General features: G+C 45.1%; 52 protein-coding genes and 6 tRNA genes (1 of these 58 running past the window's edge). 37 read left to right on the plus strand and 21 right to left on the minus strand.

Translation table 11 applies throughout. The features are described 5' to 3' along the window. Window positions 1-155 precede the first annotated feature (155 nt). Window positions 156-767 carry a hypothetical protein gene (locus CSUNSWCD_RS02035; RefSeq protein ID WP_034964141.1) on the plus strand — a complete coding sequence of 204 codons (612 nt, stop codon included), beginning with the start codon at window positions 156-158 and terminating at the stop codon, window positions 765-767. Between the two features lie 148 nt (window positions 768-915). Here the strand turns inward: CSUNSWCD_RS02035 and CSUNSWCD_RS02040 are convergent, their stop codons facing one another. Next, a complete protein-coding gene (locus CSUNSWCD_RS02040) occupies window positions 916-2,307 on the minus strand; it encodes an amidohydrolase family protein (RefSeq protein WP_009493325.1) in 1,392 nt (463 codons plus the stop codon). 130 nt (window positions 2,308-2,437) lie between these two features. On the opposite strand from CSUNSWCD_RS02040, the gene CSUNSWCD_RS02045 reads away from it, so the two are divergent. The 3 genes from CSUNSWCD_RS02045 to CSUNSWCD_RS11655 all read left to right on the plus strand — a co-directional run bounded on the left by CSUNSWCD_RS02045 (window position 2,438) and on the right by CSUNSWCD_RS11655 (window position 7,598). Further along, window positions 2,438-3,088 (plus strand): MerR family transcriptional regulator, encoded by a 651-nt coding sequence (locus tag CSUNSWCD_RS02045; protein ID WP_009493327.1) that lies wholly within the window; start codon window positions 2,438-2,440, stop codon window positions 3,086-3,088. Beyond that, entirely contained in the window at window positions 3,085-6,567 is a 3,483-nt protein-coding gene (locus CSUNSWCD_RS02050; RefSeq protein WP_009493329.1) for an acyl-[ACP]--phospholipid O-acyltransferase, read from the plus strand. The genes CSUNSWCD_RS02045 and CSUNSWCD_RS02050 overlap by 4 nt, the downstream gene beginning before the upstream one ends. Window positions 6,568-6,737: 170 nt before the next feature. Further along, the gene (locus CSUNSWCD_RS11655) at window positions 6,738-7,598 is read left to right on the plus strand and encodes a hypothetical protein (protein WP_009493331.1); all 861 of its coding nucleotides are present in this window, start codon (window positions 6,738-6,740) and stop codon (window positions 7,596-7,598) included. A 514-nt stretch (window positions 7,599-8,112) separates the two neighbouring features. On the opposite strand, the gene CSUNSWCD_RS02065 is transcribed toward CSUNSWCD_RS11655, so the two are convergent. The 13 genes from CSUNSWCD_RS02065 to CSUNSWCD_RS02125 all read right to left on the minus strand — a co-directional run bounded on the left by CSUNSWCD_RS02065 (window position 8,113) and on the right by CSUNSWCD_RS02125 (window position 19,640). Continuing rightward, the gene (locus tag CSUNSWCD_RS02065; RefSeq protein WP_009493335.1) at window positions 8,113-8,940 is read right to left on the minus strand and encodes an ABC transporter permease; all 828 of its coding nucleotides are present in this window, start codon (window positions 8,938-8,940) and stop codon (window positions 8,113-8,115) included. Next, window positions 8,933-9,592: an ABC transporter ATP-binding protein gene (locus CSUNSWCD_RS02070; protein WP_009493337.1), complete on the minus strand. Its 660-nt coding sequence runs from the start codon at window positions 9,590-9,592 to the stop codon at window positions 8,933-8,935. The genes CSUNSWCD_RS02065 and CSUNSWCD_RS02070 overlap by 8 nt, the downstream gene beginning before the upstream one ends. 10 nt (window positions 9,593-9,602) lie before the next feature. After that, window positions 9,603-10,508, minus strand: a complete 906-nt coding sequence (locus tag CSUNSWCD_RS02075; protein ID WP_009493339.1) for a NapH/MauN family ferredoxin-type protein — start codon at window positions 10,506-10,508, stop codon at window positions 9,603-9,605. 3 nt (window positions 10,509-10,511) lie between these two features. Next, entirely contained in the window at window positions 10,512-10,967 is a 456-nt protein-coding gene (locus CSUNSWCD_RS02080) for a c-type cytochrome (protein WP_009493341.1), read from the minus strand. 9 nt (window positions 10,968-10,976) lie between these two features. Beyond that, window positions 10,977-11,549 carry a c-type cytochrome gene (locus CSUNSWCD_RS02085; protein ID WP_009493343.1) on the minus strand — a complete coding sequence of 191 codons (573 nt, stop codon included), beginning with the start codon at window positions 11,547-11,549 and terminating at the stop codon, window positions 10,977-10,979. A 2-nt stretch (window positions 11,550-11,551) separates the two neighbouring features. Beyond that, window positions 11,552-12,232, minus strand: a complete 681-nt coding sequence (locus tag CSUNSWCD_RS02090; RefSeq protein ID WP_009493345.1) for a 4Fe-4S dicluster domain-containing protein — start codon at window positions 12,230-12,232, stop codon at window positions 11,552-11,554. Next, complete coding sequence (locus CSUNSWCD_RS02095) at window positions 12,229-13,464, minus strand: nitrous oxide reductase family maturation protein NosD (protein WP_009493347.1); 1,236 nt, start codon at window positions 13,462-13,464, stop codon at window positions 12,229-12,231. Before CSUNSWCD_RS02095 ends, CSUNSWCD_RS02090 begins: the two co-directional genes overlap by 4 nt. Continuing rightward, a complete protein-coding gene (locus tag CSUNSWCD_RS02100) occupies window positions 13,461-14,222 on the minus strand; it encodes a hypothetical protein (protein ID WP_009493349.1) in 762 nt (253 codons plus the stop codon). Before CSUNSWCD_RS02100 ends, CSUNSWCD_RS02095 begins: the two co-directional genes overlap by 4 nt. 135 nt (window positions 14,223-14,357) lie before the next feature. Further along, the gene (nosZ, locus tag CSUNSWCD_RS02105) at window positions 14,358-16,952 is read right to left on the minus strand and encodes a Sec-dependent nitrous-oxide reductase (protein ID WP_009493351.1); all 2,595 of its coding nucleotides are present in this window, start codon (window positions 16,950-16,952) and stop codon (window positions 14,358-14,360) included. A gap of 15 nt (window positions 16,953-16,967) precedes the next feature. Next, window positions 16,968-17,984, minus strand: coding sequence for a WD40 repeat domain-containing protein (locus tag CSUNSWCD_RS02110; protein WP_009493353.1), 1,017 nt, complete (start codon window positions 17,982-17,984; stop codon window positions 16,968-16,970). A 156-nt stretch (window positions 17,985-18,140) separates the two neighbouring features. Continuing rightward, on the minus strand, window positions 18,141-18,671 hold the full coding sequence (locus CSUNSWCD_RS02115) for an SCO family protein (protein ID WP_009493355.1): 531 nt from the start codon (window positions 18,669-18,671) through the stop codon (window positions 18,141-18,143). Between the two features lie 28 nt (window positions 18,672-18,699). Then, on the minus strand, window positions 18,700-19,161 hold the full coding sequence (locus tag CSUNSWCD_RS02120) for a hypothetical protein (protein WP_034964146.1): 462 nt from the start codon (window positions 19,159-19,161) through the stop codon (window positions 18,700-18,702). Next, a complete protein-coding gene (locus CSUNSWCD_RS02125) occupies window positions 19,161-19,640 on the minus strand; it encodes a copper chaperone PCu(A)C (RefSeq protein ID WP_009493359.1) in 480 nt (159 codons plus the stop codon). Before CSUNSWCD_RS02125 ends, CSUNSWCD_RS02120 begins: the two co-directional genes overlap by 1 nt. A gap of 131 nt (window positions 19,641-19,771) precedes the next feature. Here CSUNSWCD_RS02125 and pgp2 point away from each other — a divergent pair, with 131 nt between their 5' ends. The 3 genes from pgp2 to CSUNSWCD_RS02140 are packed head-to-tail and all read left to right on the plus strand — an operon-like array spanning window position 19,772 to window position 21,947. Continuing rightward, window positions 19,772-20,707 carry a cell shape-determining L,D-carboxypeptidase Pgp2 gene (gene pgp2, locus CSUNSWCD_RS02130; protein WP_009493361.1) on the plus strand — a complete coding sequence of 312 codons (936 nt, stop codon included), beginning with the start codon at window positions 19,772-19,774 and terminating at the stop codon, window positions 20,705-20,707. Beyond that, window positions 20,708-20,950 carry a CmeU family protein gene (cmeU, locus tag CSUNSWCD_RS02135; RefSeq protein ID WP_009493363.1) on the plus strand — a complete coding sequence of 81 codons (243 nt, stop codon included), beginning with the start codon at window positions 20,708-20,710 and terminating at the stop codon, window positions 20,948-20,950. Beyond that, on the plus strand, window positions 20,943-21,947 hold the full coding sequence (locus tag CSUNSWCD_RS02140; protein WP_009493365.1) for an alanine racemase: 1,005 nt from the start codon (window positions 20,943-20,945) through the stop codon (window positions 21,945-21,947). Before cmeU ends, CSUNSWCD_RS02140 begins: the two co-directional genes overlap by 8 nt. A 240-nt stretch (window positions 21,948-22,187) precedes the next feature. Here the strand turns inward: CSUNSWCD_RS02140 and CSUNSWCD_RS02145 are convergent, their stop codons facing one another. From CSUNSWCD_RS02145 to ribA, 7 genes are all read right to left on the minus strand, one after another. Then, window positions 22,188-23,024 (minus strand): TIGR01777 family oxidoreductase, encoded by an 837-nt coding sequence (locus tag CSUNSWCD_RS02145; RefSeq protein ID WP_034964148.1) that lies wholly within the window; start codon window positions 23,022-23,024, stop codon window positions 22,188-22,190. Window positions 23,025-23,173: 149 nt separating this feature from the next. After that, window positions 23,174-24,049, minus strand: coding sequence for a zinc metalloprotease HtpX (gene htpX / locus CSUNSWCD_RS02150; protein WP_009493369.1), 876 nt, complete (start codon window positions 24,047-24,049; stop codon window positions 23,174-23,176). Window positions 24,050-24,072: 23 nt separating this feature from the next. Further along, complete coding sequence (locus tag CSUNSWCD_RS02155; protein ID WP_009493371.1) at window positions 24,073-24,408, minus strand: hypothetical protein; 336 nt, start codon at window positions 24,406-24,408, stop codon at window positions 24,073-24,075. Beyond that, window positions 24,405-24,782 (minus strand): hypothetical protein, encoded by a 378-nt coding sequence (locus CSUNSWCD_RS02160; RefSeq protein WP_009493373.1) that lies wholly within the window; start codon window positions 24,780-24,782, stop codon window positions 24,405-24,407. Before CSUNSWCD_RS02160 ends, CSUNSWCD_RS02155 begins: the two co-directional genes overlap by 4 nt. After that, window positions 24,779-25,003 (minus strand): PP0621 family protein, encoded by a 225-nt coding sequence (locus tag CSUNSWCD_RS02165; RefSeq protein WP_009493375.1) that lies wholly within the window; start codon window positions 25,001-25,003, stop codon window positions 24,779-24,781. Before CSUNSWCD_RS02165 ends, CSUNSWCD_RS02160 begins: the two co-directional genes overlap by 4 nt. Then, window positions 24,993-25,550 carry a 16S rRNA (guanine(527)-N(7))-methyltransferase RsmG gene (gene rsmG / locus CSUNSWCD_RS02170; RefSeq protein ID WP_009493378.1) on the minus strand — a complete coding sequence of 186 codons (558 nt, stop codon included), beginning with the start codon at window positions 25,548-25,550 and terminating at the stop codon, window positions 24,993-24,995. The genes CSUNSWCD_RS02165 and rsmG overlap by 11 nt, the downstream gene beginning before the upstream one ends. After that, entirely contained in the window at window positions 25,540-26,112 is a 573-nt protein-coding gene (gene ribA / locus CSUNSWCD_RS02175) for a GTP cyclohydrolase II (protein WP_009493380.1), read from the minus strand. The genes rsmG and ribA overlap by 11 nt, the downstream gene beginning before the upstream one ends. A 61-nt stretch (window positions 26,113-26,173) precedes the next feature. Between ribA and hemB the strand changes: the two genes are divergently transcribed. The 30 genes from hemB to murC form a co-directional block, all read left to right on the plus strand. After that, entirely contained in the window at window positions 26,174-27,145 is a 972-nt protein-coding gene (gene hemB / locus CSUNSWCD_RS02180; RefSeq protein ID WP_009493382.1) for a porphobilinogen synthase, read from the plus strand. A 165-nt stretch (window positions 27,146-27,310) separates the two neighbouring features. Further along, entirely contained in the window at window positions 27,311-28,240 is a 930-nt protein-coding gene (gene argF / locus CSUNSWCD_RS02185) for an ornithine carbamoyltransferase (protein WP_009493384.1), read from the plus strand. Between the two features lie 13 nt (window positions 28,241-28,253). Beyond that, window positions 28,254-28,745, plus strand: coding sequence for a DUF2603 domain-containing protein (locus CSUNSWCD_RS02190; protein ID WP_009493386.1), 492 nt, complete (start codon window positions 28,254-28,256; stop codon window positions 28,743-28,745). Then, complete coding sequence (hemN, locus tag CSUNSWCD_RS02195; protein ID WP_009493388.1) at window positions 28,742-30,103, plus strand: oxygen-independent coproporphyrinogen III oxidase; 1,362 nt, start codon at window positions 28,742-28,744, stop codon at window positions 30,101-30,103. Before CSUNSWCD_RS02190 ends, hemN begins: the two co-directional genes overlap by 4 nt. A 9-nt stretch (window positions 30,104-30,112) precedes the next feature. Next, on the plus strand, window positions 30,113-31,366 hold the full coding sequence (locus CSUNSWCD_RS02200; RefSeq protein ID WP_009493390.1) for a (Fe-S)-binding protein: 1,254 nt from the start codon (window positions 30,113-30,115) through the stop codon (window positions 31,364-31,366). A gap of 91 nt (window positions 31,367-31,457) precedes the next feature. Continuing rightward, complete coding sequence (locus CSUNSWCD_RS02205; protein WP_009493392.1) at window positions 31,458-31,898, plus strand: hypothetical protein; 441 nt, start codon at window positions 31,458-31,460, stop codon at window positions 31,896-31,898. Between the two features lie 120 nt (window positions 31,899-32,018). Further along, window positions 32,019-32,094 (plus strand) — tRNA-Thr (locus CSUNSWCD_RS02210). 56 nt (window positions 32,095-32,150) lie between these two features. Then, a tRNA-Tyr gene (locus tag CSUNSWCD_RS02215) sits at window positions 32,151-32,235 on the plus strand. 8 nt (window positions 32,236-32,243) lie between these two features. Further along, a tRNA-Gly gene (locus tag CSUNSWCD_RS02220) sits at window positions 32,244-32,320 on the plus strand. 133 nt (window positions 32,321-32,453) lie between these two features. After that, window positions 32,454-32,528 (plus strand) — tRNA-Thr (locus CSUNSWCD_RS02225). Between the two features lie 63 nt (window positions 32,529-32,591). Further along, window positions 32,592-33,791 (plus strand): elongation factor Tu, encoded by a 1,200-nt coding sequence (tuf, locus tag CSUNSWCD_RS02230; RefSeq protein ID WP_009493394.1) that lies wholly within the window; start codon window positions 32,592-32,594, stop codon window positions 33,789-33,791. Window positions 33,792-33,844: 53 nt separating this feature from the next. Beyond that, a complete protein-coding gene (gene rpmG, locus CSUNSWCD_RS02235) occupies window positions 33,845-34,015 on the plus strand; it encodes a 50S ribosomal protein L33 (protein WP_034964152.1) in 171 nt (56 codons plus the stop codon). A gap of 8 nt (window positions 34,016-34,023) precedes the next feature. Beyond that, window positions 34,024-34,099 (plus strand) — tRNA-Trp (locus CSUNSWCD_RS02240). Between the two features lie 14 nt (window positions 34,100-34,113). After that, window positions 34,114-34,293, plus strand: a complete 180-nt coding sequence (gene secE / locus CSUNSWCD_RS02245; RefSeq protein ID WP_004318614.1) for a preprotein translocase subunit SecE — start codon at window positions 34,114-34,116, stop codon at window positions 34,291-34,293. Between the two features lie 6 nt (window positions 34,294-34,299). Next, window positions 34,300-34,833, plus strand: coding sequence for a transcription termination/antitermination protein NusG (gene nusG / locus CSUNSWCD_RS02250; protein ID WP_206159215.1), 534 nt, complete (start codon window positions 34,300-34,302; stop codon window positions 34,831-34,833). A 10-nt stretch (window positions 34,834-34,843) separates the two neighbouring features. After that, window positions 34,844-35,269: a 50S ribosomal protein L11 gene (gene rplK / locus CSUNSWCD_RS02255; RefSeq protein ID WP_034964154.1), complete on the plus strand. Its 426-nt coding sequence runs from the start codon at window positions 34,844-34,846 to the stop codon at window positions 35,267-35,269. Window positions 35,270-35,389: 120 nt separating this feature from the next. Beyond that, window positions 35,390-36,094, plus strand: a complete 705-nt coding sequence (gene rplA, locus CSUNSWCD_RS02260; RefSeq protein WP_009493401.1) for a 50S ribosomal protein L1 — start codon at window positions 35,390-35,392, stop codon at window positions 36,092-36,094. Window positions 36,095-36,201: 107 nt separating this feature from the next. Beyond that, window positions 36,202-36,684: a 50S ribosomal protein L10 gene (rplJ, locus tag CSUNSWCD_RS02265; RefSeq protein ID WP_002947610.1), complete on the plus strand. Its 483-nt coding sequence runs from the start codon at window positions 36,202-36,204 to the stop codon at window positions 36,682-36,684. A 16-nt stretch (window positions 36,685-36,700) separates the two neighbouring features. Continuing rightward, on the plus strand, window positions 36,701-37,078 hold the full coding sequence (gene rplL / locus CSUNSWCD_RS02270) for a 50S ribosomal protein L7/L12 (protein WP_004322126.1): 378 nt from the start codon (window positions 36,701-36,703) through the stop codon (window positions 37,076-37,078). A gap of 109 nt (window positions 37,079-37,187) precedes the next feature. Beyond that, window positions 37,188-41,324 carry a DNA-directed RNA polymerase subunit beta gene (gene rpoB, locus CSUNSWCD_RS02275; RefSeq protein WP_009493408.1) on the plus strand — a complete coding sequence of 1,379 codons (4,137 nt, stop codon included), beginning with the start codon at window positions 37,188-37,190 and terminating at the stop codon, window positions 41,322-41,324. After that, window positions 41,317-45,825: a DNA-directed RNA polymerase subunit beta' gene (gene rpoC / locus CSUNSWCD_RS02280; protein WP_009493410.1), complete on the plus strand. Its 4,509-nt coding sequence runs from the start codon at window positions 41,317-41,319 to the stop codon at window positions 45,823-45,825. Before rpoB ends, rpoC begins: the two co-directional genes overlap by 8 nt. A 105-nt stretch (window positions 45,826-45,930) precedes the next feature. Next, a complete protein-coding gene (locus tag CSUNSWCD_RS02285) occupies window positions 45,931-46,320 on the plus strand; it encodes a DoxX family protein (RefSeq protein ID WP_009493412.1) in 390 nt (129 codons plus the stop codon). A gap of 99 nt (window positions 46,321-46,419) precedes the next feature. Beyond that, complete coding sequence (gene rpsL / locus CSUNSWCD_RS02290; RefSeq protein WP_004322129.1) at window positions 46,420-46,827, plus strand: 30S ribosomal protein S12; 408 nt, start codon at window positions 46,420-46,422, stop codon at window positions 46,825-46,827. A gap of 75 nt (window positions 46,828-46,902) precedes the next feature. Continuing rightward, complete coding sequence (rpsG, locus tag CSUNSWCD_RS02295) at window positions 46,903-47,373, plus strand: 30S ribosomal protein S7 (protein ID WP_002947591.1); 471 nt, start codon at window positions 46,903-46,905, stop codon at window positions 47,371-47,373. Between the two features lie 12 nt (window positions 47,374-47,385). After that, complete coding sequence (gene fusA, locus CSUNSWCD_RS02300; protein ID WP_009493416.1) at window positions 47,386-49,464, plus strand: elongation factor G; 2,079 nt, start codon at window positions 47,386-47,388, stop codon at window positions 49,462-49,464. An 87-nt stretch (window positions 49,465-49,551) separates the two neighbouring features. Continuing rightward, a tRNA-Arg gene (locus CSUNSWCD_RS02305) sits at window positions 49,552-49,625 on the plus strand. A gap of 309 nt (window positions 49,626-49,934) precedes the next feature. Beyond that, on the plus strand, window positions 49,935-55,169 hold the full coding sequence (locus CSUNSWCD_RS02310) for a DUF4214 domain-containing protein (RefSeq protein WP_009493418.1): 5,235 nt from the start codon (window positions 49,935-49,937) through the stop codon (window positions 55,167-55,169). Between the two features lie 503 nt (window positions 55,170-55,672). Further along, on the plus strand, window positions 55,673-56,275 hold the full coding sequence (locus CSUNSWCD_RS02315) for a DNA-3-methyladenine glycosylase I (RefSeq protein ID WP_009493420.1): 603 nt from the start codon (window positions 55,673-55,675) through the stop codon (window positions 56,273-56,275). Next, the gene (locus CSUNSWCD_RS02320) at window positions 56,272-56,631 is read left to right on the plus strand and encodes an MmcQ/YjbR family DNA-binding protein (protein ID WP_009493422.1); all 360 of its coding nucleotides are present in this window, start codon (window positions 56,272-56,274) and stop codon (window positions 56,629-56,631) included. Before CSUNSWCD_RS02315 ends, CSUNSWCD_RS02320 begins: the two co-directional genes overlap by 4 nt. A gap of 703 nt (window positions 56,632-57,334) precedes the next feature. Next, on the plus strand, window positions 57,335-57,671 hold the beginning of the coding sequence (gene murC / locus CSUNSWCD_RS02330) for a UDP-N-acetylmuramate--L-alanine ligase (protein WP_034964232.1). 953 nt of this gene lie beyond the right edge of the window; only the first 337 of its 1,290 coding nucleotides appear in the window; the start codon lies at window positions 57,335-57,337; its stop codon lies beyond the right edge, outside the window.

Consider the following 57,671-nt stretch of genomic DNA (forward strand, 5'->3'; position numbering starts at 1 on the left):
GCCTTTGCTTTGTTTTATTGATGGTATCATAGCATTTTAAACCTTAAATAGCAATACATTTTTCATACAGAGCCAAAAATAATCAAATTTAGCGCGACCTCGATGCAGAGGGGCTTTAATTTATCATTGAGCGTAAAATAAAAATAGGAGTAAAAATGCAAGGCAATAAAAAAATGCAAGATCTTTTTTCGAGTTTAAACCCAAATGAGGCGACTCAAGAAGAGATAGAAAAATTTATGCAGGGCTTGCTGGAAAACTATGTGCTAGAGGTTACGTGCGAAAAATTCGCTTTTGCAGAGATCGAAATTTATACGAGTGCGGATAAAAACACCTACAAACGAGTGTCGAGCGCCGGCGACATATTTTTTCATAATTTCGGCTTTGATATCTGTTTTAAGAGCTCAGAAGAGGCCTACAGCGGCGTGCTCGTGCGCTCGCTTTGGCCGCTCGGGCAAGCCGAGCCGATAGTGGGCCCGTGCAGATGTGCGAACTCGATTTTAAATATACGCAAGCCGAATTTAAGTTTTTGTCTTTTAGATGCCAAAGGTTCGCAAGATGCGTCGAAAAATTTTAGCCGTAGAGTGCGTAGAGCCGACTTTGACGCGAGCGGCAAACCGATAGAGGATTGCGGGCGGCTTACTTCGAGTAAATTTGAAATATGGCTAGCAGAGTCGGGCGAAAAAGAAGCCGAAAAATACAAAAAAGCTATAAACAAATACAAAGACGAAGCAGAAAACGAAAAGTCAACGCCAAATCAGGCGAATTAGCAAAATTTATCTTAAGGCGGCGGCTTAAATTTGCTTTTTATGCACTTAAAATTTGAAATTTAAGCTACGCTGTCAAAATACGCGCAAATTTTACCAGCTGTGCTCAAATTTGCACGCCCGCCATTAAATTTGCGCCCCAAATCCAAGCTCAAATTTCCCCTAAAATCTTTTTATAATTGCTAAAAATCGGCGAATCCTCGCCAAAATATAAACTCATCGCGCGCACGTAGCGATCGAGCGGATTTTGGATGTGGTTTAGCGCCAGGCGCTCGCGAAACGGCAGGTCGTAGCTGCTTAAAATCACGCTAAAAGGCACGGGAAAATCGGTGCCAAAAAGGATTTTGTCGTGGATTTGCGTTTGGGTTTTTAGGTGCGGCAGGATGCGGGCCTTGTTTATGCAAAGCAGCGCCGAAACGTCCGCGTAAAGCCCGTCAAACTCGCGCAGCCAACCAAGCAGCGTGAAGTAGTTCGCGCCGAATTTCTCGGGATCCCTGGATAGCGCCGTGAAAGCGCCGTCGCTTGAGGCGCCCATGTGAGCGCAGACGATGCGGCAACCAAGATTTAGCGGGGATTTTAGCTGTTCGATGCTCTCAAGCGCCTTGTTTGACGCCAGCGAGTTTTCGTCGCCCACGTGGATCACCAGCGGCAGCCCAAGTTCGCTAAGTAGCCTAAAATAGGGCTCGTAGCGCTTGTCGTTTAGATCCGTCTCCCAGTACGAGTGTAGCAGCTTGCCGCCTTTAAAGCCCATTTTATGGTACTTCTCGATCAAATTTAGCGCGTCTTTGCGGTTTGGATTTACGCTAAAAAACGGCACGACTTCGCTCGGATTTTGCTCGTAAAAGGCAAAAACATCTTCGTTTGAGGCGCAGACAGTTTTGTCCTTGTGCACGAGATTTCCGCTCTCGTCAAATTTCGCATCGACGCCAAAAACCACGGATTTTTGGACGAAATTTGAGCTTTTAATCAGCCGCGCGAAGTTGCTTTTGTAGCCCTCAAAGCCGTTTTTTATAAGCTCGCGCCTGTTTATGTCGAATTTCTTAGCGAAAAACGCGAGTGCGAGTTTGTCGTAAAATCGGTCGAATTTCACGTCCGCGCTAAGCAGATGCGAGTGGATATCGACGGTTTTTATCTGCGTTAAATTTGAGTTTTGTAGGCTCTCCGAGTCGCTTTCGTTAAATTTGCCCGATGAAAATCCGCTTAAATTTGCATCGCTTGCCGTCAAATTTACGCTAGTTTGAGCGCGTTTGCTTTCGGCGCAAATTTGACTCGCCGCGTTTTGGCGTGACCCGAGCGTTTTTGACGTGGCCGTCTGGCTAGCTCTCAAATTTGAGCTCAAATTTATCCGCGCGTTTTGCTCGGTTAAATTTGCGCGAGTTAAATTTGTTTCCGTTTTACGAGTCAAATTTAAGCCAGAGTTTGCGGCACTCGCGCAAGCTGAGTTTGGCGTCAAATTTGCCGCCGTTTTTTCGTCCCTCAAATTTACACCAAAACCAAAAGCCTCCAAACCCTTGCCTGCGCTATAAAAACCATCTCGAAACATCGTTTCTCCTTTTTAAAATTTGGCGAAATCATAGCCTAAATTTTAAAAAGTGTCAAGTGATGCTTTACGCTTTATGATTTTCTAAGCTAAATTTGAGTAATATTTCGTCAAATTTAACGAAAGGAAAGAGATGAGCTACAAGATGAGCGAGCTTTGCGAACTATCGCAAACGCCCAAATCAACGATACTCTTTTACGTCAAGGAGGGGCTTTTGCCGGAGCCCGTGAAGGTAAAAGATAACGTCCATCAGTACGGCGAGGACACGCTTTTGATGCTAAATTTCATCAAATACGTCCAGAGCAACTTCCACCTCAGTCTAAAGGAGGTCAAGGCGCTCACGCAGCAAAAGGGCTTTAGCTTTAAACGCTGCTACGAGGCGCTTTTTGATTCGCTAGATACATTTATGGGGTCAAATTTCGCCCAGACGCTAAGCGCTAGCGAGGCGTGTGAGAGGCTGGGTATCAGCCAGGCCGAGCTAGATAAATTTATCGAGGAGGGATTTATCTTTATGCGAGGGGGCAAGCTAACGCAAAAAGAGGTCGAGATCCTACAAATCGCACTAGAAACCCAAAAGAGCGAGCGCGGGCGGGAAATTTTACAGACCTATATAAATTTAGCCAAACAAACGGCCAAAATAGAAGCCGAGTGCGCGCGTGAAATTTACGCGAAAGCAAAGGATAAAAACGCTGCCTTAAAGCTCGTTTTTGATAATATCTTGATTTTAAAACCATATATCTTAAATTTTCACACCTTTGATGCCTACAAAAAGGAGAACAAATGAAAGGCGTTTTTTCGGTTAGGGGCTTTTTGCCCTTTTTGGTCGTTATGTTTATCAACGCGGTCGTCGATCTTGGCCACAAGATCACGATCCAAAACATACTTTTTAAGAGCATCGAGGATGAAAATTTACAGATTATCCTGACCTCGCTCGTAAATTTGCTAATCTTGCTTCCATACATCATGCTTTTTAGCGTTTCGGGCTTTTTAAACGACAAATTTTCGCGAACGCGCATCACGAGATATGCGGCTGCGAGCGAAATTTTACTCACGCTTTTTATAACGGTGAGCTACTTTTGCGGCTGGTTCTACGTGGCGTTTGGCACGACGCTGCTGTTAGCCGTGCAAAGTGCGATATATAGCCCGGCAAAATACGGCCTCATCAAAAAAATCGTGGGCGGCGAGAAGCTGGGTGCTGCAAACGGTATCGTGCAGGCCTTTACTATCGTGGCGATTTTGCTTGGTTCGTTTGTTTTTTCGGCGATTTTCGAGAGCTACGCGGCGCAGAGTACGGACGCTGGCGAGATGATAAAATCGGTCTGGTTTATCGGCGCGATACTTTTTGTTTGCTCGGTAGCCGAGACGATTTTTACGTTTAAGATTCCGTTTTTCGAGGCGACTGATGCAGGGCTTAAATTTGACGCGAAAAAGTACTTTAAACTAGGCTACCTAAAAGAAAACACTAAGCACATCTTTAACAACAAAAATGCCTTTTTATGTACGCTGGGGCTTTCGGTTTTCTGGGCGGTGGCGCAGCTTGTTATCGCCGTTTTCCCCGCTCACTACAAGGCTATGAGCGCGGATAACAACGTCATGGTCGTGCAGGCGATTTTAGCCGTTAGCACCATCGGCCTAGTCGCTGGCTCGGCGTTAGCGGGCAGCTACTCGAAAAACCACATCGAGATGGGCATCGTGCCTTTTGGAGCGCTGGGGCTTTTTGCTTCGCTACTTATGTTTGCGCAGGGCTCAAGTGCTGCGTTTATGACGCTGGCGTCCTTTTTGTTTGGCTTTAGCGGCGGTATTTTCATCGTGCCGTTAAACGCAAATATCCAGTTTTTTACCTCCGAAGAGCAGATGGGCCGCACGCTAGCTGGCAGTAACTTTATACAAAATATCTTCATGGCAGCGTTTTTACTGCTTGCGATGGCGTTTAGCATATTTGCCGTTAGCACGCCCGAAATTTTCGTCATTACATCCTTTAGCGTGCTTATCTGCGCGCTAGCGACGATAAAATACCTACCGCATCTTTTTGCGCGTTTGCTTATCATGCCGTTTTTTAGGATCGGCTATACGATCAACGTCGATGGCGTCGAGAATATCCCGCAAAAAGGCGGCGTGCTGCTGCTTGGCAACCACATAAGCTGGATAGACTGGGCTGTGCTGCAGATGGCCTCTCCGCGTCCGATCAGATTTGCGATGCATAAGAGCTTTTATGAAATTTGGTACCTAAAATGGCTGTTAAATTTATTTGACGTGATCCCCATTGGCGCGGGTGCGAGCAAAAGCGCGCTAGAAAAGATCCGCGAGTGCCTAGACGCGGGCGACGTGGTGGCGCTGTTTCCGGAAGGCCACATCAGCTATAACGGCCAGATAGACGAGTTTGCGCACGGATACGAGATAGCCGCAAGCGATACAAACTCCGTCATAGTGCCGTTTTACCTGCGCGGCCTTTGGGGTTCGAGCTTCTCGCGCGCTCAAAAATACTATCAAAAAATCAGCCGCAAAGTAGATGGCAAACGCGCTATCAGGGTGAGCTTTGGTGCGCCTTTGGCGCCTGAGACCAAAGCCCCGCAGGTACACGAAAAGGTCGTCGAGCTGTCGTTTTTTAGCTGGGCTGAGTATCTAAAGACTCTTGAGCCTATGCAGTTTAGCTGGCTAAAACACGCTAAAGCGGATCTATTTAAACGCTCGATGGTAGATAGTACGGGTGCCGACCTAAGCAATCTAAAAGTCATCGCGACCGTGCTCGTGTTTTTGTCCAAATTTAAATTCGCGTTTTTAAAAGAGCGACACGTCGGCGTGATACTGCCCTCCTCGGTGATGGGTAGTATTATAAATTTGATGCTATTTATCAGAGGCAAGGTAAGCGTAAATCTAAACTACACGCTTAGCGAGCAAAATTTGATCGGCTGCGCGGACAAGGCAAAGCTAAAAAGCATAATCACGTCGCGCCAGTTTATCGCCAAGCTAAAGGCTCGCGGCTTTGAGCTAGAAGAGTCGCTAAAAGGCAGACTAATCTACCTCGAAGACGTCGCGCAGGGTATAAGCAAGGCTGATAAAATTTGCGCGATGCTAAAGGCCGTGCTGATGCCGCGCTGGCTGCTCGAGCTTATATATTTTCGCGACGTTCGCATCGACGACGAGGCGGCGATACTCTTTAGCAGCGGCAGCGAGGGCACGCCAAAGGGCATAGTGCTAACGCATAAAAACATAATGGCAAACATCAAGCAAATTTCAGAGATCATAAACACGGGCGGCAACGACGTGATCTTGGCGTCGCTACCAATATTTCATTCGTTTGGGCTTACTGCGGCGACCTTTTTTCCGCTTAGCGAGGGTATCGCCACCGCTCACGTGCCAGATCCCACAGACGCCTTTGCCGTGGGCAAGATGGTCGCCAAATACCACGCGACGATAATGTTTGGCACCTCGACGTTTTTTAGGCTCTACACCAAAAACAAAAAGCTAAATCCGCTGATGTTTTCTACGATCCGCTACGCGATAGCTGGCGCAGAAAAATTAAATGCGGTGGTAAAGCGCGAGTTTAAGATGAAATTTGGCATCGAAATTTACGAGGGCTACGGTACGACCGAGACCTCGCCCGTTGTCAGCGTAAATACCGCAAACGTGCTAGAGCCCGAGTTTTTTAAAGAGCTTGTTTTCTCAAAAGAGGGCAGCGTGGGTCTACCGACAGCCGGCACGATAATAAGAATCTGCGACCCTACAAGCCTAGAAAAGCTAGAAAACGGGCAAGCCGGCCTAATCCTAATCGGCGGCCATCAGGTGATGAAGGGCTACTATCTAGATGAGGAACGCACGAAAGAGGCGATCGTCGAGCTAGACGGCGTGCGCTACTATAACAGCGGCGACATCGGATTTTTGGACGAGGCTGGCTTTTTAACCATCACGGATAGGCTCTCTCGCTTTGCTAAAATCGGCGGCGAGATGATCAGCCTAGGCGCGCTCGAGGCTCAAATTTCAGCCGTATTGGGCGATGAGGCGACATTTGTGTGCACCAATGTCGCCGACGAGAAAAAGGGCGAGCAAGTCGTCATGCTCTTTAGCGGCGAGATGAGCGAGGAGGACGTGGCCGCGCGCATCAGGGCTTCTGCGATACCGTCCATCATGCAGCCTTCAAAGATTTTTAAAGTCGAGGCCGTACCTGTGCTAGGAACGGGCAAAGTGGACTTTAAATCAAGTAAAAAACTAGCGGCCCAGTTGGTTGCTGGCGAGGGAAATTTGGGCACGGCGGAGGAAGCTTAAATTTACGCTATGAAAGGCAAATTTGGCGGCTAGGTCGTCAAATTTGCCTATCGTCTAAGACTGGCAAAAGACCCCTGCAAAATTAAATTTTAAAACGACGATACCCGCTTATAAACACCTAAGTTTAATCACAATATAATCATAACGAAAATAAAACAATAAGGCGAATTTTGAACTTAAATTTAAAACAAAAACTCTTCGGTGGTAAACTTAAAAAGATAGTTTGGTCGGTAGTGCTTTTTACGGCGATACTTTGCGCAGCATTTATCCGTATAATCCCCGACTACTCCACTTCGCGAGGCTTCGCCATAGTTTCTCTTTTTGACTATAACAAATACAAGCAAGGATACTGCCTAAAAGAGGATAGAATTTTGCCGAGAGAGGAGCTGTATAAAAGAGCCGTAAGGAGCTATTTTATTAACCTTTACGAATACCCTAGAGTAGAGAGGAGATACAATATCTTCGAAGATAAATATATATATGATGATTATTGTATGAAGTCTGATAAAAGATGTCAATTTTGGGCATCTGATAGACGGATAGGAATATACGAATTGAGTGACTTTATTGATGGAAATAAGACATGGGAGCAAAATTTAAAAAATTTAGGTTTTTATATTTTAGATATTTTTAAAGACGCCCTTGTCGGTAAAGACAATAAACTAAAATACACTATCTTGTATGATATTGGGGGTATTGAAATACAGCTTTTTACCTTTAATAGTATAGACATAATCCATATAGACGAGGTAAAAAAAATAAGAAATTTGAAATTAGTGGGTCAAAGAAACAAAGAGCAGAATTTGTTTCCTGATACCGGATACTCGAAGTTTTATTTAAAAATAAATGTGCTAGAGTCGGCAAAAGGTATCAACCAGGATCTAAAAGCCGATATACCGTTTGGAATATATGATTTAATAAAATATTACTACTATCCTATTTCTAATTGCGGCTACGTAGATAAAATTTCAACCGAAAAATATGCAGAAGACTATACGTTAACAAATTTCTTAATAAGGGAGACAGAATGATTAATTGTTTGGAGTCAACTAAGGATAATTGTCTGGACTTAACAAAGGATTACGGTGTTACGATGTTATCTTATTATCTTTGGGGACAAAGCAATATACCAAAACCAGAAGAGATATCTAGTGCACAATGGATAGATAGGAAAAATGTTACCATAAATAAAAAATATAATGATGAGCGGCTGGAGCCAGGGCGGAGATGACGGCTGGTCTTTGTGATATAGGCGATGGGTCGGCGCCGCTAAATTTGCTTTAAATTTTCCGAGACAGGGCTTGATTTGGCCTCGTTCCAAAGCGTTATAAATTCTATCTTATACATCTTGCTAAAATTTATTCAAAACTCCGAGCTAGGTCTTAGTTTAAATTCAATACGCCTCACTGCGATGATAAAATTTGGGTTTTAGCGGTTATGGATAGCGTAGAAAATAGCGTCGTTTCATCACGGTTTAGCCGCATGTGTGGTCAAATTTGCTTGATAAAACGACTAGCTAGCCTGGCTACCGTAGACTAGCTAAATTTACACCAAATCCCTGCTACTAAAGATAAAATATCCGCCCACAAGCATAATCGCACCCAAAATCAGCGGATAAAAAATCGAGTAAATAACAAATCCAAACGCGCTAAAGTTGTTTAGCACGAAATTTGACGCCACGCCGATCACGGCTAAATTTGGATCAAACAGGCTAATCGCCGCAATCCTAAAGACCTCGATGGGGTTAATGAGCGCGATAAAAAAGATGATATCCTCGCGCACGTTGCTCTTCATCAAAAAGCCGATCAGCGCGAGGTCCAAAAACGCTAGCAAGATAAGCCAGAGCAAAAACGCGACGCCTTGACCCATTTCTTGGTTTTTGATCATCGACGAGATGAGAAATCCAAACGACAAAAATACGAAGCTAAGCGCGAAAAGTAGGGCTGTGTAGAGGGTTAGGATATTCCACGGGATTTCTATTTTTTTAACTAGACCGGCAGCCACGGCTAAAACAAAAGAGAGCAAAAGCGGCACGAAAATAACGAAAATGCGCCCTAAAGCCTTGCCAAAATAGTATTCGCCCAGGCTAACGGGAAAGCTAAGCATATACTCAAGCAGATTCGTATCGCGGTCGGCGCTGATACTGCGCACGGTCGAGATGAGGATAAAAATAGGCACGATAACGATACAAATTTGGATAAAAAGCAGCAAAAGCCGCGTAAGCCCGCTAAAGCCCAGCACCCGCGAGTCCGTCACGCCGCTAAATATAAAAGTAACGATAAGCCCCATAAAAACCAGCATATAGATGAGAAACCAGCGCGAGCGCAGCGACTCGGCGACGTCTAGTTTGGCGATGAGTAGCAGGTTACGCATGCGCGCCTCCTTGAGAGATTAGCTCATCTTTTACGATTTGCCCCAGATCCATCTCGACGTAGCGGTTTGATATGCCTTGCACCTCATCAAGCCTGTGCGAGATGAAAACCAGCGTCTTTTCGCGCGCAAACTCGCCTAGTAGATCCATAAAATTTCGCCTGGCTTTTGGGTCCAAATTTGCCGTGGGCTCATCAAACATCATAGCTTCGGTATCTTTGGCAAAGGCGATTGCGATTAGCATTTTTTGCTTCATACCGCCTGAGAGTTTGTAAAAGGGCTTGTGAAAATTTCCTTTTAGATCAAGCTCCATTTTCTCGCAAAATTTCTCTATATTTTCCTGAGCAACGCCCGAACTTTTGCAGACGAACTCGCAAAGCTCTTTTAGGTTAAATTTAAGCGGCGGCGGCGTTTGCGGAACGAAAGATATCACGCTAAGGGCTTCTTTGCGCGCGGTAAATGGGTCAAAGCCGTTTACTCGCACCTCGCCGCTGTTTGGTTTAAATTCGCCTAGGATTATGCGCATCAGCGAGCTTTTGCCGGCGCCGTTTTGCCCGAGCACGACCGTTTTTTGCCCCTTTTCTATGCTTAAATTTACGTTTTGCAGTATCTTTTGCGAGCCAAAAGCCTTGGTGATGTCTTTTAAGATTATCAAATTTATCCTTTTAGATGAGCTTTTTAAAGCCGTTGTCGAATTTCAGCGCGTCGTGGTGACACACGTCGATACAGCGCCCGCAAAGCGTGCAGTCGCCGCCCACGAGACGAAATTCTTTTTTATTTTCGTCGCCGTCAAATTTAGCGTTTTTCTTCGTGATTTCAAGCACATGCGGCACGAGACAGGTATCGATGCAGACTAGGCAGTGGTCGCAGCGATCTTTGTTCCAGCTAACTTTGACGGCGTTGGTGCGGGTTAGCAGCGAATACGTCGCACCGATGGGGCAGACGTAGCGGCACCAGCCTCTACGGGAGTAGAAAATCTCGACTAAAAGTATAAAAACCGCAAACCAAATCGCGTGAAAGTAGCCGTAAATAACAAACCTCGACACTATGCCCGTCACGCTAAATACCTCAAACACGAGCTGCGCGCTGGCAAAACTCATCGCGATAAAAAGCACGGTAAAGACGTAGCGCCATTTGGGGTCGAAATTTCGGCGTTTGATTATCTTTTTGGCGGCTAAATTTTCGTGGATTTTCTCGCCGATCTCGCCCAAAAAAGTATAAGGGCAAATCCAGCCGCAAAAAGCTCGCCCGCCAACAAGCGCGTAAAAAAGCAAAATCGTAGCCGTGCCGATGATCAAATTTATCGGAAACTCGTGCGTCGCGGCAAATACCTGAAAGCTCATAAAAGCGTCGGTCAAATGAAAGCCTAAAATCCTTGATCCGCTGATGTCGCCTTCTAAAATTTGAATATCCGCGCGGTAAGAAAGCACGAACAAAATATGCACTAGCGCGATCGTCATGAGCCGCCAAGCGCGGATGCTAAGGCGCTTTTTGCCCTCCGCGTTTTTTACCGTGAGCGTGCTTAGAAACGGGACTTTGGCGACCGTGCAGCGCGTGGCGTACTTGTCCATTTTCTACTCTTTAAATTTTGAAATTTCATCAGCTAACGCGCCTAGATCCTCGTCTGATACGTTTGTAAGAAGCCCCTTCATCAGGCTATTTGACACCTTGCCTTCTTTGTAGTTTTTTAGCGAAGCTAGGATTTCGTCCTTGCTCTTGCCTGCGATGCTAGGCGCCATCACGCCCTTGCCGTTTGCTCCGTGACAAGGCGCGCAGGAGGTCAGGTATCGCTTGCTAACGCCCTGGCTAGGCTGATTTGCGACGCTGTTTTGTAGCTGTTTGATCTTTTTGATCTCTTCGCTATCTTGCAAATTTAGCTCTTCATTTACGACTTTTGGCTGCGTTTGTTGTGCCGGTTTTAGCTCGGGCCTGCTAGCGTCCTTTATGGGTGCCAAGGGCTGGCTAGTCAGCATAAAAACCATGAGCGCAAGTACCAAAACTCCAAAGATTATCGCTATTTTCTTTCCCATTTTAGCCTCCTATTTTTTTCTAAATTGCTCGTTAAATTCGCTGATTTCATTAGCTAGCGCCCTGATCTGCGCCTCGTCCATGCCGCGAACTAGATCTTTCATCAGCGGATTTGCCTTTTGCTTGCTCTTATATGCGGCGATCATGTCGTAAATTTGATCCGAGGTTTTATTTAGCAGCGACGGGCCGATGATGCCGTTGGCGTAGTCGTCGTGGCAAGCGGAGCATTTGACTATAAAGTCCTTGCTAAGGCGCCCTTTGATGAGTTTTAAATTTATGCTTTGCAGCGGGCTTCGCACCATCGCTAGCGCGCCGACTGAGCGGCTAGTTTCACTCTCTTCGTCATCTAGGCCAAATTTGACTCTCTTTTTGCCGTTTATATCGTAGGTTATAAACTGATCGTAGTCTTTTTGCGCGGTTGCGTTTGCGTCTGCTTTTTGCGTCTCTATCATGCCTGCGGCGGCTGGCGTCGCCTGCGTTTTTGCCGCTTGCGTCGCGCTTTTTTTATCATCCTTGCTTTCGCAGCCGGTTATCAGCATGGCGGCGGCGAGGGCGATGAGACAGCCTAAAATTTTATTTCTCATTTTTATCCTTTGTAAATTTCGTCATAGCCGCGGTTTGGCGCTATATCGATGATCTGCGCCGGGCAAACCTCGGCGCACACTCCGCATCCGACGCAGCCTTGTTTAAATTCGGGTAAATTTCGCCCGTCGCTTTTAGCCATCGCTATGGCGGCATCTCCGACCGGGCAGAGGCTCACGCACAGATCGCAGGGCTTATCCACGCTATTTTGGACGGCGTCTTTTACGGCTTGCTCGCGGTCGTTGTAAATTTTACGCTCAAGCATTTTCGTAACGCCGCTTAAATTTACGTTTTCGTTTTTGTAGGCAAGACAGGCTTCGCGTCCTCGCAGCACGCCCACGCCCATCTTTACGTCGCTAATCTGCGTCGTAGCGTGATCTAGCGCGCCGCTGGGACAGGCTAAAACGCAAGGAAAAAGGTCGCACAGATAGCAGCCTCGCTTGTGTGCGTCGATATAGGACGTGCCGTTTGAGTAGCCCTGCGTTATATCTAGTAGCTCGATGCTGTGATACGGGCAGACCTGCACGCACTGGCCGCATTTTATGCAGAGCGATTCGAAATTTTTAACCGCCCCCGGAGGCCGTAAAAAAAGCTCGTCCGCGCGCGTTTTGGGTAAAAAATATCCGATGCCGTATCCTGCGGCCGCCGCGCCTGCCGTTAGGGCGATAAAATTTCGTCTATTCATAGCGTTGCCTTTTGAGCGTTATTTGGGCGCATTTTAGGAGAGCCGTCCTCTAAAAGCTTGAGCGGCTCGGAAAAAGGCGCAAGCTTAGCTAGGAAATTTAGCCCGCTAATCACGGTCGAACCGTAGAAAAAGCGCAGTGTCGGATAATACTGCCAAAGCTTGTCGGCGTAAACGAAGTGCAAGTATGGCGTATCGCCGATACCATCTCTATCGACGTCGAGTCCTTCGTATTCGTCGAAATAATTACCGCTCCACTCGTTTAGCTCGATCTTTGAGCCAGGCGTGTCGTTGATAGCCGTTTCCATGTTTCCGATAAAATCATTGCCCTTAAACACGCTTTTTTCCTGCGTCGCGTGCATTTGCAGCCCGATGACGTTGTATAAAATTTGATTGTTTTCGAGGGTATTTACGGTGCCTGGATTTAGCGGCGAGCGGTCGGAGTAGATGCCGCGCGAGTTATACAAAAAGGTATTTTCTCTGATGTTAAATCCAGAGGCGTCTTTTAGTGCGATACCCACGCCGAATGCTCCGTTTGAGTTGATTATCACGTTTCGGCGCACGAGGGAATTCGTTGAAAACATAAAATACATTCCCACCGCTCCGCCGCTAAATTCGTTATCCTCGATGAGGTTGTCCGCCGAATACATCGTATGCACGGCGTAGCGGTTGTTTTTGCCGAAATTTTTGCGGATTATGTTGTTGCTAGAAAACCACGCCACGATGTCGCGGCTGTTATAGACGTAGTTTTGCTCGATCAAATTTTCGTGCGAATACCACGCGCGCACGGCGTCTCCGCGTCTAGGGACATCAAAGCCCTCTTTTGAGGTGATGTTGTTATCTCTTATCACGGCTTGGTTGCATTCTGATAGCTCGATACCGAAAAGCACGTCTTTAAAGCGGCTTTTTTCGACCAAGAGATTATTGCCCTTTGCGCAGCTAACGCCCGCGTCTAGCTCCATCTGGCTCGTGCCGCTGCCTTCGATGTTTAAATTTATGAGCCTGACGTTTTTTGCCGTTACTTTTATCACGCTTGATTTGCGGTCGCCTCGTATCACGGCGCCATCGCCTTTGCCTATTATCGAGAGCGGTTTATCGATTATGATATTTCCCTCGTAAAGTCCGTCGTTTAGGCGCAAGATGTCGCCTGGGTCGGCAGCGTTTATAGCGTCTTGCAGCGGACCGGCGAAGGCCGTCAAATTTAGCGCGCAAAAGAGCAAAAGCTTAAATTTCATTTCGCGTCTTTGAGCTCTTTTTTCTTTGAAAATACGGCTAGGATACAAAGCGCGCTCATGGCCATCATCACCCAAAATCCTATGCTAGGATACGAGTGCGTCGTAAACTGCGCGACCTTGCCGTCGCCAAGCACGGTCGGCATAAACGGTTTTATCTTAAACGCGCCCCACTCTTGCATATTGTGTCCATACCAGTATAGCCAGCCCGCAAACGCGCCCATAAAAAGTAGCGGAGCGATGGTCGGAAGCACCATGAGCAGGGAGTTAAATTTGCCGTCGTAGTATAAAAAGGCTAGCATGCAAAGCGTGGAAATGAGCAGATAATAAGGCGCAATCGCGCGCTCGACGTTGCCGCCGTGCTCCATCGGATACATGCCGATGTAGTGGTTTATGGTGTTCATCTCGTGCACGTCGCCGCCGTATCCGTCAACGTGAAAATAAACCGGAATGCCGTCGGGAAAGGCGTCTTTTGGGTAGTTTGGCGCTTCAAGCGCGACGTACCAGATAGGAAAAGAGGGCGTGCCGATCTCGGCTTTTTGCTCGATCATTTTTTCTAGGCTGCTTGCGACATCCTTTGGCATCAGGTGGTTTTTGTACTGAAACGAGGTGTAAAGGTCGTAAATTTTATACGAATACCCGGCGAGCGGCTCGCCCGCGGCGATCTTGGCTTTGGCTCCGAAAAAGCCCAGCACCGGGATCGTAAAACAAACGGTCATCAAGACTAACGCGATAATAGTGTAAATTTGATACTTCTTCATCGTTTCTCCTTTATTAAATTTAAAAAATTTTTCGCAAAACGCTTTTTAAATTTAACGTAGGAGGCTCGGATTACGCGCGCCGAGCCTCAAATTTAGCGGACTGATTCGGACCGCTAAGCCCGAATCAAATTTGGATTACATTCCCGCGTTTTCGTCGATCCATTTTAGATATTCGATGATATCTTTGATCTCTTGATCGCTCATGTGCTGATTAGGCATCCTGAGGTTAAAGAAATCTATCATAGATTTGACGTACTCGTCGCCGTAAAATTTAGACGGATCTTTGATAAAGTCAAACACCCATTTCTCGCCGTTTTCATGGCGTAAAAGAACGCCGGTTAGATCTGGACCCGAGCTAACCTGACCGATGACGTGGCAGCCGTTACAACCGCCTTTTAGATAGGCTTCCTCACCTTTGGAGGCAGCCGGGCTCATAGGCGTGGCGATCTCTTTAGCGAGATTGTTTTTGGCTCTTAGGCCGACGTCCGCGGTTTTAACCATATACTGCCATACTTGGTACTCCCATAATATCGCGCCGTTTACGTCGCCTTTTTTGTAGGCTTCGTCAGCTTTTGCTTTTACTTCAGGGATTTTGCCGTATTGATCCAGCGCGTCGGTAACTAGCTCTTTTACCTTAGGATATTTTTCATAATGCTTTTCTTTCAAATAAGTAACGACGCTTTGAATAACTTCGTCGGTAGCTTTGTTTGTAGCGATTACTTTATCGTATTCGGCTTTTAGAGCTTCCGGGCTTAGGGTTTTTAGCTTGCTTGCTTTGGCGGATTCGTATTTTTTGTTCGGATCTTTAACTAGCAAGTAACCCATCATCTCAAGGTGCAATGCAGAGCAAAATTCGGTGCAGTAGTAAGGGAATACGCCCTCTTCATCCGCTACGAAATTTACGGTCGCTGTTTTACCCGGCTCTAAAGAGGCGTGGATGTTGTAAAGATCCACTGTAAAGCCGTGCGTCTCGTCCTGGGCGCGCTCTAGGTTTGTTAGGTGGATAGTTACGTTGTCGCCTTTATTTACCTCGATGTGTTCAGGGTTGATGTGGCTTCTGATCATCGTAGCGTAGACGGTTACGTTTTTGCCGTTGCGCTCGACTCTCTCTTGTCCTGCAAGAGTTACGAACGGACTTTCTTTACCCGTGCGAGAGTTTGTTCCCATCGTGTAGGTAGTAGCCGGTTTTAGCTTGCTAGCTGCGATAGAAACTACGTCGTGAGGCTCGCCAAGAGGTATCGGCATATCGTATAAAAGCTCCATCTTTGCACCCGTGATGTCGATAAGCTGGTGGTTTTGCGGGTGAAGAGGACCTACCGGGTTAAAGCGATCGATCGAAAGTTTATCAAGAGCGATAGCGTATTTGCCCTTAGGTTTTGACGATTTTCCCTCCATAGTATCCAGGTGACCGATGTTGTAGTGGACGTTGATTCTATCTAGGACTTTTAGATTTTTATAGTCCCATTTCACGATCTGGCTATCGACGTAAAGAGAGGTATAGATGATGCCGTCTTTTTCGTCAAAAGAGTTGTGCAGAGGTCCAAGGCCAAGTTCGACTTGTCCTTGCAAGCTCTTTGCCATATCAAGCACCGGGATGCCGTACGGATCGGTGCCGGCGAACTCTTTTTTGTCGATCAAATTTTTGATCTTTTTAAAATCATAAACCGTCGCGTGAGTATCTAGCTTACCGCCGATAACGATGTAGCGGCCGTCAGGAGTGACGTCTACGCCGTGCGGGCTCTTTGGCTCAGGGATCAAAAATAGCGCGCCGGCTTTAACCGCGGCGTCTAAGGTAACTACTCTATGGCCGTTTATCTCCATGTAGTTTTTCTTATCCTGAGCTAGCTTTTCTAAAATTTGCCAGTTATAAACGTGCAAATAGTCCGTGTCGTTTCTGCTCGCGCCCGCTTCAAACGGAGGCAAGCCCTTTTCGATACCGCCCGTATACATCTCGGAGTTTATCGAGTTTGTAAACGCCCAGCCGAAGCTCTCGCCCTTACCGGCGTCGCTTAGATCCTGCCAATACGGAGGAAGTTCGAGCGAGAAGGAAGCTTTCTCGTCTATCTTGCCTTTTGGATAGTCAAATTTCCAAAACGTTACAGCGCCACGGAAAACCGCTTCGTACTCGTCCATCGAGTGGTAGCCGTTATCTAGCGGAGCCGCGTATTGCGCTGCTTCGATGACGTATTCGCTGTTTGGAGTGATAAAGCTACCGCCGTGTTCGCTTTTCATGATAGGGTTAACCACGATCTGAGTCGTCTCGAAATCGTGTAAATTTATCACCGCGATGCGAGGGTTGGCCTTGTCGTTGATGAAAAGATAATCGCCGACGTATTCGCCGTTTTTCTCGGTTAATGCAGGATGGTGAGTGTCGCCCCACGAAAGTTCCTTGCCTCTAATCGCGCCGCTTTTTAGGATAGCCTTAGACTCCTCATCAAAGCCGTATCCCTGCCAAGGCTCTGGCGTAAAGACGCCGATAAATTTGTAAATCCTCATCGAAGGTACGCCGTAAACCATCACCTGTCCGCTTTGGCCTCCTGAGGAAAAGACGATATAGTCGTCTTTTTTACCGCTTGGCTGATATGTTTTAGCAGCCGCTAGGACGTCTTTTTCCGTTAGTCCGCGCGCTTTCATGATAGCTTGTAGGTCGCTATCCGATGCACACGCACTGCTAACGGAAAACGCGAGGCCCGCAGCCGCAACGATACCGCAACTAAGTAGTTTGTTCATTGAAAATCTCCTTTCCTAAGATTTTTTCTTGTAAATTTGGATCTCGCCGTTTATGCTAACGGCTATGACGCTATCTTCGTCGTTAAAAATTTTTATCACGGCGTCAGAGTTTTTGCCTATTTTTTCTATCTGTTTAAACTCCGCGTCGCTTCGTAAAATTTCGCCGTTTCCAAGCCCGATATAAACTTTATCCTGCACGACCAGTAGGCTTTTAACGCGCGAATTTGAGATTTTGTAAATTTGAATTTCTGCGTCCGTCAAATTTGCGTTTGCTTTGCCGCTAGTCAAATTTAAATCCGCTTTGTTTTGCGCGTTTTTGACGGCAGTCAAATTTGAGCTAGCGTTGTCTTTGCCGTTTGTTTGCGTCAAATTTGCTTCGGCGTCAAATTTGAGACTAGCTATCTCGCCGCTAGCAAGTCCGAAAATCACGCCCGAGTTTATCTCCGCCGCGCTCAGAGCTACGGATTTTAACTTGCCTAGGTTTTTTGCCTTCATGGTGCTTAAATTTACGGTAAAAACCGATCTATCCCAGCTAGTTATCAGCGCAGTACTGTTTAAAATTTGACAGGTTGCGATACAGTATGCGCCGTTAAGATCCGCGCGCATCAGCTTTTTTGACGCAAGATCGTAAGAGATAAAGGCATTTTTGCCGGCGACCGCGTAAATTTTGCCGTTTGCGACGTGAAGGTGCGTTACCTGCGCATCAAGGCTTAAATTTGAAAGATTTAGCGCGCTAGCATAAGAGCTAAAATTATCGCTAAATTTAGCTATCTCGCCGCTTGAAAATCCTGCGTATAAATTTTCGCCCTCGAAGGCTAGCGAGGTTATCTCGTCTGTTTTAAAGTCAAATTTTCTTATGGGTTTTAAGTATTTTTTGTTAAGTATATTTAGCGAATTTTTGGTATCGTAGATGGCTAGCGTTTTGTTTTGCTCGCTATAGGCGCAGCTTTTTACGTCGAGGCTAGCCGTAGCGCTAACGTCGCTTGCGAAGGAGAAAATAAACAGAGCGCATACGAGCGCTATAATTTTCATGGATGACTTCCGAATTTTAAATTTCCGCTAAAGAAACTATACAACCGGAAGGCTTAAAGTATATTGATTTAAATCAATATCAGTAATAATTGAGCATAAAAAAATATTTCTGTGTTATAACGTAACACTCATAACAACTAAATAATAAAGCTGTTATTATTTCAGATTTTCCAGCGTTTTCTTGATGTTTTGCGCCGTTAGATTGGAGATCTCGGCGACGAATTTATCGTTTTTATCTAGTACGTATAGCGAGGAGCTATGAGCGACGGAGTACCCCATGACCGATTTTTCAAGCAGCACCTTTTGATACTTCACGCCGTAGCTTTTGGCAACCTTAGGTAGATCGTCTAATACTATACCGTAAGAATTCGGATAAAAATACTTCGCGTACTCGTCGACGTTTTTAGGTTCGTCGCGCTCCGGATCGAGAGTGACGAAAATCACGACGATATCGTCTCGTTTAATTTCGTTTAAAACGCCCGAAAGGATACCCAGAGTCGCAGGACAGACGTCGGGGCAGGTGGTGTAGCCAAAGTAAATAACCTTATTTTTGCCTTCAAAGCTCTTTAGACTCACCGCGCCGTTTGCGCTTTGGCCGGTAAGAGCGTATTTGTTTGAGTAGAGTGCGAGATAACCTACGCCAAGAACCGTTAAAAACAGTATAACTACGATAAGAAGCTTTTTCATCATCCGCCCTTTCTAGTGAAATTTGCGTCTATTGATGCAAGTCGAAATCTATATAAAGTCCGCTTTTTTTACCGTTTTCTAGCACCTCGAAACGGTACCTCATGATGTTTATCAGGCACGCGCTTAGCACGACGTTTGAGACGTAGGCGTTGTCGCGTTTTTCGACTTCGGCCTTGATGACGCCCATGTCCATATTTACGCCGTGGATCTCAAGGCTCGGGTTTTTAAACCCTTCTAGCCCCTCGATACGCACGATCGTCGGCTGCATCGTGTAAACGGGCTTTGGCGAGAGGCTAAATTTAACCGTCTTGCCGCGAAACTCTACGCCGCAGGAGTGCTCGGCGTTCATATCGCAAGGAAGCGGGGTTAAATTTGCCCCCACGTCCTCTGCGCTCAAAAAGTCCTCTTGCGCTTTCGGTTTAAAAAACAGGTACGCCGAGGTGCCCAAAACGCCGACCAACAGGACTAAAATAATGAGAAACTTTTTCATTAATGTTTGTGGTGTCCGCCGTGATCGTGTCCGTGTTCGCCGTCTTTTTTAGCTACGACCGGCTTTGCGACGATGTCTTTTAGCTCGAGTTTTTGTCCATTGTCAAACTCTAGCGTAGCATCTAGTTTGTCGCCCTCTTTGATCGGAGCTTTGATGCCCATTAGCATTACGTGCAGACCGCCAGGCTTTAAATTCGCCTCGCCCATCGCAGGTACTTCGATGTTTTCTATTTGTACCATTTTTTTCATGCCGTCTACTTCTTTGTGCGTATGTATCTCGCCCGTAGCGGCCGCCGGAGAGCTAGCGCCGACCAGTTTTACCGGTTTATCCGTGTTGTTTTTGATATCGAAAAACAGAGCCGTATTTTTTGCGCCAGGAGGAGTAGCCTTGGCGTAGATATCAACGATCTCGATATCTGCGGCGTTTGCAAAGCCCAAAGAGGCGACTACTAGAGATAAAGCTAAAAATTTGCTTTTCATTTTTTGTATCCTTTTATGTAGAATTTGATATTCGCTATTGTAACACAAAATAAAAGCTTTTTAAAATTTTTAAGAGAAAATGTAATATAATTCTGGTCTTTATTACGAAAATACGCAACGTTAGGAAAATTTTGAAAAAACTACTCGGCTTACTTATTTTTTATGCTTTTTTTTCTCAAATTTTACTCGCCGAGGCTTTAGCGGACGCAAATTTGACGGGCGCTAAATACTGGCTAAAAAAGCTAGGCGCAGCTGACGTCAGATACGGCTACTACGAGGCTAAGACCAAAATCATCGTCGTAAATAAATCGAAAAAAACCTTGCAAAGCTTCGAGTATGCAGGCGGCGCGCTGGAGGAAATTTTCTCGCAAAGCGTGATAACGGGCAAAAGCGGGGATAAATTTAAAGAAGGCGACCTAAAAACGCCGGTCGGAGTTTACGACGTCACGGACAAATTTACGCCGCCAGATCCATTTTACGGGCCGCTTGCGATGTCGCTATCATACCCGAACGCTCACGACAAAGCCGCACAAAAAACGGGCGGAGGCATCTGGATACACGGCCTGCCGATGAAAGGCAAACGCAACGATGAAGTGAAAACGCGCGGCTGCGTGGCGTTTAACAACGACGCGCTAGTGAAATTTGGCCAACTAATCGGCAACGAAGGCGTCGTGATAATCAGCGAAAACCAAAAGGTGGACGCTAGCAAAGACGACGTAGCGCGCGTTCTGGCGCATCTGCACGAGTGGTTGCAGGCGTGGCGAGATAACGAGACTAAAATTTACCTCGGCTTTTACGCGGACGAATTTGTAAAAATAGACGGCAAAAACGCGCTAACGAGAGCCAAATTTGCCGAAAATAAAAAGAGAATTTTTGCGCTAAACGAAAAAAAGAGCATAAAAGCTTCAAATTTTAGCGTGACGCCGTATCCAAACATAAAAGGGCAAAATCTTTTTAGAGTGGTTTTTGACGAGGATTACGCAGCGCCGAGTCACGAATTTAAGGGGCAAAAAGAGCTCTACGTTCGGCTAGATAAAGATAAATTTAAAATCTTAACGGAGAAGTAAATGCAAGAAAAAAGCGAAATGGTAAAGGCTCAGATCGAGGAAATTTTAAAGGCTAGGGGCGAGTTTTTCGCCGAGCTAGACCGCCAGGTGCCAAAGGTAGCGGGCACTGACGTGTTTGACTTTGCGGCGGTTAAAGAGGCCGATTTAAAGGCGCTTTACGCTAAATTTTACTCTTACGATTATAGTATTAGAAAGCTGCTCCCTAATGTTTATGAGGCGTTTGGCGTAAAATTCAATGTCTGAACTCGTTTTAAACAGATCCGCCTACATCCATAATCTAACCAAAATTTGCGCCAAAGCCGGCGGCAAAGATCGCGTGATTTTGGTGCTAAAAGACAATGCCTACGGGCATGGAGCGGCGCTTGTGGGGCGTGAGGCGGCGAGCTACGGCATCAAATTTTGCGCAGTCAAAAATGAAATCGAGGCGTGCGAGCTGGAGCCCTTTTTCGAGCACATCCTCATCCTTTCGCATATCCCGCACGGCGGCGAGAGCGAGCGATTTATCTACGCGGTAAACGACATTTCGCTGATTGCTAAATTTAAAAAAGGCGTGCGCGTGCATATCGCCGTCGATACGCTCATGCACCGAAACGGCGTGGCGATAGATGAGGTACGGGCGGCGTGCGAGGCGGCCTTGACGCACGGACTGCAAATTTGCGGTGCATTTACGCATTTTAGAAGCGCCGAGGAGCTTAGCGGAGATTATTTTGTACAGAGGCAAAATTTCGCCGCGGCAAAAGCCGTAGTGCGTGAAATTTGCGGCGAGGGAGATTTGGTTTTTCACTCGCACAACTCCGCTGCGACAGAGCGCTTTGGCGAGCTAGCGGACGAGTGCGTGCGCGTGGGTATCGCAGCCTACGGATACGCGCAGTTTGACGAGAGTTTGGAGCTAAAGCGCGTGGCGTCGCTCTGGGCACATAAGGTTAGCGGCAGAGTGCTAAAAAAGGGGCAATGCGCGGGCTACGGCGCTAAATTTTGCGCAAGCGAGGATATGAAAATCGCCGTTTACGACCTGGGATACGGCGACGGACTGCTGCGCTATGCGGGCGAGGGCGAGCTAAAGACGGCGGGCGGACAGCGACTGCTTGGCAAAATGTCGATGGATAGCTTTTGCTGCGAAGACGTCGGCGATAAAATTTGCGTATTTGACGATGCGCGCGTTTGGGCTGATTTTTTCGGCACGATAAGTTATGATGTTTTGACTAAGCTCTCGCCTAGCATAAACCGCAGATGGGGTTAAATTTAATAACCCTAAAACCCCAAATATACACTAAAACTTTTATATTTCACCGCTTTTTACGACGGCATATCAGACGCCAAAATATCCTTTTAATTTGCTTAGCTTGATTTGGTCGTATCGTAAGCCGTAATTATTGCGGTATGTGCGAGAGGTCTGCAATTTTAGTCCTAGCGTAAAATATTAAATTTGATAAAAAGTGTCGCAAAGTTTAAATTTAAAGTTTTAAAAGATTGATTAAATTTACTTCAAAATATCCCGAAGCGCAGTTTTTAGATCGCTAAATTTAAAGCTAAATCCGCTCTCCATTAAGGCTTTGGGATAAACTTTCGCACCCTCAAGCAGCACGACGGATCCCTCACCCAGCATCAAATTTAACGCAAATTTAGGCACTTTAAAAAACGTCGGTCGCCCTAAAACCTTGCCTAAAATTTGAGTAAATTCGCCGTTTGCGCTAGGTTGCGGCGAAACGAGATTAAAAACGCCGCTTTGACGGTTTTGTAAGGTAAATTTAAACGCCTCTAGCAAATCAGTGATATGAATCCAGCAAAACGCCTGCTCGCCGCTACCGATCTTGCCGCCAAGACCAAGCCTAAATGCCGGCAACATCTTAGCTAGTGCGCCGCCTCGCCCCAGCACCACGCCTAGGCGAAATATCGCCGTTTGCGTCCGTGCTTTAGCGGCCTCGCTCTCCCACTCGCATGCCAGCTCGCCTAAAAATCCGCGGTCAAATTTGACCGAGCTCTCGTCGTGATCAATGCCGTTTTCGTAGATACCCACGGCCGAAGCGCTGATGAAAAATGGCGGATTTTCTAGCTCGTTTATCGCGCCTGCCAGCGTGCGCGTCGTCTCTATCCTGCTTGTGCGAAGGCGTTTTTTATACGCCTCGCTCCATCTGGCCGCGATAGAAGCGCCTGCTAAATTTATAACCGCATCACAGCCGCCAGCGAGGTCTTTGAGTGCGTCTTTATCGGCGTAGACAGCTCGCGGTATGGCTACGACCTCGTGACCTTCGGCTCTAAAAAATCTGCAAAGCTCGCCGCCGATAAATCCGCTCGTGCCGTTTACGGCTATTTTCATATTTTGCCTTTTTGATAAATTTACTTTTATGCGTGCGGTCAAATTTGACGCGCCGCAGGGTTAAATTTGGCGTCAAATTTAACGCCCAAAGCCAAGCCGTTTCGCTTAAATTTGACGGCGAAACGAGGGCTTAAATTCACCCGCCAAATTTACTTTCTAAAATACTCTTTCACACCGTTTTCGCCATCTAGTTGCGAGCGTAATTTTTCTAGCGCGGCGATACGATCTTGGGTGCTTGGGTGCGTGCGAAATAGCGAACCCAGCGCGCTTTTTACGCCGCTAAATGGATTAACGATAAACATATGCGCGCTTTGTTCGTCGGCGTTTGCCATCACGCGTCCGCGCGCGTAGTCCTCGAGTTTGCGCAGTGCGCCTGCTAGGTGCTGGGGCTTGCCAGTTATCATCGCTGCGCCCCTGTCGGCCTCAAACTCCCGCGCCCGCGATATCGCCATGCGTATGATCGTGGCTGCTAGCGGCATGATGACGGCTAGAGCGATTAGCATCAAGGGATTTTGCTTGCCTTCACGATTCGCCGCGCCAAACTGTGCAAAATTTGCCAGTATCGCGATCGCGCCAGCAAAAACCGCCGCGATAGAGCCCGTTAGGATGTCGTAGTGGCGCACGTGGCTTAGCTCGTGAGCTAGCACGCCCTCGATCTCGTCTTTGTTTAGTATATTTAGCAGGCCCTCGGTCACGGCTACTGCGGCGTGGCTAGGGTTGCGACCTGTGGCGAATGCGTTTGGTACGGCTTCTGGGATGATGTAGATCTTTGGCATCGGCAAATTTGCCTTCGCGCAAAGCTCGCGTACGATCTGATAAAGTCCCGTCGCGTGTGCCTCGTCCACGGGTACGGCTCGGTAGTGCTTGAGCACGAGCGTGTCAGAGAAAAAGTATGAAAAGAAATTCATCCCAAGCGCTATTACAAACGCGACCAGCATACCGCTCGTGCCGCCTATAGCGCCGCCGACTGCTACAAAAAGCAGCATCAGCACGGTCATCAAAAATGCGGTTTTAAAAAGTTCCATTTGTTTCCTTTACTCGTAAAATTTTACAAAAATATCTCGCCGCCCTCTTTTATTTTTTCTATGAGGGCAAAAATATCTCGCTCAGCTAGGCGCATCGGAGCCGATCCTAGCGCGCCTAGATCGTTTAGATAAATCGCATCGTCCGAGTTTAATTTTATGAAAAATCCAAGGTCGCCGTCTTGACCTATCATATAAAAATTTGGCTCGTAAAGCGCTACTTCGTAGGTTTCGTTTCGCTCGGCTAGAGCTGCGCGCCCGTATAGATAAGCGCCAGCGCCAGATTCGTTAAAAACGTCTAAGCACTCCTCGCCCTCGAGATCCTCTAAAAATTTTAGATATAGTGGCGGAAATTTTATCACCGTTTATCCTTGCCTATTATGGCGGTTTTAAATACCGCGGCGTCCGCGCCAGTCTCGCTAAGCGCGGCTAGCTCGTTTTGGCTCTCTATGATAACGCAAATTTGAGCGTCAAATAGATAGTCCTGCGCCAGTTTTGCCGCTTTGCCGGCAAGCTCGCGGGGCACGACGATAAATTTCGCTCCGGCCGCGTTTGCGACGATGATTTCGTTTAGATTTTCCGCTTCGACGCAAAACTGGGCGCCGAGCTCCTGTGCGCGCTTTATCGTAGCTGCGTCAAATTTAAATAAATTTTGCTTGCCCGCTTCGATCTGCTGGGCATTCTCGCGCCAAAACAGCGGCTCATAGGGCACTAGCTCGTGGCCGATTAGTTTCATTTTTTATCCTTTATGCAGTCCTCACATATATACCCGCCGCCGCTTATTACGGCGTTTTTGGCTTCTATAAAGGTGCCGCATTGTTTGCATTCGACGAAATTTTGGGCCTCTTTGTCCTCTTTTTTTGCACCGCCTTTTACGCCTCTTTTTACGCGGGTTTTAAAAAATATCAAATAAATCGCGATTAAAACCGCCAAGAAAGCTAAAATTTTAAATAACATCGCCGCCCTTTATAAGTACGTAATTTCGGTTGCCGCGCCCGTAAATTTGAGCTTTGAGCCCGTCTAGCTCGCTTTGCACGCTGCTTCCTTTGTAAAGTAAAATTTGAGTTTGCGTGTCAAAAAAACCGTCGCAAATCCCAAGCAAATCTTTTGTTTTCATTAGCGCGCGGCTCGTGATTAGCTGCGCCGCAAAGGGTTCGCCATCCTCGATTTTGCAAGATTTTACGCGGACGTTTGCTAAATTTAGCTCGGCCTTGACGTAGCTTAGAAACGCCGATTTTTTCGGGCTGGGCTCAAAGAGATGCCACTCGCACTCCCTTAAAATCATCGCGAGAAATATTGCTGGAAAGCCTGCTCCACTGCCCACATCAATCGCCGTTTTGGCGCCCCAAATTTGCGGGAAAATTTCAAGCGGAGCTATGCTATCGGCGATCTGCTCGTTTAAATTTTTATAGTTGGTGAGGCTGTGCACGCGGTTAAATTTAGCCAAAATCTCGCTAAATTTCGCCGTTTGCGCGCTAAAATCCCTCGGCAGGTCAATTTTCATCTAACATATGCCCCATCTGCTCTTTTTTCACGCGCAGATAGTTTTCGTTAAATTTGTTCGCATGGATGACGATCGGCACGCGAGAGACGATTTGCACGCATTTTAGCCCGGACAGTTTTTTTGGGTTATTGGTTAGCAAATTTATCTTTTCGATACCGAAGTGTTTTAATATAAAATCAACTATCTCATACGTGCGCTCGTCGGCCTTAAAACCTAGCTGGTGGTTTGCCTCGATGGTGTCAAGGCCCTGATCTTGCAGATGGTAGGCGTTTACTTTGTTTAGCAGGCCGATATTTCGCCCCTCTTGGCGCAGATAGATCACCATGCCGCCGTACTTTTCGATGTATTTTAGGCTGGCTTCCAGCTGGTCGCGGCAGTCGCACTTTAGGCTACCGATCGCATCGCCAGTTAGACACTCGGAGTGGATGCGGACGTTTACGACCTCGCCGAAAGGTTTTTTGTAAATCGCTAAATGTTCTTTCTCGCCCTCCTTAAATGCCTTTATCTCAAATATCCCGAAACGAGAGGGTAAATTTGCCGTATTTGAAAGCTCGATATTCATAAAATTTTAACTCCTATTATGTTACACTAAGCGTAAATTGTAGCGAAGTAAAAGGAAAATTATGTTTAAACGTTTTAGAAGGCTCAGGATAAATCCAGCGATCAGGGAGATGGTGCGTGAAACTAGCGTTTGCGCGAGCGATTTTATCTATCCGCTTTTCGTAGTCGAGGGCAAAGGTATAAAAAAAGAGATAAGCTCGATGCCGGGCGTCTTTCAGATGAGTTTGGATGAAATTTTAAAAGAGTGCGAAATCGTGCGAAATTTGGGCATAAAAGCGGTTATTTTGTTTGGAATCCCTAGCCTAAAAGATAGCGTAGGCAGCGACGCTCTAAGTGATGATGGCATCATAGCGACCGCGCTACGAGCGATAAAGGATAAATTCCCTGATCTAGTCGTGATAACAGATCTTTGCTTTTGCGAGTACACCGATCACGGTCACTGCGGCATCCTAGATCACGTCCACCAGACCGTCGATAACGACGCGACGCTAGAAATTTCCGCTAAACAAGCTCTGATCCACGCCAAAAACGGAGCTGATATGATCGCTCCAAGCGGCATGATGGACGGCATCATCGCTACCTTGCGCGGGGCGCTGGATTTGAGCGGATATGAAAATTTGCCGATTATGGCGTATTCGACCAAATTTGCTTCGGCGTACTACGGACCGTTTCGCGACGTAGCCGAGAGTGCACCGAGCTTTGGCGATAGAAAAAGTTACCAGATGGATCCCGCAAACCGCCTAGAGGCCGTGAGCGAGAGCCTGGAGGACGAGGCGCAGGGGGCCGATATCTTGATGGTAAAGCCTGCGCTTGCGTATCTAGATATCATCCGTGATCTGCGCGAGGCTACGAGATTGCCGATCTGCGCGTATAACGTGAGCGGCGAATACGCTCTGCTAAAAGCTGCGGCAAAAGCGGGCGTAATCGACTACGAGCGCGTGATGATGGAGACGCTAGTCGGGTTTAAGAGAGCGGGGGCAGATCTAATAATAAGCTATCATGCTAAAGAAGCCGCCGCTTTACTAAGAAAATAGCGGCTCGTCTTTTGAGTGCTTTTGAGAGAGATTTGAAATTTTAAGTCTGCGGCAGACTACCTGTCTAGCCTTGACTTAAAATTTCTGCACAACTCTCAAAATCATCTCAAAAATACTTCGCCTTGTAGATTTTATGGGTAAAATTTGGGAATTTAAGGGGGCAAAATGCGGCACTTTTTAACGTTAAACGATTTTAGTAAAGACGAAATCATAGAAATTTTAAATTTGGGTTTGCAGATAAAAAAAGAGGCAAAGGCACGAGATTTTAAGCCGTATCTAAAAGATCAAAAATTAGCGATGATATTTGAGAAAAGCTCGACTAGAACGCGCGTGAGCTTTGACGTAGGGATGAACGAGCTTGGCGGGCACGCGTTGTTTCTTAGCTCAAACGACATCCAGATCGGGCGCGGCGAGCCGATAAAAGACACCGCGCGCGTGATCTCGCGAATGTGCGATCTCATCATGGCTCGCGTTAATCGCCATGAGACGTTAGAGGAGCTTGCCAAATTTAGCCGCGTACCCGTGATAAACGGCCTTAGCGATAAATTTCACCCCGCGCAGCTGATGGCCGATCTCATGACGGCGGTCGAATGCGGGCTAAAAATAGACGAGATAAAAGCGGCGTTCGTTGGCGACGGCAACAACATGGCTCACTCGTGGCTGATGCTAGCTAGCAAGCTTGGCTTTGAGCTAAGGATCGCGACGCCAAATGGCTACGAGCCGGACGATGATATAGTAAATTTAGCGATAAAAAACGCTCAAATTTCTGGAGCTAAAATTTATCTAACTCAGGACGTAAAAGAAGCCGTCTCGGGCGCTAACGTCGTTACGACCGATACTTGGGTCTCGATGGGGCAAGAAGCGGAAAAAGAAAAGCGCCTAAAAGACTTTGCAGGCTTTTGCGTGGATGAAAATTTGATGAAATTAGCTGCGCCGAGAGCGATATTTTTGCACTGTTTGCCTGCCTACCGCGGATACGAGGTGAGCGAGGCGGTGTTTGAGGCGCATGCGGATGAGATTTTTGCCGAGGCGGAAAATAGATTGCACGCGCAAAAAGGCGTGATGGTTTGGCTGGATAGGCAGCGAAACGGGTAAGTTAAGGAACTAAATGAAAGAAAAAAATCTACAAAAAACATACGAAAAAATAGATGAAATCTCAGGTGAGCTCGGGATAAAAGAGGGTGAGAAAACGATATTTGAGATCGTGCCGACTAGCGATCCTAATCAAATGAGCCTTAGCCTAAAAAGCGGCTCGTGGGACGGGGTCGAGCCATGGTTTGGCATTGATGAAAATCAAAATTTACACACGATGGTTTCGTTAAAATCGCTCTCGCAACTCGTCGAAGCCTACCGCAACGTCCAAAAGGAAAATTTTGAGCTAAGGCTTGAAAAGACGATCTGGCAGAACGTGCCGATAGATTTCGCCGATGTCTGGGTCGTGGCGATGGACGAGATACGCAAGATCGCCGCAAAAAATAAAAACAAAAAATGCATCGACGTAAATTTGGAAAAACTGGTAAAGGGTATCAAAAAGCAGTATCCAAATTTGTTCGTCGATATGGAAAATATAATGAAAAACGCAAGGAATAAAACGCTATGATAGATTTTGACGCTTACGTGAAGTATTCGCGCCCGGGACCGCGCTACACGAGCTATCCGACCGCGCCCGAGTTTAGCGATAAATTTAGCTACGAAGACTACCTGCGGGAGCTAAAAAACCGCGATGCCTCGCGCCCGCTTTCGCTTTATTTGCACCTGCCGTTTTGCCGCAGCGCCTGTTATTTTTGCGGTTGCAACGTGATCTACACGAGCAAAGAGGACCGCAAAACGCGCTATATGCAGTATCTGCAAAAAGAGCTTGATCTGCTAGCGGCGAACCTCGATACGACCGCGCCCGTGCTGCAAATGCACTTTGGCGGCGGCACTCCGACATTCTACGGTGCGGATCAGCTAGACGAAATCATCAAAATGATCAAGGCTAAATTTAAAAACTTCTCTCCCGAGGCTGAAATCAGCTGTGAAATCGACCCGAGATTTTTGACCCGCGAGCAGCTTGACGTGCTCGTTTCTCACGGCTTTAACCGTATCAGCTACGGCGTGCAGGACTTTGATGAGCGCGTACAAAAAGAGATCCACCGCATACAGCCCTATGAAATCACCAAAAACGCCGTGGATATGGCGCGCGCCAAGGGCATAAACTCGATAAATATGGACCTGATCTACGGTCTGCCGTATCAGACGCTAGAGAGTTTTAAAGCGACGCTGGATAAGGCTCTGACGCTGTCTCCCGACCGCCTGGCGGTGTTTAACTACGCGCACGTGCCGTGGATAAAAAAATCTATGCGTAAATTTGACGAAGCGACGCTGCCTAGCCCTAAAACCAAGCTTGAAATTTTAAAATACACGGCCGAGTTTTTTATCAAAAACGGCTACAAAATGATCGGTATGGATCACTTTGCAAAGCCCGGCGACGAGCTTTTCGGCGCGCTTGCTAACGGCACTCTACATCGCAACTTCCAAGGCTACACGACCAAGGGCGGAGCCGATCTCATCGGTATCGGACTAACTAGCATCGGCGAGGGGCAAAGATACTACGCGCAAAATTACAAAGACATGGACGAATACGAAAAAGCCCTAGATAGCGGCGTTTTGCCGTATTGCAAGGGCATTTATCTAACTGGCGACGATCTAATCAGAAAGGCTGTGATCATGAGCCTGATGAGCAACTTTGCGCTTGATATCAAGGCGGTCGAGGCTAAATTTGACATCAAATTTTTCGAGTATTTTAAAGATGACTTGGTGGAGCTTGAAAATTTGAGCGAATTTGTAACTGTAACGCCTGAAAAAATCAGCGTAAACGAGACGGGCACGCTGATCATCCGAAATATTGCGATGTGCTTTGACGCGTATTTGAAAAAAATACCAGAAAATTTACGCCGATTTTCAAAAACTGTTTGATGGGTGGACATGTTTAAATTTAGCGAAATTTCAGATAAATGCGTAAAATGCGGCAAATGTATCCAAGTCTGCACGATCCACAAGATAAACTCCGACGAAACGACCTCTCCGCGCGGCTTTTTGGATCTCGTGGGGGCTTACGAGCGCGGCGAGCTAAAGTTTGATAAAAGTGCGAAAAATATCTTTGAGAGCTGCTTTTTGTGTACGAGCTGCGTCGAGGTATGTCCAAACTCCTTGCGCGTGGATACGGCGATAGAAAATGTCCGCCACGATATCGCGGATAAATTTGGCATCGCGTGGTACAAAAAGGCGTTTTTTTGGTTGCTTCGCCACCGCGCGGTGATGGACTTTTGCGCAAGGCTGGGATATGTGTTTCAAAGCTGTGCGTTTAAGATCCGCGAAGGCGCGATGAGCCCGAGATTTAGCCTGCCGATGGTGAAAAAAGAGCGGCTTTTGCCAACCGCTAGCAAAAAGAGCTTTTTAAACTCGCATGCCGAGTTTATAGACAACGGCGGCGATAAAACCATCGGCGTTTTTATCGGCTGTATGGGAAACTACGCGTATACAGGCATCGGCGAGGCTCTGGTTAAGATAGCTCGCGATCTTGGGTTAAATTTAAATTTGATGAAAAAGCAGGCCTGTTGCGGCGCGCCGGCGTATTTTACGGGGGATTTTGCGACGGTCGAGGTTTTGGCAAAGCGAAATATAGAGTATTTTGAAAAAATGCTAGGCGAGCTAGACGCTATCATCGTGCCGGAGGCGACCTGTTCGGCGATGATAAAGATCGACTACGAGCACTTCTTTCACGATGACGAGCAGTGGCGAGAGCGTGCAAAGGCGGTAAGCAAGAAGATATTTTTAGCGACGGAGTACTTTGAGAAATTTACGAATTTGGCTGAAATTTTGGCTAAAAAAGGCAAAAATTTGACCTCCGTGACCTATCACGACCCTTGTCACGCCAGAAAAATGCAAGGCGTCTTTAAAGAGCCTCGTAAACTGCTCGCTCAAAACTACGAAATGACCGAAATGGACGATCCAAACGAGTGCTGCGGATTTGGCGGCGTGACGATGCAGTCTGAAAAATATCATCTAAGCCGCGCGGCCGGACAAAGAAAATCCGAGATGATAAAAAACTCGGGCGCAAAAATCGTAAGCGCGGAGTGTAGCGCCTGTAAAATGCAGATTTCAAATGCACTACACATCAGCGGTTCTGACGTAAAATTTGAGAACCCGATAGAGTTAATCGCAAGGGTGCTTGGATAGAGTTTGACGGTAAGTTTATACTTTTTTGTTGTATAATGATAAGACGGTCGGTCGATACTGTAAAATTTGATAAATATCCTAAGGAAATTTCGTGAAAAAGGTGATATTCGTTATTTTGATGCTTTTTGGCGCCTTGCTTGCAAACGACGAATATCATATTTTTGTGAGCGCTTTTGGCGACGACGTAAGCGAAAAGGCAATAGAAAGCACGCGATTAGCCGTCGAAAAAAAAGTAGGCGACCTCGAGGGCGTCGAAAAGGTCGTTAGCGGTAAATTTGGTAGATACCGTGCCATCGCGATAAAAACACAGCCTCTAAGTGGAGAAAAAATTAAAATTTTAATTAATAAAATAAAATCCGCAGGATACAAAGAGGCATATGCTGGGATGGTAAAAAGCGAAAATAACGACGATAAAGGCGTCCTTGATTCTAAAACCACTGCAGAAGAAAAAGACGTAACTATGCCGAAAAAACGAGGATTAAGAAAGAAGCCGGACCTATTTTTTAAAGAGGCTCCGGAACCAATGGGCTAAAATTTAGCTTGCATGTGCGGCTAAATTCTAATTTTTTATCCTTATTTTCCAAAAAATTTTAGAAAAAGCTTGACTTTGAAAAGAAATTGGGCTATAATCCAACTTTCACAAATCAAGGATGCTGGTGTAGCTCAGTTGGTAGAGCTACTGCCTTGTAAGCAGTGGGTCGGCGGTTCAAGTCCGTTCACCAGCTCCATTTCATAACAGTGTTTGACCAGAAATACCATTGCAAAGCATTTATTTTTTAAATAGGGTGAGATACTCAAGTGGCCAACGAGGGCAGACTGTAAATCTGCTGACTATGTCTTCCGTGGTTCGAATCCACGTCTCACCACCATGCTACGCGCGGGAGTAGCTCAGTTGGCTAGAGCATCAGCCTTCCAAGCTGAGGGTCGCGGGTTCGAGCCCCGTTTCCCGCTCCAGATTTTGGAACTAAACTGGGAGCTGTAAGATGATAAAAATATTAAAATTTTATACATTTTCTACGGCACACCTTTTTAATTTCATTTAGTTGTTTATGCTTTTTCAAAAATTCTCTAACGCCAAGAGTTTGACGCTCATATGGCTCAGAGGTAGAGCACTTCCTTGGTAAGGAAGAGGTCGCGGGTTCAAGTCCCGCTATGAGCTCCACGGATTTTAGAGAAGAAAAATTAAGCATAAATTTGAAACGCAAATATCATTACGGAGGAAGAGATGGCAAAAGAAAAATTTTCACGTAACAAGCCACACGTAAACATTGGTACTATTGGTCACGTTGACCATGGTAAAACAACTTTGACAGCTGCAATTTCTGCTGTTCTTTCAAGAAAAGGTCTTGCTGAGCTAAAAGACTATGATAATATCGACAACGCCCCAGAAGAGAAAGAGCGCGGTATTACCATCGCTACTTCTCACATTGAGTATGAGACTGAAAATCGCCACTATGCACACGTTGACTGCCCAGGCCACGCCGACTATGTTAAAAACATGATTACCGGTGCGGCTCAAATGGATGGTGCTATCCTAGTTGTTTCTGCTGCTGACGGCCCAATGCCTCAAACCAGAGAGCACATCTTGCTATCTCGCCAAGTAGGCGTTCCATATATCGTTGTTTTCATGAACAAAGCTGATATGGTTGACGATGCTGAGCTTCTTGAACTAGTTGAGATGGAAATTCGCGAGCTTCTAAACGAGTATGATTTTCCTGGTGACGATACTCCAATCGTAGCTGGCTCGGCTCTGCAGGCTCTTAATGAGGCTAAAGCTGGAACAGAGGGTGAATGGTCTGCAAAAGTTCTTGAGCTTATGGCTAGGGTTGACGAGTATATCCCAACTCCAGTTCGTGCAACGGACAAAGACTTCTTGATGCCGATCGAGGACGTTTTCTCTATCTCTGGTCGCGGTACAGTTGTAACAGGTAGAATTGAGAAAGGTGTTGTTAAGGTTGGTGATACTATAGAAATCGTTGGTATTAAACCTACACAAACAACAACAGTTACTGGCGTTGAGATGTTTAGAAAAGAGATGGATCAGGGTGAAGCAGGCGACAACGTAGGTGTTCTTCTAAGAGGCACTAAAAAAGAAGACGTTGAGCGCGGTATGGTTCTTTGCAAACCTAAGTCAATTACTCCTCACACTAAATTTGAGGGAGAGGTTTATATCTTAACAAAAGAAGAGGGCGGACGTCATACTCCGTTCTTTAACAACTATAGACCACAGTTTTATGTAAGAACAACTGATGTTACTGGTTCTATCACCCTTCCAGAGGGAACAGAGATGGTTATGCCTGGTGACAACCTAAAAATAAGCGTTGAGCTTATTGCTCCAGTTGCTCTTGAAGAAGGTACTCGCTTTGCGATCCGCGAAGGCGGCAGAACTGTTGGTTCAGGCGTTGTTTCTAAGATTCTAGCATAAACTAATTTATAATTTTTGGCGGAGATTGTTCTCCGCTTTTTTGAAGGGAATTTATGGCAAAAGGTAATAGAATAAAAGTTGGTCTTAAATGTTCTGAATCAGGTGATATAAATTACACCACAGTGAAAAATAGCAAGACAACGACTGAAAAGTTAGAACTAAAAAAATATTGCCCAAGACTAAAAAAACATACTATTCATAAAGAAGTTAAGTTAAAGAGCTAAGGCTTTTTAGGGCAATAGCTCCAACGGTAGAGCACTGGATTCCAAATCCAATGGTTGGGGGTTCGAATCCCTCTTGCCCTGCCATCAAAAGGTTAAAAATGGAAAAAATGATAAATTATATAAAGCTTTCTCGCGCTGAAATCGGAAAGGTAATTTTTCCGCTCAAAGAGCAAATAAGAAATGCTTTTATAACAGTTTTTGCTGTAGTAGCCATTGTTTCACTTTTTTTAGCTCTTGTTGATGCAATTATGTCTTTTTCTCTTTCAAAGCTGATTTAAGGTTGAATCATGGCACATAAATGGTATGCGATTCAAACTTATGCCGGTAGCGAAATGAGCGTAAAGAGAGCTATTGAAAATTTAGTTAGAGATAATCACATTGAAGAACAACTAAAAGAGATTATAGTTCCTACTGAAGATGTAATAGAAATCAAAAACGGCAAGAAAAAAATAAATGAAAGAAGTCTTTATCCCGGATATGCTTTTGCACATCTTGATTTGGATACAGCTCTTTGGCACAAGATTCAGTCTCTTCCTAAAGTCGGTAGATTTATAGGTGAAGCAAAAAAACCTACGCCGTTAAGCGAAAAAGATATAAATTTAATTTTAGAAAAAGTCCAAAAACGAGCTGCTCCTAAACCAAAAATTTTCTTTGATAACGGAGAAATTGTTCGTATTACGGAAGGACCTTTCGCAAATTTTACTGGTATAGTAGAAGAGTACGATATGATACACGGAAAGCTAAGGCTAAATGTTTCAATATTTGGCAGAAGCACCCCAGTTGAAATTTTATATTCACAAGTCGAGAAAATAGTATAAGGAGAAGTTTATGGCTAAAAAAGTTATAGGCGAAATTAAATTACACATTGCTGCTGCAAAAGCAAATCCAAGTCCTCCGGTAGGTCCGGCTCTTGGTCAGCAAGGCGTTAATATTATGGAATTTTGTAAAGCATTTAATGAAAGAACAAAAGATATGGCTGGCTTCAGGGTTCCGGTCGTTATCACTGTTTATGCTGATAGAAGCTTTACATTTATTACAAAACAACCGCCTGCTACGGATTTGATTAAAAAAGCTGCAGGAATAGATAAAGGTTCGGATAATCCGTTAAAAAATAAAGTAGCCAAGCTCACAAAAGCTCAGGTGCTTGAAATAGTTGAGAAAAAAATTGCCGACTTAAATACTAAAGATAGAGAGCAAGCAGCTAAAATCATTGCTGGTTCGGCTCGCTCAATAGGAATTACGGTAGTAGATTAATCCTTTTACCACATAAGGATTTTATAAAGTTGAATTTATGCACACGCGTTAATATTTTTAGCGCGTGTATTTTAAATTTGACAATGTGGAAGCATAAAATTTAAAAATGCGGAGAGATTAATGTCAAAAAAAACTACAAAAAGATTTGGTAAGCTACTTGAAAAAGTTGATACCACTAAAACCTACTCTTTAGCAGAAGCTATTGATACTGTAAAATTACTAAAAAGCGCTAAATTTGACGAAACGGTCGAAATAGCACTAAAACTCAACGTCGATCCAAGACATGCCGATCAAATGGTTAGAGGCTCGGTAGTGCTTCCTGCAGGAACTGGCAAAACCGTTCGTGTAGCAGTTATAGCAAAAGACGCGAAAGCTGATGAAGCAAAAGCTGCCGGTGCTGATATAGTCGGTAGCGATGAGCTTGTTGAGGATATTCAAAAGGGAATTATGAATTTCGACGTTCTTATCGCTACTCCAAATTTAATGGGACTAGTTGGTAAAGTAGGGCGAATTTTGGGACCAAAAGGTCTTATGCCAAACCCAAAAACTGGCACAGTTACTATGGATGTAGCTCAAGCGGTTAATAACGCAAAAAGCGGTCAAGTTAATTTCCGCGTAGATAAGCAAGGAAATATACATGCAGGTCTAGGCAAAGTTAGCTTTTCAAAAGAGCAATTAAACGATAATATTTTAACTCTTATCAAAGCGGTAAATAGACAAAAACCTGCGGCAGCAAAAGGTAGATATATTAAGAGTGCTGCTTTATCATTAACTATGAGCCCTTCTGTTTTACTTGAGGCTCAAGAGCTTATGGATCTACGCTGATTTAGCTAATAATTTTTATCTTAGATTGGAGATAGCAGAGGCTTTTGCTTAATCGTGCTTTTATGCCGCTCTGCTTGAAATCACTAGTCGGAAAGGAGAAAAACTAGATGACGAGAAACGAAAAATCTGAAATAATCAGTAAACTTGAAGCTGAATTTAAAGAAAATGAAGCGATTATAGTTTGCGATTATCGCGGTCTTAGTACTAAAAAACTTGAAGCATTAAGAGATGCGGCTAGAGTTTTAAACGTAAAAGTTCAAATTGTAAAAAATACTCTTGCAAATATCGCTCTTAATAACGTTGAAAAGTCTGGTATGGTTTTGAAGGATACAAATATCTTTATCTGGGGCGATCAGCTTTCAGCCACTAAGGTTGCGGCTAAATTTGAAGAGACCAACAGCGAACTATTCAAAATCAAAACCGCTCATATCGACGGCGAAGTTGCAAGCGTCGAGAAGGTCAAGGCTCTATCTAAGATGCCTAGCCGTGACGAGTTACTTGCTATGCTTTTGCAAGTTTGGAATGCGCCTATCCAAAATTTCACTATTGGACTAAATGCGCTTAAAGAAAAAAAAGAAAAATCAGCATAATATAAAAGGATAAAAAATGGCAATTACTAAAGAGGACGTATTAGAATTTATCTCTAATCTTTCAGTATTAGAGCTAAGCGAACTAGTAAAAGAATTTGAAGAGAAATTTGGCGTAAGCGCTGCTCCGGTAATGGTAGCAGGCGGCGCAGTAGCAGGCGGCGCAGCCGATGCAGCTGAAGAGAAAACAGAATTTAACGTTGTACTAGTTGACGGCGGCGACAAGAAAATCAACGTTATTAAAGTTGTTCGCGCTCTTACAGGTCTTGGTCTTAAAGAGGCTAAAGACGCAGTCGAGCAAACTCCTTCTGTTATCAAAGAGGGCGTTAGTAAAGACGAGGCTGAAGCAGCCAAAAAAGAGCTTGAAGAAGCTGGCGCTAAAGTCGAACTTAAATAATTTCATTTATTTTTACAAAGGAGGCGACGCCTCCTTATTTAATTTTTACAAAGATGCCGCAGACGTGCGGTTATTTACTTTCTTTCAAACTTATACCATGAGGTAGAATATGCTAAATAGTTTATACTCAGGAAATCGTCTTAGGGTTGATTTTTCAAATGTTGCCAAAGAGATAGATGTTCCTAACCTGCTACAATTACAAAAAAAGAGTTTTGACCAATTTTTAAACGTAGATAAAAATCAAGGCGAAAGCGGTATAGAAAAAGTTTTTAAATCAATATTTCCTATACATGATCCGCAAAACCGCTTAAGCTTGGAATACGTAAGCTCTGAAATCGGAAAGCCAAAATATACGATCAGAGAGTGCATGGAGCGTGGGCTTACTTATTCTGTAAATTTAAAAATGAAAATAAGGCTGATTGTTCACGAAAGAGATGAAAAAACAGGCGAGAAGATCGGCATAAAAGATATAAAAGAACAAGAAATTTTCGTTCGTGAAATTCCTTTGATGACAGATAGAATTTCATTCATTATTAACGGCGTCGAGCGTGTCGTGGTTAATCAACTTCACAGAAGTCCGGGCGTTATCTTTAAAGAAGAAGAGAGTCCTACAGTCGTAAATAAGCTTATTTATACGGCTCAAATTATTCCTGACCGCGGTAGCTGGCTGTATTTTGAGTATGATACCAAAGATGTACTTTACGTTCGTATCAACAAACGCAGAAAAGTGCCTGTAACTATACTTTTTAGGGCGCTTGGATACAAAAAACAAGATATTATTAAATTATTTTATCCAATACAAACGTTAACTATAAAAGACAACAAATTTTTGATGCCGTTTAATCCAGATGATTACCAGGGCAGGGTTGAATACGACATAAAAGACGAAGAAGGCAATGTTTTGCATGAGGCAGGCAAAAGGCTTACAAAGAGAAAGGCTGATAAGATTATTGCCGATGGAGTGAAATTTGTCGAGTATCCGACTGAAATTTTGGTAAATAGGTTTTTAGCTCACCCGGTTATCGACAAAAACAGTGGCGAGGTGCTTTATGATACTCTTGCCCAGCTTGATGAAAATAAATTGGTTAAAATTTTGGCTGATCAAGAAAGTATCGAAATTGCAAACGACTTGGCTGCTGGCGTGGACGACGCTATCATAAATTCATTTATCGCCGATAACGAGACGCTCAAACTACTACGTCAAACCGAAAATGTTGATGACGAAAACGATCTTGCGGCGATAAGAATTTATAAAGTTATGCGTCCTGGCGAGCCGGTCGTTAAAGATGCTGCTCGCGCTTTCGTAAATGATCTATTCTTTAATCCTGAAAGATATGATTTGACTGGTGTTGGCCGTATGAAAATGAACCACAAGCTAGCACTTGAAGTACCTGAATACGTAACGGTTTTGACCAACGAAGACATTATAAAAACGGCAAAATATTTGATAAAGGTCAAAAACGGACAAGGACATATAGACGATCGCGATCACCTCGGCAACCGTCGTATCCGCTCTATCGGCGAGCTTTTGGCGAACGAACTTCACCTGGGATTTGTAAAAATGCAAAAAGCCATCAGGGATAAATTTACGACGCTGGGTAATACCGAAGAGATTATGCCTTACGATTTGGTTAATCCAAAAATGATAACCACGACGATAATGGAATTTTTCACCGGCGGTCAGTTGAGCCAGTTTATGGATCAAACCAACCCGCTTAGCGAAGTTACGCATAAGCGCAGACTTTCAGCGCTGGGCGAAGGTGGTCTTGTTAAAGATAGGGCCGGCTTTGAAGTGCGCGACGTTCACCCGACTCACTACGGTAGAATTTGTCCAGTAGAGACTCCGGAAGGTCAAAACATCGGCCTTATCAACACGCTTTCTACTTATGCGAAGGTAAATAACCTCGGCTTCGTAGAGGCTCCTTATAAAAAAGTCGTAGATGGCAAGGTAACCGACGAGATCGTTTATTTAACGGCGACTCAAGAGGAAAATTTAGTTATCGCTCCGGCCTCTACCGCGCTTGACGAAAGCGGATATATAGTAGAGGATTTGATCGAAGCCAGACAAGACGGTGAGATGATACTAGCCAAACGTGAGGACGTTAAGCTAATCGACCTTTGCTCCGGCATGATAGCCGGTGTTGCTGCATCGCTTATTCCGTTTTTGGAGCATGACGACGCAAACCGTGCCCTCATGGGATCAAACATGCAGCGCCAAGCAGTACCGCTACTTCGCTCGTCCGCTCCTATCGTTGGAACCGGCATGGAGAGTACTGTAGCGCGCGACGCATGGGAGGCGATAAAGGCTAGACGCGCTGGAGTAGTCGAAAAGGTGGACAATAAAAACATCTTTATCCTTGGCGAAGACGAGGCAGGTCCATATATCGATCACTACTCTATGGAGAAAAACTTAAGAACCAACCAAAATACGACCTTCTCTCAGCATCCTATCGTTAAAAAAGGCGAAAGCGTAGCGGCCGGGCAGATCATCGCCGACGGTCCGTCTATGGAGCGCGGCGAGCTGGCTATCGGTAAAAACGCCCTTATAGCTTTCATGCCGTGGAATGGTTACAACTACGAGGACGCGATCGTAATTAGCGAAAAAATGATCCGGGAGGATGCATTTACGAGCGTGCATATTTACGAAAAAGAAATCGAAGCGCGCGAGCTAAAAGACGGCGTTGAGGAGATCACAAAGGATATTCCGAATATCAAAGAGGAAGACCTACTTCATCTTGATGATAGCGGTATAATAAAAATCGGCACGCAAGTAAAACCCGGCATGATCCTAGTTGGTAAGGTTTCTCCAAAAGGCGAGGTTAAGCCAACGCCTGAGGAGCGCTTACTTCGCGCGATTTTTGGAGAAAAAGCCGGCCACGTGGTAAATAAATCCCTTTACGCTGCAGCTTCTATGGAAGGTGTCGTCGTAGATGTTAAAATTTTTACCAAAAAAGGCCACGAAAAAGATAATCGTTCAAATAAAGTTTATGAAGAAGAAAAAGCGGCTTTTGAAAAAGAACACCACGATAGACTCTTGATGCTAGACCGCGAAGAGATGCTAAAAGTGGGCGCTCTGCTTTGCAAAACGCCTTTGAGTTCTGCTCAAACTATCGGCAAAAAAACCTATAAAAAAGGCGAGAAAATCGATAAAGAAGAGTTTGAAAACATCAACCGCTTTACTCTAAGCGCGATCGTTAAAGGCTTTTCAAAAGATGTTCAAAAATCATACGACGACATAAAAAATCATTTCCAAAACGAGAAGAAAAAGCTCAAAGAAGAGCATGACGCGAAGATGGAAATTTTAGAAAAAGACGACATCTTGCCAAGCGGCGTAGTTAAGCTCGTTAAAGTCTACATCGCAACCAAGCGCAAGCTCAAGGTGGGCGATAAGATGGCGGGTCGCCACGGAAACAAGGGTATTGTTTCAAACATCGTTCCTGAGGTTGATATGCCGTATCTGCCGAGCGGTCAGCCGGTCGATATCGTGTTAAACCCGCTGGGCGTTCCTAGCCGTATGAATATCGGCCAAATTTTAGAAAGCCACTTGGGACTTGTCGGCTACCGCTTAGGCGAGCAGATAAATCAAATTTTCCAAGAGAAAAAAGGCGAGTGGGTAAAAGAGCTACGAGCCAAAATGATCGAGATAGCCTCGGCCTCTAAATTTATGGATGCTAAAAAGACTCTAGGCAAAATGAGCGACGAGTTGCTTTTAGATTACGCTAGAGACTGGGCTAACGGCGTCAAATTTGCCACGCCTATATTTGAGGGCGTTAGAGTTGATGAGCTGATGAAACTATTTGAACTAGCTAAGATCGATATGGATGGCAAGACCGAGCTTTACGACGGACGCACGGGCTCAAAGATCAAAGAACGCGTAAACGTCGGATGTATGTATATGCTAAAGCTTCACCACCTAGTCGACGAAAAAGTCCACGCTAGAAGCACGGGGCCATACAGCCTTGTTACTCAGCAGCCAGTCGGCGGTAAGGCGCTATTTGGCGGACAAAGATTCGGAGAGATGGAGGTTTGGGCGCTTGAGGCATACGGCGCAGCTCATACGCTTCGCGAGATGCTAACGGTCAAATCAGACGACGTCGAAGGACGCTTGTCTGCGTATAAAGCCCTAACTAGAGGCGAAAACGTGCCTGAAACAGGTATTCCTGAGACATTTTTCGTTCTAACAAACGAGCTAAAATCATTGGCGCTTGATGTCGAGATATACGATGAGGATGAAAATAATGAGTGAGTTAAAACCTATTGAGATAAAAGAAGAACGCAGACCGCGCGATTTTGAGGCGTTTCAGCTTCGTTTGGCTAGCCCTGAGAGGATAAAGTCGTGGAGCCACGGCGAGGTCAAAAAACCCGAAACCATAAACTACCGCACGCTAAAACCTGAGCGCGACGGTCTATTTTGTGCTAAAATTTTCGGTCCGATCCGCGACTACGAGTGCCTTTGCGGTAAGTATAAAAAAATGCGCTACAAAGGCATCAAGTGCGAAAAGTGCGGCGTTGAGGTAACTAGCTCAAAGGTACGCCGCTCCAGAATGGGCCATATCGAGCTCGTGACTCCTGTTGCGCACATTTGGTACGTAAACTCGCTCCCAAGCCGCATAGGAACGCTGCTTGGTATAAAGATGAAAGACCTTGAGCGCGTGCTTTACTACGAGGCGTATATCGTCGAGAGCGTAGGCGACGCGTTTTACGATACCGAAAATAGCAAAAAAGTCGAAATTTTCGACGTTCTAAACGAAGAGCAATATGTTTCTTTGGCTTCTCGCTTTGAAGAGAGCGGATTTAGGGCTAGAATGGGCGGCGAAGTGATCCGCGATTTGCTAGCAAATATCGATTTGGTAGAACTTTTAAACACCCTAAAAGACGAGATCAGCGCGACAAATTCGGAAGCTAAGAAAAAAACTATTGTAAAAAGATTAAAAGTCGTTGAGAGCTTTTTAAATTCTGGCAACCGTCCTGAGTGGATGATGATTACGAATTTACCGGTCCTTCCGCCGGACCTTCGTCCGCTCGTTAGCCTTGACGGCGGTAAATTTGCAGTTTCTGACGTAAATGATTTGTATCGCCGCGTTATTAACAGAAACGCACGCTTAAAACGCCTTATGGAGCTTGACGCGCCCGAAATCATCATTAGAAACGAAAAGCGTATGCTTCAGGAGTCCGTCGATGCGCTATTTGACAACGGTCGCCGCGCAAATGCGGTAAAAGGCGCAAATAAACGCCCGCTAAAATCGCTTTCTGAAATAATTAAAGGCAAGCAAGGCCGCTTCCGTCAAAATTTGCTCGGTAAGCGTGTTGACTTTTCAGGTCGTTCGGTTATCGTCGTTGGCCCAAAACTACGCATGGATCAGTGCGGACTACCAAAAAGAATGGCTCTTGAGCTGTTTAAGCCGCATTTGCTAGCTCGCCTCGAGGAGAAAGGCTATGCTACGACCGTAAAACAAGCCAAAAAAATGATTGAGGATAAGACTAATGAGGTTTGGGAGTGCCTAGAGGAGGTCGTTGAAGATCATCCAGTTATGCTAAACCGCGCTCCGACGCTCCACAAGCTATCCATCCAGGCGTTTCACCCTGTGCTTGTCGAGGGCAAGGCTATCCAGCTACACCCGTTAGTTTGTGCAGCATTTAACGCGGACTTCGACGGCGACCAGATGGCCGTTCACGTGCCGCTGTCTCAGGAGGCTATCGCCGAGTGCAAAATTTTGATGCTTAGCTCAATGAATATTTTGCTTCCTGCAAGCGGTAAAGCTATCACCGTTCCTAGCCAGGATATGGTTTTGGGAATTTACTATCTAAGCTTAGAGAAGACCGATAGCAAGGGTGCGAATAAAATTTTTGCATCTGTAGATGAAGTAATGATCGCCGAGGAAGCACACTGCCTAGAGGTGCACTCGAAAATCAAAACAATGATTGATGGTAAGACTCTATTTACGACTGCGGGTCGTTTGATCATCCGCTCGATTCTGCCTGATTTTGTTCCTGAGAATATGTGGAACAGAGTTATGAAGAAAAAAGATATCGCGAATTTGGTCGATTACGTTTATAAAAACGGCGGCCTTGAGGTAACGGCAGGATTTTTGGATAAGCTTAAAAATTTGGGCTTCCGCTATGCGACCAAGGCCGGCATCTCGATCTCAATCGCTGACATCATCGTGCCTGATAGCAAGCAAAAATACATCAACGAAGCTAAGAAAAAAGTCCGCGAGATACAAAATCAATACGGCGCGGGCTTGCTAACGGACTCCGAGAGATATAATAAAATCATCGACATCTGGACAGATACAAATAACGTCGTCGCTGGCGAGATGATGAAGCTTATCCAGGGGGACAAGGGCGGATTTAACTCGATTTATATGATGGCCGATAGCGGCGCGAGAGGTTCTGCAGCGCAAATTCGCCAGCTAGCCGGTATGCGCGGTCTTATGGCGAAACCTGACGGCTCGATCATCGAGACGCCGATCATATCAAATTTCCGCGAAGGCCTAAACGTTCTTGAGTATTTTAACTCAACCCACGGCGCTAGAAAAGGTCTAGCAGATACCGCGCTAAAAACGGCGAATGCTGGATATCTAACTAGAAAACTGATCGACGTCGCGCAAAACGTGAAAGTTACTATGCATGATTGCGGTACGCACGAGGGTGTCGAGATTACCGAGATTACCGATAACGGCGAGCTTATTGAGAGCTTAGAGGAGAGAATTTTAGGTCGCGTACTGGCCGACGACATTATCGATCCTATAGCAAATGATGTTTTATTTCATGAGGGTACTCTTATAGATGAAGAAAAAGCTAAAGCGATAACCGAAGCGGGCATAAAATCTGTAAGTATCAGAACGCCGATAACTTGCAAGGCCGCAAAAGGCGTTTGCGCGAAATGCTACGGCGTGAATTTGGGCGAAGGAAAGCTGGTAAAACCTGGCGAGGCCGTAGGTATCATCTCGGCTCAATCTATCGGCGAACCTGGTACTCAGCTAACGCTAAGAACCTTCCACATCGGTGGTACGGCATCGACTGAGCAGCAAGACTACCAAGTCGTCGCACAAAAAGAGGGCTTTATAAGATACTATAATCTAAACGTTTACGAAAACGGCGGTAAGAGAATCGTGGCAAACCGCAGAAACTCAGCCGTATTGCTCGTCGAGCCTAAGATCAAAGCTCCGTTTGACGGAAAGATCGAGATCGAGATTGCTCACGAGGACGTAAATATCATCATCAAAGGCGAAAAAGAAGAGGTTAAATATGCTCTAAGAAGAGGCGATTTAGCTAAACCTAACGAGCTAGCAGGCGTTAGCGGCAAGGTCGAGGGTAAAATTTACATCCCTTACGCGGACGGCGACATAGTTAAAGAGAATGAAAGTATTGCAGAGCTCATCAAAGAGGGCTGGAACGTACCGAAACGTATTCCGTTTGCGAGCGAAATAAAAGTGGAAGACGGTGAACCGATTGCCAAGAGAATCCTTGCCGGCGCAAACGGCGTACTTAAATTTTACATCTTAAAAGGCGATTATCCAGAGCGCACAAGAAGCATCAAAAAAGGTCACGTAGTAACGGAAAAGGGATTATTCGTCGTGGTTGCCGACGAGGACGATAGAGAGGCGGTTCGCTACTACATCCCGCGAAGCTCTATTATTCAGGCAAACGATAGTGAGATGGTTGATAGTAAGACGATTATCTCAGAGCCTGAAAAACAAGAAAAAACTATTATTGCCGAGTGGGATCCGTATTCAACTCCAATAATTGCCGAAGAGGGCGGTAGAGTGACGTACGAGGATATCGAGCCTGGATATAGCGCTGATGAGCAGTATGATGAAGCAACTGGTCAAAGTCGCCTTGTGATTAACGAGTATTTGCCATCCGGTATCAAGCCTACAATCGTTATTAGTACTGATGAAGGCAGGATGATTCGCTATCAACTAGAGCCGAAAACCGCAATATTTGTAGGCAACGATCAAGTGGTGCAACAAGCCGACATCCTAGCTAAGACGCCTAAAGCCGTCGCTAAGTCTAAAGACATCACGGGCGGTTTGCCGCGAGTATCTGAGCTATTTGAGGCTAGACGTCCTAAAAATACGGCTATCATTGCCGAGATTGACGGTACGGTAAGGTTTGAAAAGCCGCTTCGATCCAAAGAGCGCATCGTAATCGAAGCCGATGACGGCGCAACATCTGAGTATTTGATAGATAAAAATCGTCAAATTCAAGTGCGCGACGGAGAATTTATCCACGCTGGCGAGAAGCTAACCGACGGACTAATCTCAAGCCACGACGTTTTGAGAATTTTGGGCGAGAAGGCGCTGCACTATTATTTGATTAGTGAAATTCAGCAAGTTTACCGCTCTCAAGGCGTTGCGATTGCTGATAAGCACATTGAGATCATCGTTTCTCAGATGCTTCGTCAGGTTAAGATAGTAGATAGCGGCGATACGAATTTCATTACTGGCGATATGATCTCTCGAACGAGATTTAAGGAAGAAAACGAGCGTATAATGCGAATGGGCGGCAATCCTGCGATCGCCGAGCCTATTTTGCTAGGCGTTACGCGTGCGGCTATCGGAAGCGATAGCGTGATCTCGGCGGCATCGTTCCAAGAGACGACTAAGGTTCTAACCGAGGCTTCGATTGCAGCCAAGATCGACCACCTCGAGGATCTAAAAGAAAACGTCATCCTAGGACGTATGATCCCTGTTGGAACGGGTCTTTATCAGGATCAAAAGATCAAGCTAAAACAAAACTAAAATTTAGCTCCTAAGCCTCGTTAAATTCGGCGAGGCTTAAATTTGCCTCGCTTTAAAACTAATCAGATAAAATCCATCCTCTGAATTTTAAAATTTGGAGTAAAAATGAAAAATTTCGATTTGGGAATTTTGTTTGTGAGGCTAGGGCTTGGCATCTGCCTTTTTATGCGCGGCTTTGCTAAAATTTTACACGGCGTAGGCGGCGTAAAAGGCATTTTGGCAAAAGCCGGCTTGCCTGAGATTATGGCATACAGCTCCTATATAGGCGAGGTTGTTGCTCTGATAATGATAATTCTAGGGATATTTTCAAGGATCGGCGCGCTACTCATAACCGGCACGAGCCTAACGATAATGTGCGCCTATCACGGGCTTGGAAATTTGCTAGAGCTTACAAACGCCGGCGGCTTTAAGGCTGAAATTTTATATCTTTACATCGCCTTGTTGCTCTGCATCATCTTTAACGGAAGCGGAAAATACGCGATTAGAAAAGATTAGTGTGATAAAACTCGGCTTTAAAGATGAAATTTACCTTATATTAAGGCAAATTTAAATAAAATCAAGTCTTTTTAATAAATTTAGTCGAAAGGAATTACTGTGCCAACCATTAATCAATTGGTCAGAAAAGAGCGCAAGAAAGTGACTTTTAAGTCAAAATCTCCAGCGCTAAAAGAGTGTCCTCAAAGAAGAGGAGTTTGCACTAGGGTCTATACTACGACTCCTAAAAAACCAAACTCGGCTTTGAGAAAAGTTGCCAAAGTTAGGCTTACAAGCGGATTTGAAGTGATCAGCTATATCGGCGGTGAAGGCCACAACCTACAAGAACACAGCATCGTGCTAGTACGCGGCGGCCGTGTTAAGGACTTACCGGGCGTTAAATACCACATCGTACGTGGCGCTCTTGATACAGCCGGCGTTGCGAAAAGAACTGTTTCTCGCTCAAAATACGGCGCTAAACGTCCAAAACCTGGTCAAGCAGCCGCAGCAGCAGGTAAAAAGAAATAAAAATTTAGGTTCGCAGACCATGCCATTAGCGGCATAGGTTTGAGTAAAATTTATAGAATTTGAAGGAATAATCAAATGAGAAGAAGAAAAGCTCCCGTCAGGGAAGTAATGCCGGATCCAATTTACGGCAATAAGGTAATCACTAAATTTATTAACTCTCTTATGTATGACGGCAAAAAAAGCGTCGCTACCGAGATCATGTACGGCGCTATCAAAGCTATCGAGAAAAAAAGCGGCGACGTAAAAGGTATAGACGTATTTAACGATGCTATCGAAAACATTAAGCCTCTTATGGAGGTTAAGTCTCGTCGCGTCGGCGGTGCTACCTACCAAGTGCCGGTAGAAGTTCGCCCGGCTCGCCAGCAAGCTCTTGCTATCCGCTGGATCATCGGTTTTGCTAGAAAAAGAAGCGAAAGAACCATGATCGATAAGCTAGCTAACGAGCTACTTGATGCGGCAAATTCAAAAGGCGCGTCTTTTAAGAAGAAGGAAGACACCTACAAAATGGCAGAGGCTAACAAAGCGTTTGCTCACTACCGCTGGTAAGAGGAGGCTAGTATGGCAGATAGAAAAACCCCTTTACATATGGTTAGAAACATCGGTATCGCTGCTCACATCGATGCTGGTAAAACTACAACCAGCGAAAGAATTTTGTTCTTTACTGGTATGAGCCACAAGATCGGCGAGGTTCACGATGGCGCCGCTACGATGGACTGGATGGAGCAAGAAAAAGAGCGCGGAATCACGATTACGTCTGCGGCGACAACTTGTTTTTGGAAAGATCACCAGATAAATTTGATCGACACTCCGGGCCACGTTGACTTTACTATCGAAGTTGAGCGTTCTATGCGCGTTCTTGACGGCGCTGTTTCGGTATTTTGCTCAGTTGGCGGCGTACAGCCTCAGTCTGAGACCGTTTGGAGACAAGCAAATAAATATCACGTCCCAAGAATCGTTTTTGTAAATAAAATGGACAGAATCGGCGCAAATTTCTTTAACGTCGAGTCTCAAATCAGAAACCGCCTAAAAGCAAATCCTGTGCCTATTCAAATTCCTATCGGCGCAGAGGATAACTTTGGAGGCGTGGTTGATCTCGTTAAGATGAAAGCTTACGTTTGGGAGGATGACAAAAAACCGACCGATTATAAAGAGATAGAAATCCCTGCAGAGGTAAAAGATAAAGCCGAAGAGTACCGCGCGAAGCTAATCGAAGCGGTTTCTGAAACCGACGATAGCTTGATGGAGAAATTTTTCTCAGGCGAGGAGCTAAGCGAAGAGGAGATTAAAAAAGGCATTAAAGCAGGCTGCTTAAGAATGACTATAACTCCGATGCTTTGTGGAACAGCATTTAAAAACAAAGGTATCCAACCGTTGCTTGACGCGGTCGTAGCGTATTTGCCTGCACCGGATGAGATCGAGGCGATCAAAGGCGTTTATGAAGATGGTAGCGAAGTAACGGTAGAAAGCACTGATAACGGCGAATTTGCGGCTCTTGCGTTTAAGATTATGACCGACCCATTCGTCGGACAGCTTACCTTTATCCGCGTTTACCGCGGTAGCCTTGAGAGCGGTAGCTATGCTTATAATACCGTTCAAGACAATAAAGAAAGAATCGGCCGTCTACTAAAAATGCACTCAAATAAACGCGAGGAAATTTCTGTTATTCACGCCGGCGAGATCGGTGCGGTTGTAGGTCTAAAAAATACCCTAACTGGCGATACGCTAGCTAGCGAAAAAGACAAGGTTATCCTTGAGAAAATGGACTTCCCTGAGCCGGTTATTAGCGTTGCCGTAGAGCCAAAAACTAAAGCCGACCAAGAAAAAATGGCTATCGCGCTTCAAAAACTAGCTCAAGAAGACCCAAGCTTTAGAGTAGGCACCGATGAAGAGAGTGGTCAAACTATTATCAGCGGCATGGGCGAGCTTCACCTTGAGATCATCGTGGACAGAATGCTACGCGAATTTAAAGTCGATGCCGAAGTAGGTCAACCGCAAGTTGCATACCGCGAGACTATCCGCAAAACCGTCGAGCAAGAGTATAAATATGCTAAGCAATCAGGCGGTCGCGGTCAATACGGACACGTATTCTTGCGCCTTGAGCCACTACCTGCAGCTAGCGGATTTGAGTTCGTTAACGACATCAAAGGCGGCGTGGTTCCAAAAGAGTACATCCCTGCGGTTGAAAAAGGCTGCAAAGAGGCGCTTCAAAACGGCGTACTTGCCGGCTATCCTGTTGAGGACGTTAAAGTTACCCTATTTGACGGTAGCTACCACGAAGTTGACTCATCTGAAATGGCATTTAAGCTCGCTGCTTCTATGGGCTTTAAAGAGGGCGCTAGAAAAGCGGGCGCAGTTATCCTTGAACCTATGATGAAGGTCGAGGTTGAGACACCTGAGGACTATATGGGCGACGTTATCGGCGACTTAAACAAACGCCGCGGTCAGGTAAACTCTATGGATGAGCGCAACGGAAGCAAGATCATCACGGCTTTCTGCCCGCTAGCCCAGATGTTTGGTTACTCTACTGATCTTCGCTCTATGACGCAAGGTCGCGCGACATATTCTATGGAATTTGACCACTATGAGGAAGTTCCAAAAAACGTCAGCGAAGAGATTATCAAGAAAAGAAACGGTTAAACCAAAAATTTGGCGGGGATGCAAATCCTCGCCTTCAATTTAATCTATATTTTGACCCTTGTAATTAAAACGGGTTTTTATTTTTATGTCCTCATAGCTCAGCTGGATAGAGCGCAGAATTCCTAATTCTGAGGCCGTGAGTTCGAATCTCGCTGGGGACATTTTACAGCCACATTAATAAACTTTTAAAAATATTTTTTAGAATCAAATTTGTACTTCATCCGCAATACTATTTTACTATCGACTTTGATTTGTAAATTAATATTTTATACCACTTTTAAGCCATGAGCAGTATTTCAATATTAAATTAATAAATTACTAATTCAATATTGAAATTTTGATCTTTCAGAAATAATCAGTTAAACAAACTAAAAATCAGCTCCTCTCTTTTTATAAAATTATGGTATAATTGGCGATAGTATTCTGTAAAATAGAACACTAAACATCAAGTAACTTTAAAGGAGTCCTTAATGGCAGTAACACAAGCAGAGGTTGCGCAGCTTTACGTGGCGTTATTTAACAGAGCCCCAGAAGGCGCTGGATTCAAAGCATGGATTAGCTTTGGCCACAACAAAACACAGGCTGAGATAGCTCAATTGATGCTAGAATCTCCGGCAGCTATAGACTACTATGGCGGCAGAATAGACCAAGATAAAGATTATATAGAGCTTATCTATAAAAATATTCTTGGCAAAGATTATACGCAAGATCCTGATGGTATTAACGCATGGGTTAAGCACCTTCAGCTAGGTCATTCAAGAGGCGAGACTCTCGTCAAAATATTTGAGGTAGCACAGTCTGCGGCAGCTAAAGCGGCAGATCCAGTTGCAGCTAAAATTTTCGAAAATAAGACGGCTATTTCAGCTTATATGGCTGAAAAAATCGCTAACATAGAAACAAGTGTTTCCGGAAGTTATGATTATAAACCGTTTCAGGAAATTATAAAAACTACGACCGATACGAATTTTGAAGAGCAAAAAGCAAAAATAGACGCTCTTGCCGCTTCTACTTCATACACTCTAACTACTGAGCCAAACGATTTAACCGGTGGAGTTGGACAAGATATTTTCAACGCTGTTGCAGACTCATTCATGGGTACAAACACTCTAAAGCCTACAGATAAGATCGACGGCGGTATGGGAGAAAATACTCTGAATGTTACCTTGAAAGATAATTTTAACGGTATGACTACGGGGTTTATCAAAAATATAGATAACCTAAATTTAACAAACACCTCTACAGCTAAAAAGACCTTTAATGCAAGAAATATTGATGGTCTCAAAAAAGTAACTTTAGATGGCGAAAATGGTATAAATTTCATAAATCCTCAAAATTTAGTCGATTTAACCATTGAGAATCTAAAAAGCAGTACGGAGTCGTTTAAATTAAATTATAACACCGGAACTATCGCTGGCACAAATGATACGCAAAATTTAACATTAGATAATGTAAATTTGCATAAAAATGCTATAGATAACGTGGTCGGTGTTGCAGGCACAGGTATAGATATCCCAAATATCGAAAATTTAAACATAACTACAAAAGGCGAGAAAAGCACTGTATTTATAAAATCAGGCGACAACACGAACCACTACAAAACTATATCGGTTAAAGGCACTACCGATATTAAACTTATGGTGGAAAGCGATCGCTTAGAAAAGGTCGATGCCTCTGCCTTTACTCACAATCTAGAGTATGAATTTAAGCCAAGTGCAAATACGCCTATCGGCGCTACAAATGTTATAAAAGGCGGTAGCGGTAACGACACTATAAAGCTTGACTTTAAAGACGTAGATGCTACAAATAAAACAAATTTCGATATAGACGGCGGTACTGGTAAAGATACTCTAAATATCGAAAGATTAAAAGCAAAAGAGAATAAATTTACCGTAAACAACATAGAAAAGGTAAATATACAAAAAGTAGACACCGGTACGGCAAATGATACTGCAAGTATAGATTTTGCCGGTTCAGACGTAACGGCTCTTAACACTACAAAAACAAAGAGCAACCTAGTAGTTACAAACTCTACTATAAAAAGCGTTACGGTAGACAAGCCTGATCCGGAAAATACCGATGTAGCCTCTGGCCCTTACGGTAGAGTCGAGTTTAAAAACGGTTATTTACAAGAGATCAATATAACAAACACAATCGATCCGCAAGACGTTAACGGCAACGCAATTATCAATCCTGTTACTCCTGGACTACGCAGTCAGGTTACGGCTTATGTAGCTGCAGACGAGAGCGAAAGAGTAACGGTAAACGTAGATAAAAACGTATATGCTCAAAAGATCGGCGGAGCCGGTGCTAGCGCTGCTTGGGTAGATGGTAACAAAATGCACGCAAACGAAGGCATAGGTATCATAGCTCCAAAAGCTAAAGACATAACCGTAAATTTCAACTCTATCGGCACATATGGAAATAGCGTAGCTAACAATACGGGTATGAGCCTTACAAACATAGCTGTTCATGATTTATCTTCTACAGTTCCTATGCAGGCAAAGACTCTTGAAAAACTAACCGTAAATTCAAAGTCAAGCATCCTAAGTAATCTAGATGCAACGTTCTTTGAAAAGTTAAAAGTTTTCAATATCAACACTGATAACAACTTTGAAGCTTACAGCAATAAACAGTTTAACGATATCGAGCAGATCAACGCTAGAGGTCTTGCGTCAAATAACATTAAGACCGGTAATATTTATTTCATAGATAACGTGATCGGTGAAGGCACTACGACAGCCGCTACGGCTACTCAGTCTATAGCTATCACTGCTGAGCACCTTAATTCGTTTAAAGCAAATAAAGGCGTATTTACGAAGGGTTCTATTGCCGTGCAATTAAACGATATCGCCGGCAACGTAGAGATTGTAAACGGTATAAACCCTATAACTACTACTGCAAACAACCCGACTCCCGGTTCTAATATGCAGAACTTTTTTACCCATACTTCTACGACTTACAACTTCCCATACGCAACAGCCGATAACTCTATCGTTACCGACGCTACATTTAGCGTAAACGGCAATAATATCAACAATCTTTTGATAGGTAATATATCCGCAAGAGATATAGAGATCAATCCAGGCAATGCAAGAGGTAACGTCAGCATCGCAAGCGGCGGCGGAGAGTATACTACTCTTTCTTCGTACGCAAACTCGGTAGGTAAGGTCGGTAGCGACAAGACTATAAACAATACTATAGATATGTCTCAAGTTGCAGGTAGATATTTTATAGGCGAGCTATTTGGTCAAAATATCAATTTCAAGGGAGCCGTATTTAACGCTCCTACATATTATAGCGATCAGATAGATACCGGTTTGTATAGCGACCACGACAGCTGGAGTGGTCACAATTACTCCACTCCTAATGCTATCAAGGTAAATTTCGGCGGGGCTAGAGCAAATCAAGACGTCGTAAACCTTAATGTTAAAGGCGTTCAAACCGGCGAAAAAACAGACGTATACGCTAAATTTGACGACGGTACGGCTTCTCCCGGGGATCTTAAAAAATTCGTCGCGAAAGGCGAGGATATCAACCTTATCGTAAATCCTAAATTTAACGCTGCAACTACTTCGAAACTAGAAACGATAGATCTAAGCGAAGTAAAAGCGGGATCTACTTCATGGGTAAACCTGTCTACCGTTCCTTATAGCACGGATACGACGAGCCATAGCGGATCTACTAATTCAGGTTATAGCAGCTGGCACAATAGGACCGACAATCAAGGTTTCGGTAATGCAGGCCCATCAAACCTAAAAAATCCTCTTTCGGATAACTACGGCACGGCGTCTACAGCTAACTTTAAGGCTACTTCAACATTACCTGATTTTGGTGCTAGAACAGGTGTTACGGGTAATGACATCCCTAACTTTACCGGCACTAAGTGGAACCATAAAAATGTCGACGGGTCATCTACATATTTAGGAAGACCGTCTACGGATCTAGTAAGAGAAAAGAGCGACCTAGGTGCAAATGCTCATACTATGCTTAAAGAGATCAAAGGTACGCAAGGTAACGACGTAGTATTGCTAGCTAATGATATGGCTGCAGCTAACGGCACCGGCAAACTAAACGTAGATCTAGGCGACGGAGACGATATCATCCACGTAGGTACTTTAGCGGCAAACACCGAGATCATCATCGACGGCGGCAAAGGACGCGATCTGTTTGACGTAAGTAGAGCTAAAACCGATACTACGGTAAGTAAAATCGTAACTATCAAAAATATCGAGGCCGGAGACAAGGTTAAGCTAGCGGATTATTTCGCACACGGCTACGATCCAAGGGATCCAAGCGGCGACAGCAAAGACTCTAACTGGGGCGCCGTAAAAGCATACGGTAGCGACAAAGTTCAATTCTACACAGGCAACCACCCTGATGCTAGCACTAGCGCCGCTGCGCACGGTCAGACCTTTAGCACGACTAGTGGTACCGCTAATGCAAATAGCACTACTCCTCCGCTAACTATAACGGGAACAACTTCCGGTAATGCTACAAGCACGGTGTACGGCTACAATACCCCAACCGGAACGGCAGCTTTCGAGGAAAATCTCCAACAAGGAACCACTACCGGTCACTGGGGCGGCGACAGATATCAGTACAAGGCTAACCACGGCGACTTCGCTTGGCAAACGGGAAATGCTACTGCTGCGGCGGCAGGCACCAATATCGCCATAGACGCAAGCGGTAATCGCGGCTTTAATAATTCTACTAGCCCATTCTACGAGCCTGGTAAGGCGGCTGTAAAAGCTACGTTGTCTACGGACGTAGCCGGTGCGGATGCCGGACAAGCTCTACCTACCGGTTGGACGCAAGGAACTCCTTCTACTCCTCTTGATCCTAACGGTTTGGCTTGGGCAACATGGTCGGTAGCGCAAGTCGGCGGCGGTACGGTAAGCTACTATGCAAACAACGGCACTGCTACGCCTTTCACGGGTCTTACCATGAAAAAGCAAGGAAATCTATTCTTTGATACGGCTAAACATACTGAAGTGGCTGGAAGAATGTATTACAATACATATGATGACGTTAACCAGACTGCAGGCGGCGGAACCCAGCAGGGCACTCCAGTGACAGGCACAAACGGTCAGGTGGTTATCCAAAACTCCGGCGTAGCAAGTACTAAGTCAGCTAGCGCAGGTACTATAACTGCTAATAACCTAATAAAGAGCGTAATCGTTCAAACGTCTACTAATAGTGATAAATATACCGGCGGCATAGCCTCTAACGATCAGAGCTTCTATGACGCTCACAACACTATTAAAGTAACGGTTAACTCTAAGCTTACCGATTTGAGTACGGTAGCCGGCCTAGATACCTTGATTCAGGCGGTAAACCATGCTATAGCAAACAATAGACTATGGGGTAATGACTCGACGTACTGGCAAGCAAATTATACGTATTTCAGCAAATTTGCAGATGCCAATAGTACTAGCATGACCGGCGATAACGTAATTATGGGCTATACTAGATATATTAGCGCTAGCGGAAACTACGACGCTCACAACGATAGACTATATGCGTTCTCTTGGAAGGGCGATACATATCTAGTTTATGATAAGCAAGCCGTAGCATATAACGGTAGCAATACCATAGGCGCTGAGGATACCATCGTAAGACTTGCGGGCGTAAACCTAGAAAACCTAAAATACTCTGTTGATCCTGAAAAAGGTACTATTACTATCGATAGTCTTGATCAGGCTTAATCTCCTTTCAGGCGGCTTAGGCCGCCTGTTTTTTTTATATATAAATATTTTTTTCCACATAATTTTATTTCATACTATTTTTATAAATTTTAATCTTTTTCAAATCAAATCGATAAAATAAACCGCAAATCGTAACTTTATTTAATTCATTTTTTAATTAAGATTATACGATAGCGTTGGTAAATTTGATCTCGTTCGCGTTTCTTGCAGTTGTCGGTAGAAGTCGTTTTTGGCTTTTGACGTATTTGCTTCGCCGTCCTTGTAGTTAAGGTATAGTCTTGGCTTAAAATTATACGTAATTCTAGAGTCGGCCCCAAAATACTAGTAAACTTAGTTTTGTATCATAAGTTAAATTTGGCTTGCGATACTTTCGAATTGAAAATCGAATTTGCAAAAAGCAGCTTCAAAAATAAATCTTGGCGGATAAATTTAATTTCCTATCGCCTTGTTTGAGTCAAATTTCGCTACAATCTCTCAAATTTTATCAAAGCTAGGAGCCAAATTTGCAAAATACTCAAAAACTTAAAATCCGCTGCGACTGGGCTGAGAAAAGCGATCTGGAGCGCGTATATCACGACGAGGAGTGGGGCAAGCTAGTAAAGGACGATGCGAAATTTTTCGAGCTCATCTTGCTAGAGGGCTTTCAGGCTGGCATCTCGTGGCATACGGTACTGCTTAAGCGCGAGGCGATGCGAGCGGCATTTGACGGATTTGACGCGCGCAAAATTTCGCTCTACGGCGAGGAGCAAACGGCGAAATTTATGCAAAACCCCGCACTCATCAGAAACCGCCTAAAACTAAACTCGCTTGCCGCAAACGCCCGCGTATTCCTCGCCGTCGTGGGCGAGTTTGGCAGCTTTTACGACTATCTTTGGAGCTATCTTTTGCCTAAATTTGATCCCAAATTTGACGGCAAGCCCATCGTAAATCACTATGAAAACATAAAGCAGATTCCTGCTACCACGCCACTTGCGGATTTCGTCGCAAAAGAGATGAAAAAGCGCGGATTTAAATTTCTAGGCCCCACGAGCGTCTATGCGTTTTTGCAAAGCGCGGGCGTAGTGGACGATCATCTAGACGCCTGCTTTTGCAAAGGAGGCAGATGATGCCTGCACGAAAGCGAGTTTTTAGCTACATCGAGGAGAAATTTGGCGCGCAGGGCGAGCGGATATTTGACAAACATCCGGAATTTGCCGTATTTCGCCACGCGAAAAACCAAAAATGGTTCGCCGTTTTTATGCGCGTGGACGGCGGCAAGCTGGGGCTTAAAAGCGCAAAGGAGCTAGAGATACTAAATCTAAAATGTAAGCCCGATCTAGCAGCGATTTTGCGTGACGGGGAGCAAATTTTGCCCGCCTATCATATGAATAAAAAGCATTGGATCAGCGTAAATTTAAGCTCCAAAATCGCCCCCGAGCAGGTGGAGGATCTGATCGACCTTAGCTTTGAGCTAACGCGATAAAACGCTGGTTGCGAACTACTAGTTTCAACGCCAAATTTGACGACCGGGAAGCGTACTAAGCGCTAATTGGCGGATGCGTAAAATCTCCTAATTTTACCGACGATTCTCTAGCTTACTTTACGTGCGCCTCTTTATGCTTGCGGTCTTATGTAAAGCCTGCTAAAATCCGCATAAATTTCATCTTTTCAGCATCTCAAAATTTCATTTTCGCTAAAATCGGGCTAATAAATTTAAGTAAAAATCGTGCGAACTTTGAGCATGGCCGGCGGCGCCTAATAGCGCAGAGCGGTATCGCGGCGAACGATGCAAAAAGGCTTGAAATTTTGCGAAATAATGCAAAATGAACTTAACGGCTAATATGCGAAGGGATTTATTTGCGCAAGAGGGCCGGATAAATAACAAGCGGCCGAGCAAATACGAAAAATAACGAACGCCGCAATAGAGCAAATGGCTACGACGTTGATTGCTTCATGGGCGACGTAAATATAAATACTTTAAGAATTTACAAGGAAAACGAGTGGAAAATTTAAAACAAGGAAATTTTAACCAAGCAAGCGGGCTTCACCGCACGTTAGAGGCGGGCGGCGCGTCAAATTTTGGCCGCGAAAATTTAGCGCAGTCAAATTTAAGCGGACAAGCGACCCATACAGGCGAAAGAGCTCGCGCAAATGAGCAAAACTTCGAGCGCAAAAAGGTCCATTTCATCGGTATCGGCGGTATCGGCATCTCGGCGATAGCGCGGTTTTTGCACGAAAAGGGCTTCATCATCAGCGGTAGCGACATCAAAGAAAGCCCGACCACGCGCGAGCTAGCCGCGCAGGGCATCGACGTCATCACGCCACATAGCAAAGCTGCGATTAGGGATCAGGACTTCGTCATCTACTCGGCGGCGATAAAGCCTGATAACATCGAGCTTGTCGAAGCGCGCAGCAAAGGGCTACACTGCCTATCGCGCAAAGAGGCGCTACCGATGGTGCTAGAGGGCAAGCGCGTGTTTTCGGTAGCGGGCGCGCACGGCAAAAGTACAACCTCGGCTATGC

It is taken from the genome of Campylobacter showae CSUNSWCD (assembly GCF_000313615.1).
Taxonomy (GTDB): Bacteria; Campylobacterota; Campylobacteria; order Campylobacterales; family Campylobacteraceae; genus Campylobacter_A; species Campylobacter_A showae_A.

Excerpts from the sequence above, each read along its gene's own strand:
- CSUNSWCD_RS02035 (WP_034964141.1), top strand. The coding sequence starts at position 156 with ATGCAAGGCAATAAAAAAATGCAAGATCTTTTTTCGAGTTTAAACCCA.
- CSUNSWCD_RS02040 (WP_009493325.1), bottom strand. The coding sequence starts at position 2,307 with ATGTTTCGAGATGGTTTTTATAGCGCAGGCAAGGGTTTGGAGGCTTTT.
- CSUNSWCD_RS02045 (WP_009493327.1), top strand. The coding sequence starts at position 2,438 with ATGAGCTACAAGATGAGCGAGCTTTGCGAACTATCGCAAACGCCCAAA.
- CSUNSWCD_RS02050 (WP_009493329.1), top strand. The coding sequence starts at position 3,085 with ATGAAAGGCGTTTTTTCGGTTAGGGGCTTTTTGCCCTTTTTGGTCGTT.
- CSUNSWCD_RS02065 (WP_009493335.1), bottom strand. The coding sequence starts at position 8,940 with ATGCGTAACCTGCTACTCATCGCCAAACTAGACGTCGCCGAGTCGCTG.
- CSUNSWCD_RS02075 (WP_009493339.1), bottom strand. The coding sequence starts at position 10,508 with ATGGACAAGTACGCCACGCGCTGCACGGTCGCCAAAGTCCCGTTTCTA.
- CSUNSWCD_RS02080 (WP_009493341.1), bottom strand. The coding sequence starts at position 10,967 with ATGGGAAAGAAAATAGCGATAATCTTTGGAGTTTTGGTACTTGCGCTC.
- CSUNSWCD_RS02085 (WP_009493343.1), bottom strand. The coding sequence starts at position 11,549 with ATGAGAAATAAAATTTTAGGCTGTCTCATCGCCCTCGCCGCCGCCATG.
- CSUNSWCD_RS02090 (WP_009493345.1), bottom strand. The coding sequence starts at position 12,232 with ATGAATAGACGAAATTTTATCGCCCTAACGGCAGGCGCGGCGGCCGCA.
- CSUNSWCD_RS02095 (WP_009493347.1), bottom strand. The coding sequence starts at position 13,464 with ATGAAATTTAAGCTTTTGCTCTTTTGCGCGCTAAATTTGACGGCCTTC.
- CSUNSWCD_RS02100 (WP_009493349.1), bottom strand. The coding sequence starts at position 14,222 with ATGAAGAAGTATCAAATTTACACTATTATCGCGTTAGTCTTGATGACC.
- nosZ (WP_009493351.1), bottom strand. The coding sequence starts at position 16,952 with ATGAACAAACTACTTAGTTGCGGTATCGTTGCGGCTGCGGGCCTCGCG.
- CSUNSWCD_RS02110 (WP_009493353.1), bottom strand. The coding sequence starts at position 17,984 with ATGAAAATTATAGCGCTCGTATGCGCTCTGTTTATTTTCTCCTTCGCA.
- CSUNSWCD_RS02115 (WP_009493355.1), bottom strand. The coding sequence starts at position 18,671 with ATGAAAAAGCTTCTTATCGTAGTTATACTGTTTTTAACGGTTCTTGGC.
- CSUNSWCD_RS02120 (WP_034964146.1), bottom strand. The coding sequence starts at position 19,161 with ATGAAAAAGTTTCTCATTATTTTAGTCCTGTTGGTCGGCGTTTTGGGC.
- CSUNSWCD_RS02125 (WP_009493359.1), bottom strand. The coding sequence starts at position 19,640 with ATGAAAAGCAAATTTTTAGCTTTATCTCTAGTAGTCGCCTCTTTGGGC.
- cmeU (WP_009493363.1), top strand. The coding sequence starts at position 20,708 with ATGCAAGAAAAAAGCGAAATGGTAAAGGCTCAGATCGAGGAAATTTTA.
- CSUNSWCD_RS02140 (WP_009493365.1), top strand. The coding sequence starts at position 20,943 with ATGTCTGAACTCGTTTTAAACAGATCCGCCTACATCCATAATCTAACC.
- CSUNSWCD_RS02145 (WP_034964148.1), bottom strand. The coding sequence starts at position 23,024 with ATGAAAATAGCCGTAAACGGCACGAGCGGATTTATCGGCGGCGAGCTT.
- htpX (WP_009493369.1), bottom strand. The coding sequence starts at position 24,049 with ATGGAACTTTTTAAAACCGCATTTTTGATGACCGTGCTGATGCTGCTT.
- CSUNSWCD_RS02160 (WP_009493373.1), bottom strand. The coding sequence starts at position 24,782 with ATGAAACTAATCGGCCACGAGCTAGTGCCCTATGAGCCGCTGTTTTGG.
- CSUNSWCD_RS02165 (WP_009493375.1), bottom strand. The coding sequence starts at position 25,003 with ATGTTATTTAAAATTTTAGCTTTCTTGGCGGTTTTAATCGCGATTTAT.
- rsmG (WP_009493378.1), bottom strand. The coding sequence starts at position 25,550 with ATGAAAATTGACCTGCCGAGGGATTTTAGCGCGCAAACGGCGAAATTT.
- ribA (WP_009493380.1), bottom strand. The coding sequence starts at position 26,112 with ATGAATATCGAGCTTTCAAATACGGCAAATTTACCCTCTCGTTTCGGG.
- hemB (WP_009493382.1), top strand. The coding sequence starts at position 26,174 with ATGTTTAAACGTTTTAGAAGGCTCAGGATAAATCCAGCGATCAGGGAG.
- argF (WP_009493384.1), top strand. The coding sequence starts at position 27,311 with ATGCGGCACTTTTTAACGTTAAACGATTTTAGTAAAGACGAAATCATA.
- CSUNSWCD_RS02190 (WP_009493386.1), top strand. The coding sequence starts at position 28,254 with ATGAAAGAAAAAAATCTACAAAAAACATACGAAAAAATAGATGAAATC.
- hemN (WP_009493388.1), top strand. The coding sequence starts at position 28,742 with ATGATAGATTTTGACGCTTACGTGAAGTATTCGCGCCCGGGACCGCGC.
- CSUNSWCD_RS02200 (WP_009493390.1), top strand. The coding sequence starts at position 30,113 with ATGTTTAAATTTAGCGAAATTTCAGATAAATGCGTAAAATGCGGCAAA.
- tuf (WP_009493394.1), top strand. The coding sequence starts at position 32,592 with ATGGCAAAAGAAAAATTTTCACGTAACAAGCCACACGTAAACATTGGT.
- rpmG (WP_034964152.1), top strand. The coding sequence starts at position 33,845 with ATGGCAAAAGGTAATAGAATAAAAGTTGGTCTTAAATGTTCTGAATCA.
- secE (WP_004318614.1), top strand. The coding sequence starts at position 34,114 with ATGGAAAAAATGATAAATTATATAAAGCTTTCTCGCGCTGAAATCGGA.
- rplK (WP_034964154.1), top strand. The coding sequence starts at position 34,844 with ATGGCTAAAAAAGTTATAGGCGAAATTAAATTACACATTGCTGCTGCA.
- rplA (WP_009493401.1), top strand. The coding sequence starts at position 35,390 with ATGTCAAAAAAAACTACAAAAAGATTTGGTAAGCTACTTGAAAAAGTT.
- rplJ (WP_002947610.1), top strand. The coding sequence starts at position 36,202 with ATGACGAGAAACGAAAAATCTGAAATAATCAGTAAACTTGAAGCTGAA.
- rplL (WP_004322126.1), top strand. The coding sequence starts at position 36,701 with ATGGCAATTACTAAAGAGGACGTATTAGAATTTATCTCTAATCTTTCA.
- rpoB (WP_009493408.1), top strand. The coding sequence starts at position 37,188 with ATGCTAAATAGTTTATACTCAGGAAATCGTCTTAGGGTTGATTTTTCA.
- rpoC (WP_009493410.1), top strand. The coding sequence starts at position 41,317 with ATGAGTGAGTTAAAACCTATTGAGATAAAAGAAGAACGCAGACCGCGC.
- CSUNSWCD_RS02285 (WP_009493412.1), top strand. The coding sequence starts at position 45,931 with ATGAAAAATTTCGATTTGGGAATTTTGTTTGTGAGGCTAGGGCTTGGC.
- rpsG (WP_002947591.1), top strand. The coding sequence starts at position 46,903 with ATGAGAAGAAGAAAAGCTCCCGTCAGGGAAGTAATGCCGGATCCAATT.
- fusA (WP_009493416.1), top strand. The coding sequence starts at position 47,386 with ATGGCAGATAGAAAAACCCCTTTACATATGGTTAGAAACATCGGTATC.
- CSUNSWCD_RS02310 (WP_009493418.1), top strand. The coding sequence starts at position 49,935 with ATGGCAGTAACACAAGCAGAGGTTGCGCAGCTTTACGTGGCGTTATTT.
- CSUNSWCD_RS02320 (WP_009493422.1), top strand. The coding sequence starts at position 56,272 with ATGATGCCTGCACGAAAGCGAGTTTTTAGCTACATCGAGGAGAAATTT.